The organism is Pseudonocardia sp. DxW (genome assembly GCF_058448985.1).
In genome coordinates this window covers 1-56,161 of the sequence record NZ_JBZFLK010000026.1, presented here as the reverse complement: position 1 = coordinate 56,161, position 56,161 = coordinate 1, and the positions used below count along the sequence as shown (strand labels likewise).

Genomic DNA, 56,161 nt, shown 5'->3' with positions numbered 1-56,161 from the left:
CGTCTCGTCGTAGCCGCCGAACGCGTTCGGCAGCCCGGCGTTCGGGTAGGTCGCGATGAAGGTGTCGGCGATCTCGGACAGCGCCGCGGCGTGCGGGCGCATCTCGTCCGCACCCAGCGCGCAGTTCAGGCCGACGACCAGCGGCTCGGCGTGCCGCACCGAGGTCCAGAACGCGTCCACCGTCTGCCCGGACAGCGTCCGGCCGGAGCGGTCGACGATCGTCACCGAGATCCACACCGGCAGGTGCGGCGCGGTGTCGCGGGCGGCCTGCAGCGCCGCCTTGGAGTTCAGCGTGTCGAAGATGGTCTCGATCAGCAGGATGTCCACGCCGCCCGCGTCCAGTGCGGCGATCTGCGCGGCGTAGGAGTCGTAGACCTGCTGGTAGCTGACGGCGCGGTAGGCCGGGTCCTCCACCTTCGGCGACAGCGACAGGGTGACGTTGAGCGGCCCGATCGACCCGGCCACCCACTTCGGCTCGCCGGTGGCCGCCTCGGCCTCGTCGGCGGCCTGCCGGGCCAGCCGCGCGGCCTCGGTGTTCATCCGGCCGGCTTGGTCCTCCAGCGCGTAGTCGGCCTGGCCGATCGTGGTCGCGGTGAAGGTGTTGGTGGTGGTCAGGTCCGCGCCGGACTCGAAGTACCGGCGGTGCACGTCGAGGATGACGTCCGGACGGGTCAGGTTCAGCAGGTCCGGGTCGCCGTTGGTGTCCTTGGGGTGGCCGTCCAGGAAGTCCGCCGTGTAGTCCTCGGGGGACAGCCCCAGCCCCTGGATGACGGTGCCCCACGCGCCGTCGATGACCCCGATCCGCCGGCCCAGCAGCTCCCTGAGCTGTTGGGTCTTCCGCTCCACCCGTTGGACCCGTTCAGGGTCCGGTTGAGCTGCCGTGTTCTCGCCGCCCGAAGAGTTGCTCACCGAGTGATCCGCTCCCGTCGTAGATGACACGATCAGTCAGGCTACCCGCCGGCCGGGTCTCACCCGGGTTCTGAGCGTCCGGGGTCGTAGGCTGGTCCGATGACCGACCGAGAGCCGAGCACCACGGGTGGCGGAGAGACCCCCGACCTGGTCGAGCCGGTCCTCATCGCCGCGTTCGAGGGCTGGAACGACGCCGGGGAGGCCGCGAGCACCGCTCTGGAGCACCTGGAGCTCAGCTGGGATGCCGAGCCGCTGACCTCGATCGATCCCGAGGAGTACTACGACTTCCAGGTCACGCGGCCGCACGTGAAGCTGGCCGGCGGGGTGACCCGGCGGATCGAGTGGCAGACCACCCGGCTGTCCTGGGCGACGCTGCCCGGCACCGGACGGCACGTCGTGCTGGTCAACGGGATCGAGCCCAACCTGCGCTGGCGCTCGTTCTGTGCCGAGCTGATCGGTCAGGCCGAACGGCTGGGAGTGACGAAGGTCATCACACTGGGCGCGCTGCTCACCGAGGTCCCGCACACCCGCCCCACCCCGGTGAACGGGACGTCCTGGGACGCGGAGTCGCTCGCCGAGATGGGCACCGAGCCGTCGAACTACGAGGGCCCGACCGGCATCGTCGCGGTGTTCCAGCAGGCCTGCGTGCAGGCCGGGATCCCGGCCGTCTCGTACTGGGCCGAGGTGCCGCACTACGTCTCCCAGGCCCAGGTGCCGAAGGCGGCGGTGGCGCTGCTGCACCGGATCGAGGAGGCACTCGACGTCGAGGTGCCGCTCGGCTCGCTCCCGGAGAAGGCCGAGGAGTGGGAGCGGACGGTCTCCGAGATGGCCGACGCCGACGACGAGGTCCGCGAGTACGTCCGCCAGCTCGAGGAGCAGGCCAACGAGTCGGACGAGGAGGAGGCGCGGACCGAGATGCGGGAGACCTCCGGCGACGCGATCGCCGCCGACTTCGAACGCTACCTGCGCCGCCGCGGCCCGAACTCCTGATCCGCCGGGTCGCGCTGTTCGCGGGCGCCTTCCTGGGCCCGTTCGGCGGTGGCCTGACCGCGGCGATCCTGCCGGAGCTGGGTGCCGAGTTCGGTGTCCCGACGGCGGCCGCGTCGGCGTCCATCACCGCCTACCTGCTGCCGTTCGCCGCCGCGCTGCTCGTCTCCGGCACGCTCGGCGAGCGGTGGGGCCGGTCCCGGACCGTGGTCGCCGGGTACGCGCTGTACGTCGTCGCCTCGCTGGCCTGCATGCTCGCGGCGACCTGGACGGTGTTCCTGGCCGCCCGGGCGTTGCAGGGCGTCGCGAACGCCTTCACCACGCCGCTGCTGCTGGCCGCGCTGGCCGGGACGGTGGAGCCCGACCGGCTCGGCCGGGCGCTGGGCTGGTTCAGCTCGCTGCAGGCCGCAGGCCAGACGTTCGCCCCGCTGGTCGGCGGCCTGGCCGCGGAGGTCGACTGGCGGCTGGCGTTCGGCGGCGCCGCCGCGGTCGCGCTGCCGCTCGGGCTGGTCGGGCTCCCCGGCGGCGCGGCTCCGGGGCCGTCACCGGCCGGGCGGCCGCGGCTTCGCTCGGTGTGGACCGGCCCGATCCTGCGGCTCGGGCTGGCCGCCGGGCTGGGCTGGGGGCTGCTGGCCGGACTGAACTTCCTGCTCGCGCTGCGCCTGGAGGAGGTCTTCGGGCTCGGCTCGGGCGCCCGCGGGCTGGTGCTGACCGCGCTCGGTGTCGCCGGGATCCTGTCCGCGCGGGCGGTCGGCGGCGCGATCGACCGGATCGGCGCGCGCCGGTGCGTCGCGCTCGGCGCCGTCGGCGGGGCGCTGACGGTCGCCGGGATCGGCACGGCCCCGGTGCTCGCCGCGGTCGTGGCCTGCTGGGCGCTGGCCGGGGTGTGCGGCCAGTTCGTCCTGGTCGGGGTGAACACGCTCGCGCTCGGCCCGGGCGGGGCGAACGGCGGCGGGGCGGTGTCGGTCGTGCAGGCGGGCCGGTTCGCCGGGACGGCGGCGTCGCCGATGGTCATCACCCCGCTGCACCACGCCGATCCGCTGGCCGCCTTCCTGGTGCCGGCCGGGCTGCTGGCGTCGGCGGTGCCCGCGGTGCTGGCCGTGGACCGGCGCCGGGCCTGAACCGGGCGGCGGCCGGTCCCGGGTGCGTCCCGGTCGGCCGGGACGGACCGGCCCTGCCGGCCGGGACACCGGCGGCGGCACCGTGGTTCCCGACCGACATCCCGTCCGGAGAGGATCCCGCCGTGCACGCCGTCCCGCCACCCCTCCCCCGCACCGCACCCACCCGGCTCGTCGCCGGCCCGCCCGGCACCGGCTGGGCCTGGTGCGGCGCCGCCGCCGGGCTCGCCGGCGCGGCCGGTCTGCTCGGCACCGCGGGCATCTACACCCAGGACGCCTGGGACGCCGGCGACAGCAGCCGGATGGCCGCGTCGGTGGCCGAGCACAGCAGCATCGTCTGGGCGCACCAGGCGCTGTCCGCGCTGGTCGTCACGCTGCTTATGGTGTTCGCCGCCGGCCTGTACCGGCATCTCGCGCTGCGCGAGCCGCCCGGCGGCCTGGTGCCCGCGGTGGCCGCGGGCGGGGTGGCGCTGACCGCCGTCGCGGTGTTCCTCGGCGCCGGGCTGGACACCGAGCTGTGGTGGTCGGTCGGCGACGGCGCGATCGCCGATCCGGACACCGTCGGCTCGATGGTGGTCCACTACGGGGCTGTGCCGTGGCTGTGGGGCGGTCTCGGCCTCAGCGCCGCCGCCGTCGCCCGCGCCGGGTTCGCCCGGCGTTCGGTGGGCCGCGGGCTCGCGGTCGCCGGCGCGGTCGCCGCCGTGCTGCTGCTCGCCACCCAGCTGGCGCCGGTGCAGTACATCGCGCTGCTGCCCGGTGCGCTGTGGTTGATCGTGTCCGGGCCGCTGCTCGCCCGCAGCGCGGCCCGCGCGGCGGCAGACTGAGCCGGTGACCTCCCGTTCCGGTGCCGCGGGCGCCGTCCTGCTGGTGTGCGCCGTCGCCGCGGCGCTCGCCCTGGACACCGGCGAACCGCTGACCCAGCTCTGGGTGCTGCCGTTCGTCGCGGCCTGCGCGGTGACCGGCGGGCTGGTGCTCGAGCACCGCCCCGGGCACCGGGTCGGCCTGCTCCTGCTCGGCTCCGCGGCCTGCTTCGCACTGCCCGAGGCCGCCGGGCGGCTGGCCCTGCGGCTGCCGGAGGGCTCGGTCGCTGCGGCCGCGCTCGGCTGGCCGCAGACCTGGCTGTGGGTGCCGGCGAACCTGATGCTGGTGCTGGTGCCGCTGGTGTTCCCGGACGGGACGGTGCCCCGCCGGGGCCGGCCCGCCGTGCTCGGGCTGGCCGCACTGGCCGTGCCGGCCGCGCTGCTCGCCGCGGTGCGTCCCGGCCCGGACACCCAGCTCGGCGTCGGGACCCGGCCCAACCCGCTCGGCGTCCCGGCGCTGGCCGGCCTCGCCGAACCGGTGACGACGCTGTTCACCCTGGCCTGCGGGCTGGTGATGGTGGCCGGGGTGGTGCTGCTCGTCGTCCGGTTCGGCCGGGCCGCCCCGGGCAGCACCGACCGGCGCAGGCTCGCCTGGCCGGTCTGGGCGCTCGGGATGGCGGCGCTGGTCGTGCTCGCCCGGCTCGTCGCCGGACTCACCGACGACGAGCCGGGGCCGTGGCCGTCGGCGGTGCCGTTCTGGGAGCTGCTCGGCTCCACCGCGGCGCTGCTGGTGCCGGTGTCCATCGGGATCGCGGTGGCCCGGCACCGGCTGCTCGACATCGAGCTGGTGATCGGCCGGACCGTGGTGCTGGTCGTGCTGTCCGGCAGCGTCGTCGGCATCTACCTGGGCGCCGTCGCGCTCGGCGGGCGGATGCTGGAACCGCTGCTCGGCAGCCGCGGGGACCTGCCGGCGGCGCTGCTCGGCGTCGCGGTGGCGGCGGTGCTGTTCGCACCGCTGCGCAGCCGGTTGCAGCGCCGGGTCGACCGGTTCCTCTACGGCGAGCGCGGCGACCCCTACGCGGTGCTCGCCGGCCTCGGCCACCGGCTGGAGGCGGTCGCCGATCCGTCGTCGCTGCCCGGGATCGCCGGCACCGTCCGGGACGCGCTGCAGCTGTCGTCGGTGCGGATCGAGGTCGACGGGGGCGCCGGGCGCCCGATCCGCGCCGCCGCCGCCGGGCCGGATCCGGCGCCCGCCGGCGAGGAGATCGTCGAGCTGACCGCGGGTGCCGAGCACGTCGGGCGGCTGGTGCTGGGGCCGCGGCCCGGCGAGCGGAGCCTGTCGGCGCGCGACCGCCGGTTGCTGCGCGACCTGTCCGGGCCGATCGCGAGCACCGTCCGCGCCGTGCGGGCGACCGACCGGGCCCGGCTGCTCGCCGAGGACCTGCAGCGGTCCCGGGAGCACCTGGTGCGGGCCCGCGAGGAGGAGCGCAGGCGGATGCGGCGCGACCTGCACGACGGCCTCGGCCCGACGCTGGCCGGGCTGGTCATGCGGGCCGACGCGGCCCGGGAGACCGGCGGCGGGCCGGACGAGCTCACCGAGATCGCGGTGCAGGCCAGGACCGCGCTCGACGACGTCCGGCGGCTCGTCGACGGTCTGCGGCCGCCCGCGCTGGACACGCTCGGGCTCGCCGGGACGGTCCGGGCCCAGCTGCAGGGCAGGCCGCGCGGCGTGCCCGCCGCCGAGCTCGACCTGCCGGCGCCGCTGCCGCAGCTGCCGGCCGCCGCCGAGGTGGCGGCGCTGCGGATCGTCACCGAGGCCGTCGCCAACGCCGACCGGCACGCCCGGGCCACCCGGATCGGGGTGGCGCTGCGGATGTGCGGCGACGACCTGCACGTCACGGTCACCGACGACGGGATCGGCCCGCCGGACGGGCCCGGGACCGGCGTCGGGCTGCGGTCGATGGCCGAGCGGGCCGCGGAGCTGGGCGGCCGCGCTACGGTCGGCCCGGCCGACGGCGGCGGGACCCGGGTGCACGCCGTGCTCCCGGCCGGGAACGGAGCGGGAGGTGCGGATGGACCGGATCCGGACGCTGATCGTCGATGACCATGCCCCGTTCCGGGCCGGGCTGCGGACACTGCTCGGCACCGCCGCCGACGTCGAGGTGTGCGGCGAGGCCGGGACCGGCGAGGAGGCGCTCGCCGCGGTCGTCGCGCACCATCCGGACGTCGTGCTGCTCGACCTGACCATGCCCGGGATGGGCGGGATCACCGCGACCGAGCGGATCGTCACCGCCAGCCCGCACGCCCGGGTGCTGGTGCTCAGCATGTCCGGCGACGACGACTCGGTGCTGGCCGCGCTGCGCGCAGGCGCCCGCGGCTACCTGCTCAAGGGCGCGGCCCGGGCGGAGATCCTGCGGGCGGTGCGCACCGTCGCCGGCGGCGAGGCGATCCTCGGCCCGTCCGTGGCCGGGCGGCTGCCCGCGCTGCTGGCCCCGGCGGCCCCGGCGCCGCTGCCGTTCCCGCAGCTCAGCGCCCGGGAGCGGGAGGTGCTGACCGGGCTCGCCGCCGGTCTGACCAACCCGCGGATCGCGGGCCGGCTGGGGTTGAGCGAGAAGACCGTCCGCAACCTGGTGTCGTCGGTGCTCGCGAAGCTCGGCGTGGCCGACCGGGCCGACGCCGCCGACCGGGCCCGGGCGGCCGGGCTCGGGCCGTGAACCGCGCCACCACGCCCTGGACCTGAAGCGGGGTTCAGGGAGAACGCTCGGTCCCGGGACGCGGGAGGAGCGGGCGATGGACGGGGAACCGGGCCGGGGCGAGGTGACGGTGTGCGTGGCGGCGTGCGTGGCGGTGCCCGGGCCGGTGGACGCTGCGGCGGGCACCGGGTCCGGGCGGCACGGGCCGGGCCGCACGGTGGCCGGGACGGTCACCGCGCTCGGCCCCGGCGTGCCGGCGTGCCTGCGCGGGCGGCCGGTGCTGACCCGGGCCGAGGACGGCGTGGCGGACCGGAGGCTCGTCGTCCCGGCCGACGACGTCGTCGTCCTGCCCGGGCGGCCCGGCCCGGAGCCCGCCGCCGGCCTCGCCGACGACGCCGGGACCGCGCTGCGGGCGCTGGCGCTGACCCCGGTCCGGGCCGGGCAGGACGTCCTGGTGCTGCCCGCCGCGACCGGGTCGGGCGCGCTGCTCGTGCGGCTGCTGACCGACGCCGGCGCGCGGGTCGTCGGCGTCGTCCGCGGGGCACGGGCGGCACGGTCGGCGCTCGGTCTCGGGGCGGTGCACGCCGTCGACCACGGCCGCCGGGGATGGGTCGCCGGGGTGTACGCGCTGCTCCCGGCCGGGCCGGCGGCGGTGTTCGACGGGGCGGGCGGCACCGTCGGCCGGGCCGCCGCCTGGCTGGTCACCGACGGCGGCCGCTACACCTCCTTCGGCACCGCCCTCGGTCCGGCACCGGACTTCGGGCCGTGCGAGCCGCGGGCCCGCCGGATCACCGTCGCGACGACCACGTGACCGCGGGACGCCCCGGGGAGCTCAGAGGCGGACGCCCAGCAGCGCGTCCAGCGCGGTCCGGACGGTCCCGGGGGCGGCCCGGTCCGTCCCGCGGCGGGTGAGCGCCTCCTCGGCCCAGGCGTCGACCGCGGCGAGCGCGCCGGGGGTGTCCAGGTCGTCGGCGAGGTGGGTGCGCAGCTTCGTCACCAGCTCGGCGGCGTCCGGCCCGGCGTCGAGCCGGACGGCCTCCCGCCAGCGGGCGACCCGCCGCTCCCCGAGCGCGTGCACCTCGTCGGTCCAGGAGCGGTCGGTGCGATAGTGGCCGGCAAGCAGCGCGACCCGGATGACGTTCGGGTCGACCCCGGAGTTGCGCAGCTTGGACACGAAGACCAGGTTGCCCTTGGACTTCGACATCTTCTCGCCGTCCAGCCCGATCATGCCGGTGTGCGTGTAGTGCCGGGCGAACGGATGCTGCCCGGTGATCGACTCGGTGTGCAGGGCGCCGCACTCGTGGTGCGGGAAGATCAGGTCCGAGCCGCCGCCGTTGAGGTCGATCTGCGGGCCGAGCCGGTTCAGCCCGATCGCCGCGCACTCCACGTGCCAGCCGGGGCGGCCGCGGCCGAGATCGGTGGACGGCCAGGACGGCTCGCCGGGGCGCTCCATCCGCCAGAGCAGCGGATCGAGCGGGTTCCGCTTGCCGGGCCGGTCCGGGTCGCCGCCGCGCTCGCGGGAGAAGCGCAGCATGGTCTCCTGGTCGTAGTTCGACTCGTAGCCGAACCGGCCGGTGGCGGACACGTCGTGGTAGACGTCCGGGTACTCCGGGTCGTCGATCCGGTAGGCGGCGCCGGACGCGAGCAGCTTCGCGACCAGCTCGGCGATCTCCGGGATGGCCTCGACCGCGCCGACGAACTGGCGCGGCGGGAGCACCCGCAGCGCCTCCATGTCCTCGCGGAACAGCGCCGTCTCGCGCAGCCCGAGGACGACCCAGTCGTCCTGGTCGCGCTCGGCCCGCTCGAGCAGCGGCTCGTCGATGTCGGTGACGTTCTGGACGTAGTGCACGTCGTGCCCGAGATCGCGCCACAGCCGGTGCACCAGGTCGAACGCCAGGTAGGTGGCGGCGTGCCCGAGGTGGGTGGCGTCGTAGGGGGTGATCCCGCAGACGTACATCGTGGCGACCGCGCCGGGTGCGGTCGGCCGGACCCGCCCGGTCGCGGTGTCGTGCAGCCGCAGCGGCGGACCGCTGCCCTCCAGTGCCGGGACGTCGGTCGGGGCCCAGGTGTCCATACGGTCAAACCTACCTAGCTGCTCGGGTGCACTCACGCTGCCGAACGCGCGGTGCCGCCCACGGATTCCGGACGGGTGATCATCTCACCGGCCGCCCGGGCGGGCTCACCACCACTCGGCGTCGAGCTTGGACTCGATGTCGCGGACGTGCCGGCGGGCGCAGGGCGGGCAGAGCCAGCCCTCGCGGCCGCGGCCGTCGCGGTCGGGCACCCAGCCCGCCACCGCCGCGGCACCGGGTTCCCCGGGCCGGAGGGTGCCGCAGATCCGGCAGGACGGCGTCGGTCGGCTCACGCCCGCGATGGTGCCCCGGCGGGTGCGTCGTCGTCGAGGTGCGCACGACGGCGCCCGAGCCGGTTCGCGATCATCGCGCAGACGATGAGCTGGAGCTGGTGGAACACCATCAGCGGCACCACGACCAGCGCCGCGGCCGGGCCGCCGAACAGCACCCCGGCGATCGGCAGGCCGCTGGCCAGGGACTTCTTCGAGCCGCAGAAGACGATCGTGATCCGGTCGGCGGCGTCGAACCCGAGCAGCCGGGCGCCGAGCGCGGTCGCGCCCAGCACCAGCCCCAGCAGCAGCACGCAGATGCCGAACAGGACGCCGAGCGACAGCGGGGTGATCTGCTCCCAGATCCCGGCGACCATGCCCTCGCTGAACGCGGCGTAGACGACCAGCAGGATCGCGCCCCGGTCGAGCAGGGTCAGGCGCTTCTTGTGCCGGGTGACGAAGGCGCCGATCAACGGCCGGGCGGCCTGCCCGGCCAGGAACGGCACCAGCAGGCGCAGCGCGATGTCCCCGAACGACGACGGATCGAAGCCGCCGCTGGTCGCCAGCAGCAGCGCCGCGAGCAGCGGGGTGAGGAACACGCCGAGCACGTTCGACACCGAGGCCGCGACGATCGCGCCGGGCACGTTCCCGCGGGCGATCCCGGTGAACGCGATCGACGACTGGACGGTCGAGGGCAGGCAGCACAGGAAGACGACGCCGATCGCCAGCGGCGCCGGGAGCAGCCACTCGGGCAGCAGCAGCACCGAGAGCCCGAGCAGCGGGAACAGCACGAACGTGATCGCGAGCACGGTGCCGTGCAGCTGCCAGTTCCGGAGCCCGCCGAGCGCCTGGGCCGCCGACAGCCGGGCGCCGTAGAGGAAGAACAGCAGGGCGATGGCGACCGTCACCGCGACGTCGACGACCTGCACCATCGCACCGCGGGCCGGCGCGAGCGCCGCGATCCCGACGGTGAGCAACAGCAGGACCAGATAGGGGTCGGGACGCACGCGCATGGTGATCGATTCTGGATCGCCGCCCGTCATTCGGAAACCCGCTGGACCCATTGACTGTCATCACACGACGCGATGACTGCGCTAGCCTCGCGGGCGTGCTGGACCCGGTGCTGCTCCGCTCCTTCACCGCCGTCGCGCGGGCCCGCAGCTTCACCAGGGCCGCCGCGCAGCTCGGGCTCGGCCAGTCCACCGTCAGCCAGCACGTCCGGCGGCTGGAGGACGTCGTCGGCAGGCCACTGCTCGACCGGGACACGCACTCGGTGGCGCTGACCGCCGACGGCGAGGCGATGGAGGAGTTCGCCGCCACCATCCTCGACGCCGGCGAGCGGGCGCTGGCGCACTTCCAGGCGTCCCGGGTGCACGGCCGGCTCCGGTTCGGGGTGTCCGAGGACCTGGTGATGACCCGGCTGCCGGCCATCCTCGCCGACTTCCGGCACCGGCACCCGCAGGTCGACCTGGAGCTGACCGTCGGGCTGGCCGACGACCTGGAACGACGCCTGGAGGCCGGCGAGCTCGACCTGATGGTCGCCAAACGCCTCCCCGGGCCCGACGACGGCCGCTCCGTCATCCGCCGGGACCGGTTCGTCTGGGTCGGCGCGCCCGGCCTCCGGCTCGGCCCCGGCGATCCGGTGCCGCTGCTCGCCTATCCGCCGCCGAGCCTGTCCCGCTCCGCCGCGATCGGCGCGCTGGAGGCCGTCGGGCGGCCCTGGCGGATGGCCTGCACCAGCGGCAGCCTCTCCGGGCTGCGCGCCGCCGCGCTCGCCGGGCTGGGGGTGATCGCACACGCCGCGACGCTCGTCCCGGACGGGCTGGTCGAGATCCCGGGCCGCGCCGGGCTGCCTCCGCTCGGGCCGGTGGAGGTGGTGCTGGCCCACGGGCGGCGGCGGACCGACCAGGCCGGGGAGCTGGCCCGCAGCATTCGTACCGGGGCGAGCGACCTGCGCACCGAATCCTGATCCCGGGCCTCCCCCAGCTCCCCGCAGGACCACGGCAAGCGCGTGGGCCCAGATCCGCACGGGATCGCAATGCCCGCACGGGATCACAGCGTTCGCACGGGATCCGATCCCGTGCGAACGCGACGAACCCGTGCGAACTCCGGCGCGGTAGCTGTATCCCGGCGGGACCGCCTCGCAACGCCCGGTCAGCCGGTGCGTCGCCGCAGGTAGTCCGAGACCACCTCCGCGCCGAGGCCGTCCAGGTCCGGATGCACGACCCGGCCACCGGCGCGCCGGGCCAGCCGGTCGGTGAAGGCGGCGAGACCGGGATCGTCGCCGAGCACGAAGAAGGTGAACCGGGCGTCCATCCCGATCAGGCGGTCCAGACCGTCGACGGTCGCGCGCAGCGTGTACGGGCTCGGCGGGTAGTCGAAGAACGCCTCGCCGTCGGACTCCAGGTGCGCGGTCGGCCCGCCGTCGGTGACGACGAGCACCACCGGCGTGGCATCCGGTTGCCGGGCCAGCCGCTCCCGGGCGAGCAGCAGCGCGTGGTGCAGGTTGGTGCCCTGCCGGTACACGCCCTCCATCCCGACCAGCTCGGCCAGGTCGACGGTCCGTGCGTGCCTGCCGAACGTGATCAGCGTCAGGTCGTCGCCCCGGAACCGGGTGGAGATCAGCTGGTGCAGGGCCAGCGCGGTGCGCTTCATCGGCACCCACCGGCCCTCGGCGACCATCGACCACGACGTGTCGACCAGCAGGGTGACCGCGGCCCGGGTGCGCTGCTCGGTCTCGACGATCTCGACGTCGGACACGTCGAGCCGCCGGTCGTCGCCGCCGGCGCGGCGCAGCTGGGCGTTGAGCAGGGTGCGCGGCACCGACCACGCCTCGGTGTCGCCGAACGCCCACGGCCGGGTCGCGCCGGTGGCCTCCCCCGCGGCGCCGGCCCGGCGGGTCTCCCGGGCACCCTGCCGGCCGGAGATCCGGTCCGCGACGTCGCGCAGCACGGACTGGCCGAGTGTGCGCAGCGCCTTCGGCGAGAGCATCAGCGAGCCGTCGGCGGCCCGGCGGAACAGGTCCTGGCGCTGCAGCTCGCGTTCCAGCTCGGCGAGCGTGCGGGCGTCGGCGGCCGCCTCCGGGCCGAGCATCTCGGTGAGCGCGTCGAGATCGATGTCCTCCATCCGCGCGCCCGGGTAGCTCTGCGCCAGCTGCTCGGCCAGCGCGTCGAGCTTCCCCAGCTCCTCCAGCGCCCGGGTGGCCTCGCCCATCCCCATCGGGTTGTCGCCGCGGAACTCGCCGCGCCCGGTCCAGTCCTCGCCGGGGCGCAGGCCCTGCAGCTGGGCGTCGAGCCGGGACAGCGACTGCGCGAGCCGCGGATCGCCGAACGCCTGCTGGGCGAGCTCGGCGAGCTCGGCGCGCTGCTCGGCGGACATCGAGTTCAGCATCCGCTGGGCGGCCGCCGACCGGGCGGCGAGCGCGTCGATCAGCTCCTCGGTGTTGCGCGGGTTCTCCGGGAAGTGCTGCCCGTGCTCGCGCATGAACTCGGCGAACCGCTCGGTGGTGTCCTCGCCGCGGGCATGCTGCTCCAGCAGCCCGTTGAGGTCGTCGAGCATCGCGTTGATCCGCTCGACGTCCTCCGGCGTCGCACTCTGCATGGCCTGCTTCATGCCCTCGAACCGCTGGTCGAGCAGCTCCCGGCCGAGCAGGTCGCGGATCTCCTGGTACGCCTCGCGGGCGTCGGCGGAGCGCCAGTCGTACCCGGAGAGCTCCCGGACCGCACCGCCGGTGTCCGACGGCAGCGCGTCGAGCTGCATCTCGCGGAACCGGGCGTCGTCGGAGTCCTCGTTGCGCAGCGACTCCTGCTCGGCGCCCAGCGCGCGGTCCAGCAGCTCGCGCACCTCCGCCAGGGTGCCGTCGACCCGGTTGTCGCGCTGCAGCTCGCGGCGCCGCTCCCAGACCCGGCGGGACAGCTCGTCCAGGCCGCGGTTGCCGTCCAGGCCGCGCCGCAGCAGCTCCTGCAGCGCCTGCCGCGGGGACGAGCCCTCCATCACGTCGCGGCCGATCCGGTCCATCGCGGACCGGATGTCGTACGGCGGGGCGAGCGGGTCCGGGCCGCCGGTGTACGGCCCGTACGCCCAGCGCCGCCGGGACCGCCGCGGATCAGCCATAGGACACCGTGTCCCCGTCGTCGGTGGTGTCCTTCGCCAGCTTGCGGGTCAGGAACAGGTGTTCCAGCGCCAGCTCGGCCGCGGACGCCATCGGGCCCGGGTCCTCGGTGCCTGCGGCGCCGAGCCGGGCCGCGATCTCGGTGAGCGCCTCGACCTGCGGGAGCGCGGCGACGACGTCGCGGGCCGGGACCCGCTCGCCGGTGCGCACCGGCCGGGTGGAGACCTCGACCGCCAGCTCGTCGAGATCGACGCCGCGCAGCGCGAACCGGGCGGTGTCGGCCGTCGCCCGGCGCAGCAGGTGCTCCAGCACGTCGTCCTCGCGGCCCTCCTCGCCGGCCGCGAACTCCAGCTTGCCGCGCAGCACCGCGGGCACCGACTCCAGGTCGACCGGACGGGCGTAGGCCCGCTCCTCGCCGACCAGCGCGGCCCGGCGCAGCGCCGCGGCGCCGACGGTCTCCGCGGCGGCCACCGCGAACCGGGCGGACACCCCGGAGCCCTGGTCGATCGCCGACGAGTCGCGCAGCAGCCGGGTGAACCGGGCGACGACCTCGACGAGGTGCCGCGGCACCTCGGCGGCGAGCACCGCCTCCTGCAGGACCAGGTCGATCTCCGGGGCCAGCTCGAGCGGGTAGTGGGTGCGGACCTCGGCGCCGAACCGGTCCTTGAGCGGGGTGATGATCCGCCCGCGGTTGGTGTAGTCCTCCGGATTGGCGCTCGCGACGAGCAGCACGTCCAGCGGCAGCCGCAGCGTGTAGCCGCGGACCTGGATGTCGCGCTCCTCCATCACGTTGAGCAGCGCGACCTGGATGCGTTCGGCCAGGTCGGGCAGCTCGTTGATGGCCACGATGCCGCGGTGGGCCCGCGGGACGAGCCCGAAGTGGATGGTCTCCGGGTCCCCGAGCGAGCGGCCCTCGGCGACCTTGACCGGATCGACGTCGCCGATCAGGTCGGCGACCGCGGTGTCCGGGGTGGCCAGCTTCTCGGTGTAGCGGTGGCTGCGGTGCACCCAGCCGACCGGCAGCTCGTCGCCGAGCTCGGCGGCGCGCCGGATCGACGCCGGGGTGATCGGCTCGTAGGGATGCTCGCCGATCTCGGAGCCGTCGATCACCGGCGTCCACGCGTCGAGCAGGTTGCCGATCGCGCGCAGCAGGCGGGTCTTGCCCTGGCCGCGCTCGCCCAGCAGGACGAGGTCGTGACCGGCGATCAGGGCCCGCTCCAGCTGCGGGACGACGGTGTCGCCGAACCCGACGATGCCGGGCCAGGGATCGCGGCCCGCGCGCAGGGCCGCCAGGAGGTTGTCTCGGATCTCGTGCTTCACGGCCCGCAGTTCGTGGCCGGACGCGCGCAGCGCGCCGGCGGTGCGGGGAAGGTCAGGTGGTGTGACGGGCACGGATTCCACGCTACGCCCGGTTGCGACCCGCAGCGCGCCATCGACCGGCTCCGGGGGCGCCACCGCGATCGGCAGGTGACCGGGGTCACCGAGGTGCCGGCCTCAGCGCGGTGTCCGGGGGCCCCGCGGGGTGCCGTTGTCCCACCACTCCACCTCCAGGCCGGCCGCCCGGACCGCGACGCCCGCGGTCTCCCGGTGCCCGGCCGCGGTGACCAGCACCAGTCCCCCGGTGTGCCGCCGTTCCCGGGCCAGCGCCGCCGCGACCCGGGGCAGCGGCTGCCGGTGCCGGCCGCTCTCGCCCAGCTGCGGGTAGCTGTCGGCGACGGCCAGCAGCGTCCCGCCGGGGCCGTCCTCCCGGCCGTAGAGCACCACGAAGTGCCCGGCCGACCAGTCCGCGCCCGGCAGCGCGTCGTCCTCACCGGTCGCGAGGCAGGCGTCGAGGACCTCCGGGGGGACGTGCGACGAGGCGAGCCGCGCGGTGTCGAGGTTCGCCACCGGCAGCACCGGCACCCCGGTGAGCCCGTCGAGCAGCACGCGCAGCCGGTCCGGTGTCCAGGTGCCGGCCGCCGGGACCGCGGCGAGCGCGCCGCCGGACAGCTCCTCGACGGCCTTGCCGACGCCGGCCGCCGAGGTGCCCGCGGACCGCTCGTCGGCGGCGCGGTCGAGCCCGGACCACAGGTCCGTGCGCGGCGGCGCCCCCGGCGGCCGCGCGCCGGGCACCTCGTGCGGCCAGATCGCCGATCCGGCGACGCGCGCGAACTCCGTGACGTCCGGGACCGGCGCCGCGGTGCGGGACCGGCCGGTCAGCGCGACGACGGCCAGCCGGGCCGCGAACGGCCCGCACAGCTGGTCGGGCTGGGGCAGGGCGGCGGCGTGCTCGGCGAGCAGCGCGTCGACGCCGGTGAAGGGGACGAACGCCATCGTCGCCGTCAGTACCGGTACCGGAAGGCGGCCAGCACGTCCTCGACGGACCTGCCGTCGGCGAACGCGGCGTCCGAGGCCCGCACCGTCCGGAACGCGGCGCCCACGTGCTCGCCCAGCACCGCGGAGATCCGCGGGTTCGCGCGCAGCGCCTCGGCCTGCGCGGCCGGGGTGGTGGGCAGCGCGGTCACGCCGCGCGCGGCGCGCTGCTCGGCGGTCCAGGTGCCCGGATCCTCCTGGATCGGCTCCGGCAGCTCCGGGCGGTCCGCGATCCCCGCCAGTCCGGCGCCGATCACCACGGCCAGCGCCAGGTAGGGGTTGGCGGCGGCGTCCGACGGCTTCAGCTCGACGTTCGCGTGCCCGGCCCCGAGCAGGCCGGTGGCCGGCACCATGCGCAGCGCCGCCTCCCGGTTCTCGATGCCCCAGAACCCGTAGGCGGCCGCGAAGTGCCCGGGCCTGCGCCGCAACACCGACGGGACGCCCGGCGCGGTCACCGCGGCCACCGCGTCGATGTCGCGCAGCAGCCCGGCCAGCCAGGCCGCACCGTCCGCGGTCGATCCGGCAGGCCCGTCGCCGCCGGAGAGCAGGTTGACGCCGTCGCGGGCGACCGAGGTGTGCAGGTGCCAGCCGTTGCCGGCGGAGCCGGTCGAGGGCAGCGGCGCGAAGCTCGCCCGGTAGCCGTGCGCGAGCGCGGCGGCGTGGATGGTCTGGCGGGCCAGCAGCTGCCGGTCGGCCGCGGTCAGCGGATCGGCGGCGGCGATGCTCAGCTCCAGCTGGGCGGGACCGTACTCGGCGTGCAGCTGGCCGACCGGGACGCCGTTGTCGCGCAGGTCGGCGAGCAGCCGGGTGACGAAGCCGTCCAGCCCGATCAGCACGTCCGGCCCGTAGGCCGGACCGGTGACGGCCGGGACCGGCGGCTCGTGGTCGTCGTCGCGGTAGAGGGCGAACTCGATCTCGTACCCGGCGAGCACCGACAGGCCGGCCTCGCCGGCCGCGGCGACCTTCCGTTCCAGGACGCCGCGCTGGTCGTACGGCCAGGGACCGCCGTCGGCGGTGACGACGCGGCCGGGGCTCCAGGCCAGGCCGGGCCGCCCGGCCAGCGGGACGACGCCCTCGGGGCCCGCGGCCGGGACCAGCCGCACGTCACCGGCGGGGGTCTCCAGGCCGGGCGGGCCGAACACGATGCCGTCGCGGGTGTCGAACACCGCGAACAGGGTGGTGACCCCGATCCCGCGGGTGGCCGCGTCGGGCAGTGCCTCGACCGGCACCGTCCGGGAGCGCAGCACGCCGTTGTTGTCCGGCCAGCCGATGGTCACGCCGACCACGCCCAGATCGGCCAGCGCGCGGGCGCGGGCCTCGAACCCGGCCGTGTCCGGCCCCGCGGTGTCCGAAGTGTCCCCGGTGCTCATGGCGGTCAGCGTACGGCCGGAACGCACCGCCGTCAGGGGACGAGCAGGGCCCAGAGGGGCAGCGCCACGAGCGCGACGGCGACCACGCGGACCAGCCAGTGCACGGCGGCGGGCAGCGGCGCGGGTGGCGCGGTGATCCGCTCGATCCGCGCCTCCAGCGCGTCGGTGAACGACGACAGCGCGGCGGCCGGGGCCGATCCGCCGACCGCCTTCAGCGCGGTGGCCAGCTCGGTCGGGTCGCACAGCCGGCGGGCGACGTCGTCGGCCCGCATCTCGATCAGCCGGGCGACGGCCAGCTGCGCGGCGACCATCCCGCGGACGAACGGCGCCGTGGCCCCCCAGGCGACGAACGGGAGGACCACCAGGTCGTGCCGTTCCCGCAGGTGGGCCCGCTCGTGGGCGAGGACGGCGACCACCCCGGCGGTGTCCAGGGCGTCCAGCACGCCCGCCGACACGACCAGCCGGGAGCTGCGGCCCGGCAGGCAGTACGCCACCGGGACGGGATGGTCGAGCACCCGGGTACCGGACGCGAACGGCCACGGCGTGGCGAGCACGTCGAGCAGGTCGCGGTGCCTGCGGCGGGCCCGCAGGGTGCGCACGGTGGTGATCACCAGGACCGACAGCAGCCGGGCGAGCACGCCGAGCGCGATCAGCAGGGCACCGACGTGCAGCGGATCGAGCGCCGCCGGGAAGTCGCCGGCGGCGAGATCGCCGGCCAGCACCGAGACCGCGGCGGGCAGGCTGTCGCCGAGCGGCGCGAGGCCGTAGGCCAGTCCGGCGCCGAACAGCGAGATGCCGCCGCCGAGGCCGACCGCCTGCCACAGCAGCAGCGCCCCGACCGGGTCGCGCGCGGGCCAGCGGGCGCACGCGAGCATGCGGCTGGCCGGCTCGGCGAGTGCCAGGCCGAGCAGGCCGAGTCCCAGCGCGGTCAGCTCCATCGCGTCACATCGTGGCCGAGGGGGCGCGATCTCGCTGAACGACCCCCCCGTTTCACGAGGTCACAGCCCCTGACCGGGTCAGTCCAGCAGGTCCCTGAGCCGGGACCGCTCCTCCTCGGACATCGAACCGAGGAAGCGGGCGAGGGCCGCCCCGCGGTCGGAGGCGTCGTCCAGCGCGTCGCTCATCAGCTCGGCCACGTGGTCCTCGCGGCTGGCGACGGGGCGGTAGTGGTGCGCCCGGCCGTCCCGGATGCGGTGCACGAGCTGCTTGCGCTCCAGCCGCCCCAGCACGGTCAGCACCGTGGTCGTCGCCAGGTCGCGATCCGCGAGCTGATCCTGCACCTCACGTGCCGTCATGTCCCTGTCCGCCGCCCACAGGACGTTCATGACCGCCCGCTCCAGCTCCCCCAGACTCGTCACGACGACCATCGTACGCGATCCGTTCTACCGTGCGTAGAACGGCTCCTCGATGATCGTCACATCCGGGTCACATGGCGCTCACCCAGCGCGAGGCGGTAGGCGGCCCGGCCCAGCACCGCCCGCACGACGGTCGGATGCAGCAGGCGGACGAGCGCGAAGTAGGTGCGTCCGCGGGCGCCGTGCAGGGTGACGACGGTCGTGACCACCACCCGGCCGTCCTCGCGCAGCACCGACGCCCGGAAGTCCAGGTGCCGCTCGTCGGTGCCCAGCAGCACCTCGTCCCCGGTGCGCGCGACGGTGTCGAACGACCCGGCGCCACCGCGCGCGATGCCGACCAGACCGACCAGGCTCTCGCGCAGGCCCCAGCAGTCCGGTGCCCCAGACCGGCGGGTCCCGGACAGCGCGTCCGCCCAGACCTGGGGATCGACCGGCAGCCCCGGGCGGGCCGGGACGGCGTGGGCATCGGCGAAGTCGACCCGGGGCAGTGCCGCGGCAAGCGGCGGGGTGTCCGGCACCGGGGCCGGACGGGCCCGCCCGTGTCCCGGTGAGCAGCCGTCAGTGCACCTGCACCTGGTCTCCGACCTGCAGGGTGTCGAAGTAGTGCCGGGCGTTCGCCTCGTCGAGCTTGACGCAGCCCGCCGACGGCGTGTCCATCGCGCCCTGGTGGAACGCCACCCCGCCCTCGGCGAAGAACACCGAGTACGGCATCTGCGTGAGGTGCTCGCGGCTGGTCCACTTCTCGGCCTTCCACTGCACGCCGAAGGTGCCGCGGGGGGTGGGGTCCCGGGCGTCGCCCGGGCGCATCGGGACCGGCCCGAAGGCGATCCGGCCGTTCTCGATCAGCCAGGTCTGCCGGGTGGAGAGCTGCACGCAGGCCCGTGCGGACGACGTGCACGGGGTCCCGGCGACCAGCGGGCCGGTCGCGGTCTGCGCCCTGGCCTCCGCCTGCGGGTCCGGTTCGGCGACGGCGACGCCGGTGGTCACCGCGCCGACCAGCGCGAGCAGCGCGAGCACGGCGGCGGGCGCTCCGGTCCACCGGATACGCCGGGTGCCTCGCTGCATTCCTCGGATCCTCCTGTCGGGACCGCCGGACCCCGCCGCCCAGCGCAGTCAACTGACCCCGGAGAGTAGTCGAAGCTGATCTTGGAGTGGCCGAGCCGGTCTGGCTGGTCCGTTCGGCGGTACCGGGAGGGCGACGGACGGTCGTTCACTCGGCAACATTCGGCCGAGCGGCAGTCACCCGGCACCGGGCGGCCGGATCAGCGTCCCTGGAACACCGGGGCGCGCTTCTCCAGCCGCGCCGCCCGGCCCTCGGCGATGTCGGCGGCCGACCAGCAGGCGTCGAACTCGGCCTGCAGATCGGCGACGACGTCGCCGGAGGTCTGGCCGCCCCGGCCGAAGGCGTTCGCGGTGCGCTTGTTGTACGCCAGCGTCAGCGGGGCCATCGTCGCGATGTCGGCGGCCAGCGCGAGCGCGGCGTCCCGGTCGCCGAGGGTGTCGGCGAGCCCGCGGGCGTGCGCCGTCGCCGCGTCCACGGTCGCGCAGGCCAGCAGCAGGCTGCGCGCGGTGCCGCCGCCGGCGATCTGCACCAGCCGCTCGATCGTCCACGGATCGACGGCCAGCCCGAGCCGCGCCGTGGGCAGCGCGAACACCGCCCCGGGCGCCGCCACCCGCAGGTCGCAGGCGAGCGCGAGCTGCAGGCCGGCGCCGATCGCCGGACCGGTCACGGCGGCGACCACCGGCACCGGGAGATCGGCGACGGCGTGCAGCGCGCCGTAGAGCGCCTCCAGGAACTCCTCGCCGTAGACCTCGCCGAAGTCGGCGCCGGAGCAGAACGCGGGCCCCTCCCCCGCGACGACGACCGCGCGGGCGCCGTCCGCCCGGACCCGCTCGGTCGCCTCCACCAGCTGCCGGCAGGTCGCGATGTCGAGGGCGTTGCGGCGGTCGGGACGGTGCAGCTCGATCAGTCCGACGCCGTCGGCGGTGTTCACGGTGATCACGGCCGGAGCCTAACCCGGGCCGGGGCGGGCTCGGACCACTCGCCGCCGCACAGCTCCCGGGCCAGCCCGACGGCGAGCTGGTCGATCCGGCGGAGCAGCCGGGCCGCGGCGAGCCGGCGGCGCCGGTCCCCCGGCGAGGCGCCGTCGGTGTCCCAGCCCGCGGTGTCCGCGGGGCCGGCGAGCCCGGGCAGGGCCGAGCCGCCGGCGGGCGCGGGTACCGCGGCGGCACCGGGGCCGGAAGCAGCGCTCGACGCCGCGTCGGCCTCGGCGGCGTCGATCAGGTCCTCCGCCGAGTGCACGCCATAGTCGTCGGGCCCGGCGCCCGGGCCGAGCTCGCGGCGGTCCGTCGGGCCCCAGCCGTCGTTCAGGATCCGGCGCAGCCCGTCCAGGTTGTCCAGCACCCGCGCGGTCGCCGGCTCCAGGGTGGCCGCCCAGCCCGGCACGTGTGCGGTGGCGGCCTGCGCGGCGAGCAGCCGGGTGTAGTGGTCCAGCGCGCCGATCACCCGCACCGTGTGGTGCACCCCGCGGCGCAGCGGCCGGCGGGAGATCGGGTGCTCCAGCGGCCGGGCCCGCTCGCGGACGTCGGCCACCGCGGTGTCCACCGCGCGGGCCTTCTCCAGCGGGTCCCCGGCGCCGGGCCGGCCCAGCGCCCGGTCCACCGAGACCCGCAGCGACTCCGCCACCGCGGTCAGCGCGGCGTCCAGGGCCTCGGCGAACGCCGTCCGGGACCGGGTCGGCAGCACCAGGTAGGCGGCGAGCATCCCGAGCGCGCCGCCGACGACGGTCTCCTCGACCCGCAGCACCATCGTCTGCACGCTGAACTGGCCGATCAGGCCGTAGAGCAGGGCGAGCACCGCGGTGATCCAGAACGCCATCATCACCTGGGACACCCGCACCAGGTACAGCGCGAGGAACACGCAGACGAACAGCAGGACCAGGCTGACGGCCACGTTCCCGCCGACCAGCAGCGCGAGCAGCATCCCGGCGACCACGCCGCCGGTGGTCCCGACCGCGCGGGCCCAGCCCCGGCTGAGCACGTCGCCGCGGCTGACCGCGCCGACGAACACGATGAACGCCGCGATCACCGCCCAGTACCAGCGGTCCGGCGAGATCGCCTCGCCGACGACGATCGCCAGGCTGGTCGCCACGCCGACCTGCAGTGCCTGCCGGGTGTAGAGCCCGGGCCCGCCGCCCCGGGCCGCACCGTCCGGCCCGGCCACGTCGTCCCGCGCATCCGCCCCGTCCGGAACATCCTGAACCTCCGGAACGTCCTGGTCGTCCGGTGCCGCCGCGCCGGCCCGGTCCCCGTCCCCCCGGCGCTCGGCGATCCGGCGCTGCGTCTGCTCGACGGTGGTCTGCATCGCGTCCGCCAGCCGGCCCACCGCGAACGCGATCCGCTGCTCGCGGGCGGCCCCACCGGTCCCGGCCGGGCGCTGCGCGATCGCGGCGACCGCGTCCCGCGCGGTGCGGTAGAGGCTCGCCACCATCGGCCGCGGCGTCCCGACGGCGGTCGCCGCGGCCAGCCCGCGGACGCCGGTGACCAGCGCCTCCCGGTCGTCCTCCGAGATCGGGTCGTGGTGCTCGACGGAGCGCCGCACCGACATCGCGACCCGCTCGGCGGCCAGCTCCGAGTCCACGATCCACTGGCGCAGCGCGGCCAGCTCGGTCTCGGCGCCCTCCGGGCCACCGGGGCGGGCGCCGCCGGGCAGCCGTCCCGGCGGGTGCGCCATCGGGTCGTCGTCGGCCTCGTCGAGCCGGTCCGCGACCAGCAGCGCGGTCTCGTTGAGCCGGGCCTGGGCGCGCAGCAGCGGCCGCAGGTCGGCCTCGGCGGGCGCCGCCCGGAGCACCTCCGCCGCGGCGAGCAGCAGGGCGTGCAGCCGGGCCTCGAAGGCGCGCACCAGCGCGTCGATCACGTTCTCCACCCGCCGGGTGAACAGCACGCAGCGCAGCAGGAACGTGCTGCCGATCCCGATCACCACACCGGAGAGCAGGAACGGCAGGTCGGCCGGGACCGCCTGCAGGAACAGCACGAAGAAGTACGGCATGAACGCGGCCATGCCGAGCACGGTGCCGCGCGGCCCGTACCGGCGCACCGCGACGGCGACGACCATCACGAGCACGAACACCACGTCGCCGATCACCGGCAACGGGCTGAGCAGCACCGCCAGCGTCGCCGATCCGGCGGCCGGCAGGGCCATCAGGGCGGTGGTGACCCGGCGCCGGGCCAGGGTCGGCTCGTTGACCGCCAGGTTGCTGACCATCGCCAGCACGACGGCGAACAGCAGGGTCGTCACCGGGCGGCCGGTGAACGCGCGCAGCACCTCCGCGGCGAGCGCGGCGACGATCATCGCGGCGGTCGCGACCGCCGCCATGTGCAACCGGGTCCGCCCCGGATCGACGGCGGCCGCCCACGACCTCAGCTCACCCCACCACGTCCTCACGCGGCGAGTCTGGCACGCACCCCGACGGCACGGCGCCGGGGTGAAACGATCACCCGTTCGTGGTCGCCGCGGCCTCCGCAGGCACCGGCTCGGCCACCGGCTCGGCCACCGGAACGCCGATCACGGCGCCGGTCGCCGCGGCCATCGCCCGCATGCCCTGCGAGTTCGGGTGCACCGGTGCGGCCGGCGAGGTCGGGACCAGGCCCTCCACCCACTTCACACCCGGCAGCTGGCAGATGTCGTGCCCGATGGTCGGCGTGTAGGTGTCGACGTAGTCGACGCCGGCGTCCGCGGCCTGCTCGGCCAGCATCGCGTTCAGCGCCTTCTGGGTGTCCCGCAGGTATGCGGTGTCGCCCGCGCTGAACGGCGCGACCGGATAGCAGCCGGGACCGGTGTCCGGCAGGATCGACGGGTACCCGACCAGCGCGACCCGCGCCGCGGGGGACCGCTCCCGGATCTCGGCGAGGACGTCCTCCACCTTGCCCGCGGCGTCGTCGATCCGCTCCGCCAGCTCGTCCTCGCCGCCCGCGGTGAAGAAGTCCTTGCAGGCGGCGCCGAGCAGGTTCGCCGACGACCGGGTCGTGCACTCGGTGATGATCGAGGCGAAGCCGATGTCGTTGCCGCCGATGGTCAGCGTGACCAGCGACTCGGTGCCGTCCAGCGCGTCGAGCTGCGGCGGGTTCGGGCCGGGCCGGACGGCCTGCGGGCCGGTCATGTCCTCGGTCGTCGCACCGCTGCAGGAGACGTCGGTGAAGTTCGTGAAGCCCGCCGAACGGGCCAGCACCGCCGGGTAGTTCCGGCTGGAGCGCAGGCAGCCGGCCGGCTGCCCGGACTGCACCGGCACCAGCGGCCCCGCCGCGTAGGAGTCGCCCAGCGCGACGTAGCGGCCGATCGGCGCGCTGTCGAGGTTGCGCGCGGACAGCGTCGTCTCGGCGAACGTCGTCGGCGCGTCGGCCTGGGCCGGAGCGAGGGCGCTCATGCCCGCCGTGGTCAGCAGGGTCATGCTCGCGACGGCGAGCCACCGGGCGGGACGGGGACGGCGCACGGGCTCTGGGACCTCCGGTCGGGCGGCGACCGGCGACGATCACCGGTCCTGACCCGACCAACGACCCCGGCCACCGGCGGTTACGACCCGATCGGCGGTGCGTGACGGGCGGTGCGACCCAGCACCGTCACGCACCGTCACCGGGGTTTCAGCCGGTGGCCCGGCGCAGCGCGAGCGGTGCGACCAGCCGGTGCCGCAGCGACACCTCGTCCCACAGCTCGGGACGGGCCGGCAGCTGCGCCAGCCGGGCCGCGGCGGTCCCGCCCGGATCGGCCATCGGCTCCCGGACCCCGGCCAGGAACGCCCACTCGTGCTCCTCGCAGCCGATGTAGACGCCGCGGCCGCCGGTCGCCCCGAACACCGCGTGGAAGCGCTGCCAGGCCGACCGCAGGGTCGCGTCCCGCCACACCGCCGGGCTGCCCGCCTGGAACACCAGCACGCCGCCCTCGGCGAGCCGGTCCGCGCAGGCCTGCACGAACGACTCCTCGTAGAGCCGGTTGATCTGCGCGTCCGGCTCGTCGGGCCGCTCGTCGGGCAGGTCGACCAGGATCAGGTCCCACTGCTCGGTGGAGTCGAGGACGAACCGGCGGCCGTCACCGTAGGTCAGGTGCACCGGGCCGTCCCCGCGCTCGGCCGCGGCCAGGCTCTCCGGGGTATAGCCGTAGGGCAGGTGCTCGGCGCAGATCCGGACCGCCTCGGTGTCGATGTCGACGTGATCGACCCGGGTCGCGCCTGCGGCGACCGCGAGCTCGGAGGCGACCCCCTCCGAGGAGCCGACGACCAGCACCCGCTCCAGCTTCCGGGCGAGCAGCGCACCCGGCCAGAACAGCGCCTCGTGGTAGGTGAGCTGGGTGTGCTCGGTGGACTGCCGCTCGTCGTCGCAGAACAGGGTGACGCCCTGCGCCGTCTGGGCGACCACGACCTTCTGGAACCCGGTGTCCGCGACGTGGTGCACCCGGCCGAGCTCCCAGCGCCGGGTCAGGCCCTCGGCGATCGGCTCGGTGACGGTGCGCGGCGCCCCGCCCCGGTCGACGACCTGCAGCGCGGTGTCCCCGGCGCCGACCCGCTCGGCCAGCCGCTGCACGGCCGCGACCGGATCGGCGCTCTCGCCGCAGGTGAACACGTCGACGTGCATGCCGCCGTGCTCCGGCCAGGTGTGGATGGAGGCGTGCGACTCGGCCAGCACCGCGACCACGGTCGCGCCCTGCGGCTCGAACCGCTCGGTGACGATCTGCCGGACCTGGGCGCCGGACTCGGTCAGCGCGGCGGCCAGGTCGGTGCGGAGCCGGTCGACGTCGTCGAGCACGGACGGGTCGATCCCGCCCAGCTCGGCCAGCACGTGCCTGCCCACCGGGGAGGCCGTGCTCGGCAGCGCGGGATCGCCGGAGCCGTCGAGGACGGCGCTCGGATGGAGCTCCCCGGCCGGGATGGACGGCACGGGCGGGGTCAGCGAGGTGGAGAGTGACACGTCCGGACACGCTAACCGCCATGCCCGGCCGATGCCCCCTCCGCGCGCCGGGTGGTGGCGTGCCTCATGGCGTGCCGGGCTCCCGGCCGGCCACGACCACCCGGAGCGGGCCGAACCCGTTGAACCCGACGGAGGCGTAGCTGGAGGTGTACGCCCCAGTGCCGAGCAGGTCCAGCACGTCGCCCGCGGCCAGGTCCATCGGCAGCGCGACCGGGGTCCGCCGGTAGATCACGTCGTCGCCGTCGCAGGTCGGCCCGGCCAGCACGGCCGGTCCCGGCGGCCCGGAGCGGTCCGGCGCCCGGACCGGGTAGGCGAGCGCCTCCCCCTCGGTCTCGGCGAGCCCCTGGTAGCGGCCGACGTCGAGATAGACCCAGCGGCGGTGGTCGACGCCCGGCCGCCGGGACACCCGCAGCACGGTCGTCCGCAGCACCCCGGCCGGTGCCGCCAGCGCCCGGCCGGGCTCCAGCAGCAGGGTGACGTCGTCGACCCGGCCCGCGGCGACCGCGGCGGCCACCGCGGCGCGGACCGCCGCCGCGAACACCTCCGGGCCGGGGACCGCGGACCGGTAGGCGACCGGCCAGCCGCCGCCCAGGTCCAGCTCGGGACGGCGCAGCCCGGCCCGCCCGGCGACGGTCAGCGCCGTCCCGATCGCGTGCGCGTAGGTCTGCGGCCGGGTCTGCTGGGACCCGGCGTGGAAGGTGACCCCGGCGGCCACCAGCCCCCGCTCGCGGATCCGGTGCAGCAGCGCGACGGCCTCGCCGGGGAGCGCCCCGAACTTGCCGTGGAACGGCGTCGCCGATCCGCTGTCGTCGACGATCAGCCGGACCTGCACCCGGGCGCCGGGCACCTCGGCGGCGAGCGCGTCGACGTCCTCGGCGCTGTCGGTGACGAACCGGCGGATCCCGGCGGCGGCGGCGCGGGCCGCCGCGCCGGGGCCGCGGACCGGGTTGCCGTGCTGCAGGACCGCCGGATCGGCGCCGGCGGCCAGGCACAGCTCGATCTCCTGCTGGGAGGCGACGTCGAAGCCGGCCCCCTCGGCGACCAGCGCGCGCAGCACGGCGGGCTCCGGGCACGCCTTGACCGCGTAGAGGATCGCGGCGTCGCCGAACGCGGCGCGCAGCGTGCGGAGGCGGTCCCGCGCGACGGCGGGATCCAGCGCGAGGTACGGCGTCGGATGGTGCCCGGCGAGCACCGCCTGCAGTCCGGGTGAGAGCACGCCGTGATGCTGCCCCACCGTAGGTTGGGACCCGTGACCGCACCGAAGCAGCAGCGCCGCGCCCGGAAGATCGCGATGTCCCCGGAGGAGGTCACCGCGTTCCTGCAGGAGCAGCGGACCTGCCGGGTGGCGACGAACGGCACGAACGGGCCGCACGCCACCCCGCTCTGGTACCTGTGGGACGGCGATGCGCTGTGGCTGACGTCGCTGTCGAGGTCCCAGCGCTGGACCGACCTGATGGCCGATCCGCGGATCGCGGCCGTCGTCGACGCCGGGCACGACTACGGCGAGCTGCGCGGCGTGGAGCTGCGCGGCTCGGTCGAGGTGGTCGGCGAGGTGCCGCGCACCGGCGAGCCGCATCCGGAGCTGGAGCGGGTGGAGCAGGCGTTCGCCGACCGCTACACCGGCGGCCACGTCGTGGCCGACGGCCGGCACGCCTGGCTCCGGCTCCGCCCGGAGAAGATCACCAGCTGGGACTTCCGCAAGCTCGGGACGGCCTGACCCGGGTCAGGGCCGCCCGGTCACCAGCGGCCACAGGCCGTCGGCGCCCGCCTGCAGGGCCAGCTCGCCGACCCGGTCGTTCCACCGGGACTCGTTGCCGTCCTCGTCCCGCCAGGCCCACAACCGGGTGGTGACCAGCCGCAGGTCGTGCTCGCGGGTGAAGCCGATCGCGCCGTGCACCTGGTGCGCGATCCGGGCGACGGCGGTCGCCGCCTCCCCGCAACGGGCCTTGGCGGCGGCGACCGCGAACTCCGTCGCCGGGTCGCCGAAGCCGGCGGTCCGCCCGGTCCGGGCCGCCGCGGCGGAGGCGGCCGCGGCCGCGGCGACCTCCGAGCCCCCCTCGGCGAGCATCTGCTGGACGGCCTGGAAGCGCGCGATCGGGCGGCCGAACTGCTGCCGCTCCCCCGCGTAGCCGATCGACCGGGCCAGCGCCCCGCGGGCCGCCCCGGCCAGCAGCAGCGACCGGCCGAGCGCGGCCCGCAGCTCCAGCTCGGCGGCCGCACCGGCCGGTGCGGCCGCGGCGGCGACCGGCGTGACGCCGGTGAAGCGCAGCGTGTCCCGGGGCTCCTCGGCGACGTTGGCGCCCTCGGTGACGGCGGCGCCCGCGGTGTCGAGCACCAGCACCCGGTCGCCGTCGAGCACGACGACGGCGGCCAGCGACCGGCCCCACGGCACCCGGTGCAGCTCCGCCGAGACGGCGCCCGGACCGTCCCCGGCGACCGATCCGGTCACCGCGACCGACGGCCCGTCCGGCACCGCCAGGCCGGCCGCCCGGGCCAGCCAGCCGCCGAGCAGGTCGGTCTCGGCGAGCGGCACCCGGGCCGCCCAGGCGCCGGCCGCCTCCAGCAGCACCGCCGAGTCCTCCAGGGTGCCGCCGACCTCGGGATCGGTGAGGGTGGTCAGCCCTGACTCGGCGCAGGCCTTCCAGGCGGCGGCGTCCAGACCGGTGGCGTCCTTGTCGTAGGACGCAGCGAAGATCGACTCGGCGAGCTCGGCCAGCTCGGCGTTGCGGGCCATCAGCGCAGTCCCATCCCCCGCGCGACGATGCCGCGCAGGACCTCGTTGGTACCGCCGCGCAGCGTGAAGCCGGGGGCGTGCAGCACGGCGTCGGCGAGCAGCCGGGCGAACCCGCTCTCCGCGCCCGGGTCCGGTGGGATGTCCACCAGCAGCCGGGCGGCGTCGACGATCTCGTTCTCGAAGCGGGTGCCGAGGTCCTTCACCAGGGCGGCGGCCAGCTCCGGCGCGGCGCCGGACTCCAGCGCCCCGGCGACGGCCAGCGACATCCCGCGCAGCGTCCACACCCGGGAGACCAGCGAGCCGATCCGGCGCCGGGTGCCCGGGTCCACCGCGCCGCCCGCGGTCAGCTCGCCGACCAGCGCGGCGAGCAGCGGATAGGTCGACAGGAACCGCTCCGGGCCGGACCGCTCGAACGCGAGCTCACCGGTCACCTGGGCCCAGCCGTTGCCCAGCTCGCCGAACACCCGCGAGTCCGGGATGAAGACCTTGTCGAAGACGACCTCGTTGAAGTGGTGCGCGCCGGTGAGCAGCGGGATCGGCCGGATCTCGACGCCGGGCCGGTCCAGCTCGACGAGGAACTGGGACAGCCCGGCGTGCCGGTGCGCGTCGTCCCGGGGCTCGGTGCGGACCAGCGCGAAGAAGGCGTGCGCGTGGTGAGCGCCGGAGGTCCACACCTTCGTGCCGGACAGCTCCCAGCCGCCGTCCACCCGGGTCGCCCGGGTGCGCACCGACGCCAGGTCCGACCCGGAGTCCGGTTCGGACATCCCGATCCCGAAGTAGATCTCGCCGCGGGCGATGCCGGGCAGGAACGCCCGGCGCTGCTCCTCGGTGCCGTGCCGCAGCAGCGACGGCCCGATCTGCCGGTCGGCGATCCAGTGCGCGGCGACCGGCGCGCCGGCCGCCAGCAGCTCCTCGGTGACCACGTAGCGCTCCAGCGCGCCGCGGCCGTGCCCGCCGTACTCCGGCGGGATGGTCATCCCCAGCCAGCCGCGCTCACCCAGCCGTCGCGAAAATCCCTCGTCCCAGCCGGAGAGCCACACGTCGGCCCGCGGGGTCCACGCCCCGGCCGCCCGCTCGGCGGCCAGGAACTCCCGGACGTCGGCCCGCAGCTCCGCCAGGCTCTCCGGTAGGTCGACCGGTCCGGGGACGAGTTCGGGTAACCGGGTCAGCGTCGTCGATGCTCCTGCCACCGGATCATCATGGCCCTCCGGCCATCCCGCCGCGCCTGTCTATGGGGCGGCTCACCGGGGTACGTTGCGGCCATGACCACCAATGCTGACGAGCGCAAGGTCCTGGAGGCCGTCCCGACCGGGCTCTTCATCGGCGGGGCGTGGCGACCGGCGGAGAACGGGGCCACCACGACGGTCGAGGACCCGGCCACCGGCGAGGCGCTCACCGAGGTCGCCGACGCCTCCCCGGCCGACGGGATGGACGCACTCGCGGCCGCGCACGCCGCGCAGCCCGGCATCGCCGCGCTCCCGCCGCGGCAGCGCAGCGAGATCCTCTACCGCGCCTACCAGCTGCTGCACGAGCGGGTCGACGACCTGGCCATGCTGATGACGCTGGAGATGGGCAAGCCGCTCGCCGAGGCGAAGGGCGAGGTGGTCTACGCCTCGGAGTTCCTGCGCTGGTTCGCCGAGGAGGCCGTCCGGATCGACGGCGGCTACCAGGTCGCGCCGAACGGGCAGACCCGGTTCCTGACGATCCGCCAGCCGGTCGGCGTGTGCGTGTTCGTGACGCCGTGGAACTTCCCGCTCGCGATGGGCACCCGCAAGATCGCGCCGGCGATCGCCGCCGGCTGCGCGTCGGTCATCAAGCCCGCGCCGCAGACGCCGCTGACCATGCTGGCGTTCGCCCAGGTGCTCGCCGACGCCGGACTCCCCGGCGGTGCCCTGAACGTCATCAACGCGACCGACGCCGGCGCGGTGATCGAGCCGATCATCCGGGACGGGCGGGCCCGCAAGATCTCCTTCACCGGCTCGACGCCGGTCGGGAAGAAGCTCCTGGAGCAGGCCGCGGACAAGGTGCTGCGCAGCTCGCTGGAGCTCGGCGGGAACGCATCGTTCATCGTGCTCGACGACGCCGACGTGGACGCCGCGATCGAGGGCGCGATGGTCGCCAAGATGCGGAACATGGGCGAGGCGTGCACCGCCGCGAACCGCTTCTACGTGCAGCGCGGCGTCGTCGAGGAGTTCACCGCGAAGCTGGCCGAGCGGATGGGCGCACTGAAGGTCGGCCGGGGCACCGAGGAGGGCGTGAACGTCGGCCCGCTGATCGACGCCAAGGGCCGGGACAAGGTCACCGACCTGGTCGCCGACGCGGTCGCGAACGGTGCGAGCATCGCCATCGGCGGCACCGCGCACGACGGCCCGGGTTACTTCTACCCGCCGACCGTGCTCACCGACGTCCCGGCGGACTCCCGGCTCAATCACGAGGAGATCTTCGGCCCGGTCGCGCCGATCACCGTGGTGGACAGCGAGACCGAGGCGCTCGACGCGGCCAACGCGACCGAGTTCGGCCTGGTCAACTACGTCTACACCCGGGACCTGAACCGGGCGCTGCGGATCGCCGAGAACCTGGAGAGCGGCATGATCGGGCTGAACACCGGGCTGGTGTCCAACCCGGCCGCCCCGTTCGGCGGGGTGAAGCAGTCCGGGCTGGGCCGCGAGGGCGGCAACGTCGGGATCGACGAGTTCCTGGAGACCAAGTACGTCGCGATCGGCTTCAGCGGCTGACCGGTCCGTACCGATGACGCGGGGCCCGGTGCCGATCGGCACCGGGCCCCGCGTCATCGGTGGTCCGGGTGGTCAGAACGGTCAGGGTGCGGGCGGCGGGTCCACCGGGGCCGGATCGACCGGGTCCGCCGGGGCCGGGGCCGCCGGATCGACCGGGGCCTCGCCCGGCCCCGCCCCGCCGGTCGCCGCGTCCGCCGGCGCGGTCAGCTCGGCCTCCCCGTTGACCAGCAGGTCGATCAGCGTCACGCCGCCGTTGAGGCCCAGCAGCACGACCAGCACGACCACCGACCCGGCCACCGCCGCGGTCAGGCCGCGCTGCGCGGACCCGGCCGTGGTCAACCGGCCGCGGTTGGTCTCGACCACCCAGGCGCGCGCGGCGAACAGGGCCAGCATCACGCCGAACGCGATCCAGGTCAGGACGAATCCGTTCACGGTGCGGGCACCTCCTCCGCGCCCGGTGCGGGCGCCGGCGCGGGCCCGGGGGCGCCCGGCAGCGGGGCCGGCTCGTTCCGGACCAGGATCGCGTTGAAGCCGTTCTCGTAGGTCGCGCGGTACTGGCCGGACGCGATCAGCTGCTCGCGGATCGCCAGCGTCCAGCCCTCCGGCTCCTCGTTCAGCACGGTGCCCTGCTTCTCGATCGACTGGTAGAACAGCAGCGTGTCCGGCTGCACCAGGTCGATGCAGCGGAACGGATCGGCGGCCAGGATCGCGCAACCGTCCCCGCCGGAGGCCATGTTGTTGTGCTCCCCGACGCCCTCCAGCGCGTACGGGCCGACCGTCGACAGCGGTTGCACCGTCGAGCCGGGTGCCGCCTCGGCGTAGGCCTGCCGGGTCATCTGGACGTCCTCGGTGGTGACGTCGAGATAGGCGTCGTTGCCGCCGCGGATCAGGATCAGCAGCGGGAACAGCAGCACCATGCCCGCCACGAGCCCGTACTCGCGCCTGCGGTCCACCCTGGCAAACGCGCGCAGCGCGTCCACCGACAGGATCGTCAGGATCGGCAGGCCGAAGAGGATGACCCGGAACAGCAGCTCGCCGCCGTAGCTCTGCACGACGGCCATCGCCATCGGGATGCCGGCCAGCGCGATCGGCACCAGGTCGCGGCGTCGCTTCCAGTACACCCAGGCACCGGCGATCGCGAGCAGCCAGGTCAGGCCCGGCATGATCGCCCGCAGCAGCTTGACCGCCAGCTGGCCCTGGTCGCCCTGCAGCCGCTCGAAGAAGCCGGCCTCGATCGCGCCGGCGTCGCCGGACGCACCGGTGATCATCGTGATCTGGGTGAGCCAGAAGTCCCGGGCGGAGATCAGCACGAACACGATCACCGCGAACGTGGCGACGAGCACCAGGCCGCGGCCGCGGAACCGGCCGACGATCGCGAGCGCCACCAGCTGGCCGATGATCGCGAACGGGGTGAGCTGGTGCGTCGGGGCCAGCGCGATCAGGCACAGCGACGCGCAGAAGTAGATCAGCAGCAGCTGGCGGGCGGGCAGCGTCGGTGCGTTCGGCGGCGTCATCGCGCTGATCAGCCAGCGCCGCCACCGGGGCAGCGGGGTCGCCCCCCGGTGCGGCCGGGGCCAGGGCGTCGTGCCCGCGTTGTCGACCCGGCGGGTCGCCAGCGGGCCGAGTGCGAAGGTCAGCACGGTCAGCAGCAGCACGATCGCAGTGGCCTGCGGCGAGAAGTAGTCCTGCTCGATCCAGTTCAGCCCGACGAACAGCCAGGCCGCGACCCACGGTGCGCGGGTGCCACCGAGCATCGAGCGGGCGAGCGCGTAGACGCCGATCGCCCACACCGCGACGACCGCCGGGGGGTACCAGCGCAGGATGACGTCGAGCTGGTCGGCGCCCGCGGCGTCCCGGAACCAGGCCCACTGGGCGAAGAACGCGGGCCAGTAGAACCGGGCGTCCACGCCGGTCGGCGGCACGCCGTTGCCGGCGACCGCGTCGACGAAGCCGGAGATCAGCCAGGCGGTGGTGAACCGGGCCTGCGGCTGGACGACCGACGGCATCCCGGTCGTGCACAGGATGAGCACGGCGGTGGCCGCGCCGAGCATCGGGATCCGCGGCCGGGGCGACCACAGCTCGACCACGCAGCAGGCCACCGCCAGCACGACGGCGACCCAGCCGAACGGGCTGAGCACCGCAGCCAGGCCCCAGCCGTCCATGTCGGAGAGGTCGGTGGTCGCCGCGGCCAGCGGCAGCATCAGCACCGCGAGGACCGCGAGCACCGGTGCGCCCCACACCCACAGCGGCGACAGCGGTTCCGGGCCGGGCGCCGGTGGCGGCGGGGGCGGCGGGCCGTCGCCGGCGGGGCGCGGGACCGGCCCGCGGACCGCCGTCGTCGGCGAGTCGGGTCCGGGTGCGCGCAGGTACTGGGTTAGCTCGCTCGGGCTGGCCTCGACGGACCGGGCCGACGCGGCCACGGGCGCCTCGGCGCCGGCGCCCCGGGACCGGGCGGACGGGTCGGGTTCGCCCGTCCGGCGGGTCTCCGACGTCACGACTTCACCTCCGAGGTACTCCGGCGGTTCCACGCCGGGACGAATCTGAGCGCGAGGGCACACAGCAGCTGCGCACCGACGTATCCCAGGACCATCGGCAGCATCATCATGCTGACGGATACGGTGCCCGCTTCAGGAAGCGGGACCAGTCCGGCGAACACGACGACCATGCCGGTGTTCAAGAGCTGGATCTTCGCGTAGCCCATGCCGTCGCCGTCGGCCTGCCTGCGGGCCAGCTCGAAGACGACGATCAGCCGGAACAGCAGGCCGACCATCAGCACGGCCAGCGCCGGGGCGCCCTCGGCGTAGCCCTCGCCGAGCAGCGAGAGCACCGGATAGCCGAGCGCGGCGCCGAGCCCGAGGACCGGGACGAACAGGATGATCATCCGGCGCCGGGCGAGCCGGGCGAACTCCTGGGCCCGGTGCGGCTCGCGGGCGGTCTGCACGGCCAGCGAGTTCGTGAAGAACGTCGCCGCCAGGTCGATCACGGTGACCGCCTGCCAGCAGATGAAGAAGACCGCGCCGACCTCGTTGCCCATCCGGATGTTCGCGAACAGCGGCACCTGGTTGTAGAGCAGGGCGTTGCCGCACTGGGCGAGCGCGGTCGGCGCAAGGAAGGCGATCGCCTCGGCCCGGCTCGGGACGATTCCCGGCCCGCCGGCCGCGGCGAAGCGCCGGGTCATGTACCAGAGCATCGCGGTGCCCGCGGCCACCCAGAGCACCACCGGGATCGCCCAGGACAGCACCATCGCCTGCGAGTGCAGCGAGGCGCCGAGGGCGAGCAGCAGCACGATCCGGACGACCGCGAACGTGCCGTTGCGCCAGACGGCGACCCACGGTTTCCCGATCGCGACCATCACGAAGTCGTGTACGACGAACACGCCCCAGCCGGCGCAGGTGAGCACCAGCACGAGCAGGCCGAGCCCGATGCTGCCGCCGCCGGCGGTCTCCGCGATCCGCGGCACGATGACGCCGTAGACCAGGCCGATCAGCCCGGACAGCGGCATGATCAGCAGCAGCGCGCCGAAAGTCAGCCGGACCGACTTGCGCCCGGCGCCGGGCAGCCAGCGCATCAGGCCCAGGCCCAGGTTGAGCTGGGCGATCCCACCGATCAGCTGGAACGCGGAGACGAACTCCGATGCCCGGCCGACCTCGGCCTGCGGCATGATCCGGGCCGCGATCAGCACGCCGAGCAGGCCGGCGACCGAGCCGAACGCCGAGCACAGGGTCAGCGCGATGCCGTCGCCGATGCCGCCGTTGCGGGAGTGGCCGCCGGGACCGTCCCCGTCCCCGCCGTCGCCCGGGCCGCCGGTGCGGTCGGTGGGTGGCGGGGGCGGGTTCTCCCCCGGGCCGCGCAGGCCGACCACCGGCAGGTACTCGGTGCGCTGCTCGGAGAGCTGGCGGGAGCGCACGCGGGCGTGCGCGATCTCCAGCCGCTGGGTGGGCGCGTCCGGCCCGGTCTCCGGTCCCGGCGCCGGGCCGGCCCCGGGACCGCGGTCGGCGTGCCGGCCGGTGGGCGGTGCTGCCGGGGGCAGGGCGGCCGTCGACGGGTCGGCGTAGGGATCGCGGGTGTCGACACCGGACCGGGTACGACGGGCGGGCAGCGCCCGGGTCCCGTCGCCGTCCGGCGCCTGCGGGCCGGGGGGCTGGCCGGGACCGGGGGCGCCCGCACCGCGGCGGGAGCGCGCCGGCCCGACCTGGCTCACTGTGCGACCACCGCGTGCCGGAGCAGGAACGGGACGCTGATCAGGGTGACGATGAACAGGGCGAGGCCGGGGTACCAGAGCCCGAGGCTCACCATGAGCTGGCCGCCGATCAGGGTGACCGCGGTGCCGACGCCGAGGGTGAGCAACCACACGTGAGCCGCGGGGGCCCGGCGGAGGAAGCCCGCGGCGGCCCAGCCCGGGCCGAGCAGCAGGAAACCGATGGTGACGAGCAGCCGGAACTCACCTAGCGCGCCCCCGCTGACGTCCAGCAGGTTCAGCACGCACGCGACGACGCCGGCCAGCACCAGCAGGATCGCCACGTAACGACGCGCGGTCCTGGCCCGGGTCAGCTCTGCTGCGGACGGCACGCTCACCGCGGTACTCCCCTTCTTCCGATCACCGGCGCCCGTCCGATCGGACGGGCGCCGGTGGCTGTCTCGGCGACCCCGGGGGTCGCGGTGGGTCGGTCAGGACGCCTCTTCGCCCCATGCGTACCGCACGCCGCCCTGGTCGGGACGCCCGGTCCCGTCCTGGGCGGACGCGGTCGCGGCACGGGGCGACGCGGCGGCGGCGCCTGCGCTCCCGACCTCCTGACCACGGCGGTCGTGCCCGACGGGCTGCGAGGCCTGTTGCGGCCGGTACGGCGGCACGGCCGGCACGTCCCCCGCCGGACGGCGCGGAGCCGGGCGCGGCCGCTCCGCCGGAGCGGCGGACGGGCCGCTGCCGGAGACGGACGGTGCCGGGTTGATCCCGCCCGTCCGGTTCACCGGGAGGGTGCCGCGGTCCGCGCCGGGCGCCACGGCGGCGGCCGGGGCCGACGCGGTGGCCCGGTCCTCCCGGGAGGCCCGGCGGCGCTCGGCGGCCAGCGTGCGCAGCACCCGGGTGCCGTCGGCGAAGGTCCGCAGGTTCGTCTCGCCGAACATCCGCTCCCGCTCCACCGAGGGGACCTCGGTGATGCTGAAGCCGGCCGCGGCGACCCGGCAGTTCAGGACGGTCTCGATCTCGAACCCGTCGCCCCAGTACATCCCGCCGTCCGGGTGCGGCGGCATGTCCACCGCGGGCAGGTCGAGCACCGGCAGGATGTCCGCCCAGAACGCGTTGTAGCCGTAGCAGAGGTCGGTGTAGCGGGTGCCGAACAGCGTGTTCGCGACCAGGTTCAGCCCGGCGTTGCCGCTCTTGCGCAGCAGCGTGATGTCGTCGCTGCCGCCGCCCTTGGTGAAGCGGCTGCCCTTGGCGAAGTCGGCCCCCTCGACCAGCGCCCGGACGAACCGCGGGATCTCCTGGGGATCGGCCGAGCCGTCGGCGTCGAACATGACCACGACGTCGCCGGTCGCGGCGGCGAACCCGCAGGCCATCGCGTTGCCCTTGCCCTTGCGGGTCTGGCGCACGATGCGCACGCCGGGCAGCACGCGCTGCGCGGTCTCGACGGTGCCGTCCTTCGAGTTGCCGTCGACGACGATCACCTCGTGCACGGCGGGCCGCACCGCGGCGATGGCCGGCAGCACGACCTCCAGGTTGCGGGCCTCGTTGCGGGTCGGCACGATCACCGACACTCTCGGTTCACCCGGACGGCGTGGTCCGTGGTCAGGGCGCTGGTTCACCGGTCTCTCCCCCGAATCGATCGGTAGTGGGCGCACGCGGATGGCGAGCTTGCTCTCTGTGCCCGACGGCGACGACGGCGCCGGAACATGTCGCCCCCACAACGGGGGGCATACGGCTTATCTCCGCCGCCGACGCTCGCGTTACGTGACCTCGACCGCATCGGGTATCACCCGGGCGGAGCAACCCCTTGCTGGTAACGCCGGTTCCGCAGCTGCGGGACCACGCGAGCACGCCCCGAATACTACGGACGGTGCACCGTTCGGTGGGCCGCGGGACCGCCCGAACAGCCCCTGGGCGGGCGGCACGCACCGAATTTCCGACGAGCGGCGAGCCGATCACGACGAACGGAGGAATCCTGGATCGACCTTCGTCCACCGGTCCCGGCCGCCCGGACCGCGGGCGGGTGTCCGGCCGCCGCCGGGGAGCCCCGGGAGCGGGAGGGGTAGCGTCACGTGCCGCCCGCACGACACTCCCGACCCCACGAGGTACCCGATGAGGCCCGGCGGCTTCCTGCCCAGCGTGTCCGTCTGCATCCCGGTCTACAACGGCGAGGCGTTCCTGGCGGAGACCATCCGCAGCATCCTGGAGCAGACGCTGGGGGACTTCGAGCTGGTCGTCCTCGACAACAACAGCACCGACGCGACCTGGCAGATCGCCACGTCGTTCCGGGACCGGCGGATCCGGGTCGAGCACAACCGGGAGACGCTGCCGCAGGGCGACAACTGGAACCGCGCCGTGCACCTGTGCCGGGCGCCGCTGGTGAAGCTGGTGTGCGCCGACGACCTGCTGCACCCGCGCTGCCTGGAGCTCCAGGTGCCGCCGATGCGCGACGACCCCTCGCTGGCCGTGGTCGCCGCGCGCCGGCACATGATCGACGAGCAGAGCCGGGTGCTGGTGCCGCGGCGCGGTCTCGGCGGCGGGCTGGTCGGCCTGCACTCGGGCAGCGAGGTCGCCCGCCGGGTGATCCGCAACGGGGCGAACCCGATCGGCGAGCCGGGCAACGTGCTGTTCCGCCGCGAGCAGTTCGTGACGGCCGGCGGCTGGCGCGGCGACCGCCGGTTCATCATGGACCTCGATCTCTGGATGCGGCTGCTGCAGTACGGCGACTTCCTCGGCCTGCCGGAGACCCTGGCCGCGTTCCGGATCTCCCGCGGCTCGGTCTCGGCCGAGTTCGAGCAGCAGATCTCCGACGAGCAGCAGCTGCTGCTCGACGAGCTGGGCGGCTCCGGCGCGTTCGACGTGCGGCCGCTGGACGTGCGGATCGGCCGGCTGGCGCTGCCGCTGGGCCGGGCCCGCCGCAAGGCCCTGTTCAGGGTCTCCCGGATCGCCGCCCGCAAGGACGACCGGGTGCTGGCCGAGCAGCAGGAGGCCGACGCCCGCTGAGGCGGGCCGGGGCGGTTCGCCCCTCGTCCCCCGAACCCGGGACGGACTGCTCAGCCGCGCTGCTCCTGCGAGCCGTTCGGCAGCGCGGTGGTGTCCAGGCCCGGCACCTCACGCGAGCCCTCCAGCTGCGCGGGAGCCGCGCCGCCGCCATTGCCGCCCGCCGGGGTGCGGTCCCCCACCGGGGGCACCTCCTTCTGTGCGGCGGCGGTGGCCTCCGCGACCTGACGAGCGATCTCCGGGTCGGTCGAGGTGTCGAACCAGTCCTCCACCGCCTCGTCGTCGTCGGCCGGCCGGGAGACCGTCCCGTCGTCGGGGCTGGGGGTGAACCGGTAGACGCCGTCCTCCCCGGGGGCACCGAGCATCCGGGTGAAGCCCTCCAGGGCCTTCCCGAAGTCCGACGGAACCACCCACAGCTTGCTGGCGTCGCCCTTGGCCATCTCCGGCAGCGTCTGCAGGTACTCGTAGGCGAGCAGCTCGGGCGTCGGGCGCCCGGCCTTGATCGCGGCGAACTTCTTCTCGATCGCCTTCGACTCGCCCTGCGCCTCGAGGTACAGCGCGGCCCGGCGGCCCTGAGCGCGCAGGATCTCGGACTGCCGCTCGGCCTCGGCGCCGAGGATGGCCGCCTGCTTGGCGCCCTCCGCGGTGAGGATCTGCGACTGCTTCTGTCCTTCGGCGCTGCGGATGGCCGACTCGCGCTGGCCCTCCGCGTTGAGGATCATGGCCCGCTTCTCCCGGTCCGCCTTCATCTGCCGTTCCATCGACTCCTGGATCGACGGCGGCGGGTCGATCGCCTTGATCTCCACCCGGGCGACCCGGATGCCCCAGCGCTCGGTGGCCTCGTCCAGCTCCCCGCGCAGCACCGTGTTGATGCGGTCCCGGGAGGTCAGCGTCTGTTCCAGGGTCATCCCACCGACGACGTTGCGCAGGGTCGTGGTGGTGATCTGCTCGACGCCCGCGATGTAGTTCGCGATCTCGTACACCGCGGACTTGGCGTCGTTGACCTTGAAGTAGACGACCGTGTCGATGTTGACCGTCAGGTTGTCCTGCGTGATGACCGGCTGCGGCGGGAAGGACACGACCTGCTCGCGCAGGTCAACCCGCTCCCGGGTCCGGTCGACGAACGGCACGAGGATCGCCGGGCCACCCTCACGGGTGCTGTGGTAACGCCCGAGTCGCTCGATGATGAACGCCCACTCCTGCGGGACGATGACGATCGACTTCACGACGACGGTCACGACCAGCACCAGCAGGATCGCTGCGATGATCAAACCGGCATCCATCCGGTCTCCCCTCGATGCGCGCCGGATGACCGGCGCTCACGTCCACCCCGGAGTACCCGGGGCTCGTCGCCGGTGCCCTTCCGCCGTACGGCGGTTCAGGACTCCGGCAGTTCATCCCGACCGGTGACGAGCACGGCCGCGCCGGTGACCTGCAGGATGGTGACGCTGGCGCCCTCCTCGAGGACCTCCTCGCCGTCGAACGAGCGGGCCGACCAGATCTCCTTGCCGATCCGCACCTGACCGCGCTGACCGTCCACCCGTTCGACGACCTGGGCCGCCGACCCGATGAACCGGTCCTGGTGGCGGTCCAGCGCACCCATCCGTTCCTGCAGTTTCCGTTTCGCGACCGGTCGCACGGCCAGTAGCAACAGCACGGACACGATCGCGAACACGCCTGCGCTCGCGACCGCGCCCAGTCCGAGCGCGGCGCCTCCGGCCGCGGCGAGCGCGCCTCCGCCGAGCATCACCAGGAACAGCTCGCCGGACACGAACTCGGCCCCGACCAGTACCGCCCCGATGAGCAGCCAGATCAGTGCCGTCATGCCCCCAGGGTGCCAGACCCGGACATAGCGCGACGTCGATTCGCGGCGATCACCCCGTGCGGTGGCCTGATCGTTATTGCACCGCAGGGTTTCGGAGGCGTTTCAGCCCAGGTCGTCCGATTCCCCCGCCCCGGCGGTGGTGACGAAGTCGATCAGCCGCTCGACGGCGCCGATCATCGGCGTCTCGAGGTCCCGGTAGCTGCGGACGGCGCCGAGCACCCGGCGGGCACCGTCGGCGGGTTCGCCCCAGCCGAGGCGGGCGCAGATCCCGGTCTTCCAGTCGGTACCGCGCGGGATCGTCGGCCACTCCCGGATGCCGACCACCGAGGGCTTCACGGCCTGCCACACGTCGACGTAGGGATGGCCGGTGACCAGCACGTCGTGCTGCGCCCGCGGGGTCGCCCGGTAGGCGTCGCGGGCCTGCCGGGTCTCCTTGGAGCCGTCGACGAGGTGATCGACCAGGATGCCGAGGCGCCGGTGCGGCGCCGGATCGAACTCGCGGACGGCGGCGGCCAGATCGTCGACGCCGTGCAGCGGTTCGACGACGATGCCCTCCACCCGCAGGTCGTGCCCCCACACGCGTTCCACCAGCTCGGCGTCGTGCAGGCCCTCGACCCAGATCCGGGCGGCCCGGGCGGTGCGCGCCGTCAGGTTCGCGACGTGCACCGAGCCGGACGCGGACAGCGTGCGCCCGGCCGGCCGGGCGGCGGGCCGGACCAGGGTGGCCGGTGCGCCCTCGTGCAGGAACGCGGCCGGGCGGAGCGGGAACACCCGGCGCCCGCCGAACCGGTCCTCCAGGGTCACCTCGGAGCCGGTGATCGAGACCACCGCACCGCAGAACCCGCTCGCCGGGTCCTCCACGACGAGCCCCGGCTCGGCCGGCACCTCGGGGACCTGCCTGCGTCGGACGGTCCGGGTGCCGGCGGCGTCGAACATGCCGCGGTAGTCGTGGGTCCGGCTCATGGGTCGAGTATCGGACGGCCGCCCGCGGTGACCGGGCGCGACACGCCCACCCGGCCGTGGTGACACCGTGCAGGCGGCGGGACACGCAGCGTCACCCACGTGCCGGGGTGTGCGGACGGTGATCGACGGTTAGCCTGACCGCCGTGTCCTGTGCCTCCGCGACCCTGGCCGTGTGGGCCTCGGCCTGGCTGGCCGGGGCCGCGGCCCCCGATGACGTCCTCGACGCGCTCGCCCCGTGGTCCGACGCGCACGACGTGCTGGCCGCCGACTCCGCGTCGTCCGCGCTCACCGGCCTGCCCGGGCCGGGTGAGCGGCCCACCTCGCTCGCGCTACTGCTGGCCGCCGTCCGCCGCGGCGGGCCGCGCGGGCACGCCCGGCTGGTGCTCGCCGCGCCCGGGGACGTCCGCGGGCTGCCCGGTCCGGGCGGGTTCTCCCGGGAGGCGACGACCACCGGTGAGGGCGTGCTGTTCACCGACGCCGGCTTCGGCGTGGTCCCCTCGCCGATCGCCGACGGCGTGGTCCGCTGGACCGGCTACGCGGTGCCCGACAGCGGCCCGGTGCCCGAGTACGTCGCCCTGAACGAGGCCGAGCGCGAGCTGCGCGGGCAGGTCCGCAACGCCGCCGCGGCGATCTCCGATCTCGGCGTGGCCCGGCACCGCCCGGGGGTGCGCGAGGAGATCGCGGCGTCGCTGCGCCGGCGCCCGCGGGCGCTGTGGCCGCACGGCATGCCGCCGCAGGCGCTGCGGGTGCTGCAGCAGGCCGACGAGGTCGACGCGATCCTGTCCGCGGCCGCCGGCGACGATCCGGGCGGCGCGCTGTCGGCGTCCGCGGCGGTGGCCCGCTCGGACGCGCTGCGGCCGATCGCCACCGCGGTGCGGGTGGCCCGCCGGGCCGCGGTCGGCGAGGCGGTGCGGGTGCTCGTCTCGGTCCCGCGGACCTGAGCGGGCGGATCGCCCACCCGGCGTGCGCGGCCGGACCGGTGCCGGACGAACGCGGCACTCACCCGGTGCCCAGGTTCTCCAGCAGGGCACGGGCCGCGGGGCCGGCCGGTCCCCCGGCGCGCCAGGCCAGGTGCAGTCGCGTGCGCACCTCGGGTTCCAGCGGCACCGCCACCGGCGGGCGGTCCAGCGCGAGCACCGCGGGTGCGCGCAGCGCCGGTTCGGGGACGATCGCGACCCCGGCACCCGACGCCGCCAGCCGCAGCAGCAGGTTCATCGACCCGGCCTCGAACGCCACCCGGGTGGCGGTCCCGTGTGCGGTCAGCGCCGTGTCGAGTGCGGCCCGCAGACCGTGTCCCGGTGGTAGGCAGATCAGCCGGCGCCCGGCCAGCCCGGCGAGCGGGAACACGTCGAGCCCGGCCGCGGTGTCGTCCGCGGCGACTGCCGCGACCAGCCGCTCCTCCATCAGCACCCGGCTCTCGATCCCGCTCGGCGGATCACCCGGGAGCCCCAGCACGGCGACGTCGAGGCGGCCGGACCGCAGCTCGCCCAGCAGGTCGTCAGCGGTTCCCTCGCGCAGCGTCACGTCGACCCCGGGGTGCGCGGTCGCGAACGCGCCGACCGGATCGGCGAGCACGGTGTCCGGCAGCGACGACGCCATCCCGACGGCCACCCGTCCGCGCACCAGCCCGCGCAGTGCCGCGATCGCGTCCCGGGCGCCGTCGGCGGCGGCCAGCGCGGCCCGGGCGTGCGGGAGCACCGCGAGCCCGGCCTCGGTCGGCACCACCGCGCGCGGGCCGCGTTCGAGCAACGTCTCCCCCAGCTCGCGTTCGAGCTGCCGCAGCTGCGCGCTGATCCCGGGCTGGGCGACGTGCAGCACCTCGGCCGCCGCCGTGACGGTCCCCTCGTCGACGACCGTGACGAGGTACCGGAGATGGCGAAGTTCCATAACCAGAAATCCTAGCTCGTAGCCGATCCAGCTCTTGGACTTATACTTTCGGCTGCTCGACGGTGGTCCCATGAGAACGACACAGACCCTCGTCGACGAGTTCGCCGCGGCGATCGCCGGGCCGGTCCGACCGGCCGGCGATGCGATCCCCTCGTTCCAGACCGGCCTCGTCCACCGGCCCGCCGTCGTGGTCGAGCCGCTCGACAGCAGCGACGTCGCGGCCCTGCACCCCGTCGCGCACCGCCGGAACCTCCCGCTGACGGTGCACGCCACCGGGCACGGCCTGCGCGCACCCCGCCGACGGCGGGGTGCTGGTCGCGACCCGGCGGATGGCGGCGGTACGGATCGATCCCGCGCAGCGGCTGGCCCGGATCGGCGCCGGGGCCCGCTGGGCCGAGGTCCTCGCCGCGGCGGCCCGGCACGGCCTGCGACCGGCCGCCGGCAGCGCCCCGTCGGTGGGCGTCGTCGGGTACCTGTTCGGCGGGGGCCTCGGGCTGACCGCGCGCACCGACGGCTGGACCGCCGATCATGTCCGTTCGATCGAGCTGGTCGACGCCGCCGGCGCGGTGCGCACCGTCGACACCGGCGATCCGGAGCGGTTCGCCCGGCTGCGTGGCACCGGCCCGGCCGACGGCGAGATCGTCACCGAGGTGACGCTCGGACTGCTCCCGGCCGGTCCGCTGACCGGGGGCGGGCTGGTGCGGGTGCTGGGCCCGGCCGACGAGCCGGCCACCGACCCGGGGGCGCTGCACGCCTGGCTGGACTGGACGCGCGACCTGCCGTCCGACATCACCTCCGGATTGTCCCTGGTCCCGTACCCGGACCTGCCGTTCCTGCCGGCGGATCTGCGCGGGCGGCGGGTGCTGCGCGTCGCCGTCGTCGTGTGCGGGGACGGCGCCCGGGCCGATGCGCTGCTCGCCCCGCTGCGGGCCGCCGTCGCTGCCGACGAGGACACGATCGGCCCGCTGCAGCCGTCCGGGATCGGCCGGGTCCATGCCGAGCCGGAGTCCCCGCACGCCTACCTGGGCGACGACCTGCTGCTCTCCGACGTCGAGAGCGCCGGGCTCGACCGGGTGGCCGCCCGGACCGGCCCGATGGTGGTCACCGGCATCCGGCATCTCGGCGGGGCCGCCGGCCGGGCGGCCGTGGTGCCCGATTCGGTGCCGGGCCGGGACGCGTCGTACCTGGTGGGTGCGCTCGCGCCGTTCGGGTCCGGAAGCGGGCCGGAGGTGGTCGGTGCCGGGCCCGCCCGGAGTGAGGTGGACGGGGTGCTGGCGGGGTTCGCCCGGCACGCGACGGGCAGGCACCCGTCGTTCCGGTTCGGACCGACGGCTCCCGGGGCCGATGGTAGCGTTTCTGGATAGTCTCACTATCCATCGGAGGAGTCATGTCCGTCGCAGCTCCCGGCCGGCTCGCGCTCGCGGTCGTCTGGTTCGCGCTGTCCGCGGCCGGCCTCGTCGGCACCTGGGCGTTCAACATCGCGTTCTTCGCCGATCCGGGCGGCCTCAGCTATCTCGGCGGCTGGTTCGCGAACGCGGCGAGCTCGTCGGCGGCGGTGGACGTGATCGTCGTCGCGCTCGCGGCCTGTGTGTTCATGGTGGCCGAGGGCGCCCGGCTCGGCTGGATCCGCTGGGTCTGGGTGCTGGTGCCGCTGAGCTTCGCGATCGCGATCGCGTTCACCTTCCCGCTGTTCCTCGGGCTGCGGGAGCTGGCGCTGCGCCGCCGGGCCGGGACGCGCGACACCCGTCCGGCCGGCGCGACCCCGGCCCGGGGGTCATCCGCCGCGTAGCGCGGCGACCAGCGCCGCCAGATCGTCGGCGTGCAGCCGGCGCTCCGCGGCGCCGGACTCCAGCTCGCGGATCCGGTCCCGCGCGGCCCGTTCGGCGCCGGCGAGCGCGTCCCGCTCGCGACCCGCCTGCTCGGCCGCCGCCGCGTGGCGGTCGCGATCGGCCGTAGCCGCCTGCGCGGCCTCGGCCAGCCGGTCCCGCTCCGCCGTGATCGTCGCCAGCTCCTCCGCGTGGCGGTCCCGCTCGGCGGCCGACCGCTCCCCCGCGGCGCGCAGCCGGTCCCGCTCGGCACGCAGCTCGTCGCGTTCGGCGGCCGCGGCCGCCGCGGTGTCGCGCCAGGTGTCCCGGTCCTCGCGCACCGCGCCGGCCTCCGCCCGGGCCGCGGCGAGCGCATCGCGCAGCGCGGCCGTCTCGGCGCGTGCCCCGTCGCGCTCGCGTTCCCCCGCGGCGGCACGGTCGGCGGCCGCGTCCCGCTCCTGCCCGGCCCGGGCCGCGTCGAGCGCCGCCTGCTCCCGGTCCCGCTGGGCGGCGGCCGCCTCGGCCCGGGCCGCATCCGCGTCGGTGATCGCCCGGTCCCGCGCGGCGACCGCGTCGGCCGCCTCCTGCCGGGCCGCGCCCCATCCCTCGGTGGCCTGCAGCGCGGTGGCCGCGGCCTCCTCCGCGCGGGTCACCGCCTCGGCGCGCTCCCGGCGGGCGGTGGCGGCGACCTTCTCCGCCTCCCGCGCGCGGCCCAGCGCCGCGTCCCGCGCGGTCTCGGCCTCCTGGCGGGCCCGGTCGGCCTCGGCCGCCGCGGTGCGGGCCCGCTCGGTGGCGGCGAGCGCGTCGCGCTGCACCTCGTCGAGCCGGTCCTGCACGGCGGTCAGCGCCGCGGCGAGCTCGGCGACCGGCCCGGCGACCGCGGCGACGTGCTCGCGGAGCCGGTCGGCGTCCAGCGCGAACGCCCCGGCCCCGGTGTCCAGGCCGAGCGCGCCCAGCGCCTCCCGCTCGGCCCGCGCCATCTGCGAGCAGGTGCGCCCGCCCTCCCAGCGGGTGTCCCGGCAGAACGACCGGGGGCGGCCGCCCTGCGGCCCGGGAGGCGGCAGCTCGGCCCGGCAGCGGCTGTATGCGCAGCGTACGGCGGTGTCGACCACGCCGAACACCGTATCAGTTCGCTGCTTACAAACTCAGTAACCAGTTCTAGGTTATGAGAAACTGATCCATCGACCAACAGAACCATCGTTTCGTTGGCGACTACGCGGAATCGCCCGCACCCCCCGCGTACCCGCACTGGTTCGGCCGGTTCGCACAGGATCGGATCCCGTGCGAACGCGACGAACCCGAGCGGATGTGGCCGGGCGAGCGCAGCCGGGCTACCGGGCGAGGCAGCCGGCGAGGGAGGGAGCCCGGGACCGGTTGGCCGGGGGGGCGGGGAGAGGAGCCGGGCGGGTGCAGCAGGGGCGGCCGGGCGGGAGGGAGGCTGAGCGGGATCGGCCGTATGGAGCTCGGCCGGGAGGAGCAGGCGTCCCAGGGCCCCGTGGCCGTAGGCGCGCCGGGCCGAGGCGGGCGGACCGGGGGCGAACCGACCGAGCGGACCGGGGCGACCGGAGCGGGCTCGGCCGGAGGCACGGGAGTGGGTACCCGGCGGCGGCGGTGCGGACTTGGGGTAGCTGGTCCATCCGGTGCGAAACCAACGCCAGGCCCGGCGGTAGGCAGGCGGCGTGCTGGTCCTAGCGTGACCCCCGTTCGTGTGACGGTGCCCATCACTGGCTGGGGGTCTGGTGTCGACCCGCGATGTGTTCTCCGCTCATGAGTTGGCCCGGCTGCGCGGGTTCCGGGAGATCAGCTCGGAAGAGCTGATCCGGTACTTCACCTTGACGGCTGCGGATGAGGCGTTTGTGCGCTCGATGCGCCGCCCGACGACGGTGCTGGGCGTGGCCGTGCAGCTGTGCACGCTGCCGTGGCTGGGCTTCGTTCCCGACGACGTGACCTCCGTACCGCGCGTGGCGGTGGCACGGCTGGCTGAACGGCTGGGCCTTGATCCGGACGAGCTCGTGGGATACGGGCACCGGGAGCAGACCCGCACCGACCATCTGCGGGCGGTGATGGCCTACCGGGGCTGGTCGAGCCTTGATCCGCTCTCAGGCAAAGAGCTCGACGAGTTCCTGCTGGCGCGGGCGATGGAGCACGACTCGCCGAGCTTGCTGTTCCGGCTGGCTTGCGAGCATCTGCTCACCGAGCGGGTGGTGCGCCCCGGCCCGGTCAAGCTGCTCGAGCGGGTCGCGACCGCGCGGCGCCGCGCCGAGCGCGAGACCTACGACCGGGTCGCGCACCTGCTGACCACGGCCCGTTGCGCGGAGCTCGACCGGCTGCTGGTCGTGGATCTGGAGCTCGGCATGACCTGGCTGCGGTGGCTGGGCACCGGCCCGACCGAGGCGTCCGCGGCGGCGGTCAAGACCGAGGCGCGCAAGCTGGAGTTCCTGCGCGGACTCGATGCCCACACGCTGGACCTGTCGAGCCTGCCCGCGGAGCGGCGCCGGCACCTGGCCGCGGTTGGTCGCCGGAGCTCGATCCCATCGCTGTCGCGCCGCGAGCCGCATCGCCGCCATCCGATCGTGCTGACCTTGCTGGCCCAGTCCGCGGTCGACGTGCTCGACGAGGTGGTGGCGCTGTTCGATCAGGCGGTCTCCGCGCGCGAGTCCCGTGCGCGGCACAAGCTGGCCGACCAGCTCGCCGAACGCGCCAAGCGCGGGGAGGACAAGCTCGCCCTGGCCGAGGAGATCCTGCCGGTACTCGCCGACCCCGCGGTGCCCGACGAGCAGGTCGGTGGGCTGCTGCGCGACCGGCTCGGGATGGGCCGCCTGGCCGCCGCGCTGGCCGAGCCGGCCACGCCCCGGTTGCCGCGCGACCACGGACACCTCGCGGTGATCGACGACTCCTACGGCTACCTGCGCCAGTTCACGCCAGAGGTGCTGCGGGTGCTCTCGTTCGCCGGCGGCCCTGCTGCGGCCGAACTGCTCGATGCGGTGGAGATCCTGCGCGGACTCAACGCCTCCGGGGCCCGCACCGTCCCGGCCGAGGCGCCGGCGGGGTTTGTGCCGACCCGCTGGCGCGGCTACCTGGACGACGCGGCCGCCGCCGGTGACCGGACCGCCTACCGGCACTACTGGGAGCTCAGCGTGCTGCTGTGCCTGCGGGACGCGCTGCGCAGCGGGGACGTGCACGTTGCCGGGTCACGGCGTTACGCAGACCCCACCGCCTACCTGATCGACCCGCAGGCGTGGCCCGCGCAGCGCAACGAGTTCTGCGCGCTGGTCGGCGTCCCCGCTGACCCCGCCGCCGCACTGACCCGCGCCGGCCAGGAGCTGGCGAGCACGCTCGGCGACCTTGACCGGATGCTCGCCGACGGTCAGGACGACGTGCGTCTCGACGAGCACGGGCAGCTAGTGGTCGGATCGCTGACCGCGGAGGACCTGCCCGCCGAGGTCGACGCGCTACGCGACGAGCTGACGGCGCTGCTTCCGTTCGCCCCGCTGGTGTCGGTACTGATCGAGCTGGACCGCCACGCCGGGTTCCTGGACTGCTTCACCCACGCCGGCGGGGCCACCCCGCGCTCGCGAGAGCTCAAGCGCAACCTCCTCGCTGTGATCATCAGCCAGGCCACGAACCTGGGCCTGGCCCGGATGTCCGACACCTCGGGCATCGCCTACGACACCCTGGCCTGGACCCAGGAGTGGTACGTGCGCGAGGAGACGCTGCGCGCGGCGAACCTGGCCCTGGTCGCCCACCACCAGCAGCTGCCAATGACCCACGTATTCGGCGGCGGCACCCTGTCGTCCTCGGACGGACAGCGCTTCCCCACCAAGGGCAAGTCGCTGACCGCTCGGGCACTGTCGCGCTACTTCGCGGACCAGGGCTTGAGCTCCTACACCCACCTCTCCGACCAGCACGCCGTGTTCGGCACCAAGGTCATCGTGGCCACCGACCGCGAGGCCCCGTACGTCCTCGACGAGATCCTCGGCAACCAGACCGACCTGCCGATCACCGAGCACGCAACGGACACCCACGGCGCGAGCCTGCTCAACTTCGCGCTGTTCGACCTGGCCGGGCTGCAGCTCTCGCCTCGCATCCGCGACCTCGGCAAGATCACCCTCGGGCGCCTGGCCAGCCGCGCCGAGACCACCGCGACGTTCCCGACCGCGGGCCCGCTGCTTACCCGCAGGATCAACACCGCGCTGATCACCGAGCACTGGGACGAGATGCTGCGCCTGGCCGCCTCGCTGAAGTACGGCCACCTCACCGCGTCCCTGATCGTCGGCAAGCTCTCCCGCGTCACCCGGCAGCACACCCTGGCCGCCGCCCTCAAGGAGTACGGGCTGCTGCGCCGCACCATCTACGCCGCCCGCTACCTGTCCCGGGAGGACTACCGGCGCAAGATCTCCCGCCAGCTCAACAAGGGCGAAAGCGTCCACGCCCTGCGCCGCGCGGTCTTCTACGCCAACGAAGGCGCCGTACGCCGCCGCCACCTGCACGAACAGACCGCGCAGGCGTGGTGCCTGACCATCGCGACCAATGCGATCAGCACCTGGACCACCGAATACCTCGGCCTGGCCGCCGACCAGCTGCGCGCCGACGGCCGCCCCGTCGACGCCACGCTGCTGACCCACATCTCCCCGGCCCAGAGCGAGCACATCGGACTGATCGGCACCATCACCGTCGACGTCGACGCGGAACTCGCCCAGCTCGACCCGACCGGCCACCGACCGCTTCGGCAGCCAACGGCTCTCGTCCCGTAAGCGGATCCTGTTACGGACGCTGCTCGACCACGATGCTGCGCGGCGTCGCGGTTCGAGCGGTAGTCGCTGTTCTCGGCCCGGCGCGGCCACGGGCTTGTCCGTCCCGGTTCCGCCAACCCGGGTCCGAATGTGACGATCGCGGTGATCCTGACCGCCACACTGTCCGCGGTTCAGCCCAGGCTGGCCGGACGGCGTCGATTGCTGTTTTAGGTCACTGGTAGCCCGGTGAGTGCTGCGGTCAGGCCGAGGAGTGCGCAGAGCCCGAGGGTGCGGAGTACGGACCAGCGCAGTCGGAAGATCATGAGTATCGCGATGACGGTGATGGCGATGGGTACGGGTCTGATGCTGGTGATGTCGGGCAGTGTCGGGTTGAGGATGCCGAGCTGGAGTGGGGTGGTGTTCGCGAAGAGGGTGTGGGTGGCGAAATAGAGGGCGAGGTTGGCGATGACGCCGACGACGGCGGCGGTGATGCCGGTCAGTGCGGCGGAGAGGGTGTGGTTGTTGCGGAGGCGTTCGATGTGGGGTGCGCCGAGGAAGATGAACAGGAAGCAGGGCACGAAGGTGACCCAGGTGGTGATGACGGCTCCGAGCACTCCGGCGACCCAGGGGTTGAGGCCGCCAGGGTGGTGGTAGGCGCCCAGGAACGCGACGAACTGCACCACCATGATCAGTGGGCCGGGGGTGCTCTCGGCGAGTCCGAGGCCACGGACCATGTCGCCGGCCGATAGCCAGGCGTAGGTTTCCACGGCGCGTTGGGCGACGTAGGCGAGCACGGCGTAGGCGCCGCCGAAGGTCACGACAGCGGTGCCGGAGAAGAACAGGCCCTGGGTGGTGAACACGCTGCCCACGCCGGTGAGCAGGGCGACGGCGAGCAGGGGGAGTCCCCACAGGGTGGCGCCGATCAGGGTGATGCGTCCGGCGCGGGTGAGGGTGGGTTTCTCGGCGTGCAGGGCGTCGTCGGCGATCAGCGGCTGGGGGCCGTCGGTGTCCTCGGCGCTGCGGGTGGGGCGCAGCGCGTGCGGTTTGGCCTTGGTCAGCAGCCATCCGGTGAGCGCGGCGACGGCGATGACGATGGGGAACGGGATAGCGAACAGCGCCAGGGCGAGGAAGGCACCGATGGCGATGGCGATCAGCGCGGGGTGAGTGAGGGCGCGGCTGCCGACGCGGTGGACGGCTTGGGCGACGATGGCCACGACTGCGGGTCCGATCCCGGCGAAGATCGCGGCGACCAGGGTGGTGTCGCCGAATCCGACGTAGATGGCCGACAGGGCCAGCAGGGCGACGAATCCGGGCAGGACGAACAGGGTCCCGGCGGCGAGGCCGCCACGGACGCCGTTGAGTAGCCAGCCCACGTAGATGGCCAGTTGTTGGGCTTCGGGGCCGGGCAGCAGCATGCAGTAGTTCAGGGCGTGCAGGAAGCGGCGTTGCCCGATCCAACGTTTGTCGTCGACCAGGGTGCGTTGCATGACCGCGATCTGCCCGGCTGGCCCGCCGAAGGTCTGGAGCGAGATGGCGAACCAGGTCCGCAGGGCCTGCCGGAACGGCACCAGGTCGCCGGGCCGCGGCGGGGATGGGGCCGCGGTCTGCGGTGTGCTCTCGGTGGTGTCGTGCGATGGGTTCGGTGGGGTCGCCTCGGGCTGGTCAGGGGTGCGGGTCATCGATCGTGGTTCCTCGGTGGACGCGGGGAGGTCAGGTCAGGCGGGTTCGCGGCCGAGCAGGGTGGCCCGGCGGTAGTACTCGTAGAGCCCGTCGAACAGCGGCCGGGTGTGGGCCAGGACCTGCTCGTCGTCGCAGACCATGGACAGCGCCCGCAGCGCGACGTCGATGCCCGGGGCCTCGGGGGCGTCGAAGCGTTCGTCGTCGAGGTCGGCTTCGTGGATGATCTCGGCGATGCGCCACAGCACCGGGTCGGTGAGGTCGTAGCGGCGCAGGATCGTCTCGAAGCTGCAGTCTCCCTGGGAGTGGCCGAGTTCGACGCCGGGCATATCGAACGGGGTCGCCTCGGCGGGTACTTCGGCGGGGTCGGCGACGAAGACGAACTCGGCCTCGGCGTCGATGGTGCGGCGGATCAGCCAGGCGCAGGCGGCCCGGTCGATGTGGATGTTGGCGCGGGTGGCCCATTGCATCGGTCAGCTCTCCTGGGCAAGATCGGATCCGGTGGGCTGCAGCAGCGCTTCGACCGCGCGGCGGGCCTGTTCACGTTCGGCCGGGGGGAAGTAGTCGCGGCGGGTGATGCGCCGCATCTCGGCCCGCAGCCGCCGTGCCGCCGAGCGGCGCGCGGTCTCCTGCAGGCCGGCGGCGCTGGTGGCTTCCTCGGCCAGGGCGCGATATTCGGCTGCCCGGGCCGCGGCCATGGAAGCGGCGAGCTCCCGCTCCTGGGCGAGGCTGGCGGGACGGGCGATCCAGATCCCGGCGGTGCCGCCGCCCTCGATGATCTCGTCGGCCAGCCATTCCAGGTGCTCGCGGGTGCGCGCGTCGGCCGGGAGTGCGACGACGCCGTCGGCGAGTTGGGCCACGCCGAGGCGTTTGAGCTTGCGCCACACCGCGATCCGCGGGGTGGAGGGCTCCCGCGGCATGCGGTAGGACAGCAACACCCACTCCCCGGGTCCGCGTGGGTCCGCCGCCGTCGATGACATGCAACCATGGTTGCATCCAACCGTGGTTGCATCAAGGGTCTTCGTGGGTCCCCGGGGTGGCTTGGCCGAGAGCGGTCCGGGCGCGCCGCTACCGGGAGGGCTTCGGGGGGAGGCCGAGGACGCGGGCCAGCCAGTACAGCCCGGCCAGGCCGATGAGGCCGAAGACGATGTCGTCGAGCGGGTCGGCGATCGGTTCGAGGGCCGCGTCGAGGACGTTGACGTCGGTGATGAACGCGGCCCAGGCGAACGCACCGACCAGCAGCAGGACGAAGGCCACCCAATCCAGGGCGTTCTGCGGTCGCATCTTCGGGGTCCTTCCCATGGTGAGGCGTGCGGTTTCAGGTGCGGGCGTACCGGGCGAGCTGGGCTTGTTGTTGCGTGCTCGTCCCAGCGGGGACTGGCAGGCGTGCGCGGTGGCGGATCATCGGCGTGGGTGAGGTAGTGCCAGGTGTGCCTACTTCGGGGGTTTCACCGCGGTGGCGTCCAGTGCCGGGCGCAAGGCTCGGGCGAGTTGGACGGCGTCACCTTCGCCCCAGAAGTGGGTGTAGAACAGGCGCGGTTCGTCGTTGATGCCGTGGTTGTGCAGCGATACCACGGTGATGCCCTGTTGCCGGAGCGCGCTGAGAGCGTGTTTGAGAAGATCAAGTCGAGGGCGTGAAGATGCGTCGTTGCTGCCGGGTGGCGGGCCCACCGCGGGCGAGGCGTCGGGTCATGGTGTTGATCGCGGCCCAGCGGATCATGGCCTCGGAGGTGGCGCGGTGGCGTTCGTAGTCGCGGGCCAGGCGGCGGTGGGCGGTCAGCCAGGCCAGGCTGCGCTCGACCGCCCAGCGCCGTGGAATGACGACGAACCCGCGCTGACCTGTAGGTTTGCGGACGATCTCGATCGTGGTGCGCAAGAAGGTCTGCGCCCAGTCGACCAGGCGTCCGGCGAACCCGGCGTCGGCGAACACGAACCGCACCGCGGTAGCCAGATAGGCGCCGAGCAGAACCGTCTTCGCGCCGTCGCGGTCCTGACGTCCGGCGGTGCACACCATCACCGTGAGCAGCAGACCCGTCGTGTCAGTCACGATGAACCGCTTCCGGCGGGACTGGTGCGCCGATAGGTGACAGCTGGGTTTAGGCCGCCAGGCTGACGGTCGGGTTCATGATGGTCTCGTACTCGATGGGGGTCAATCGGCCCAGGCTGTCCTGCCGGCGGCGGCGGTGATAGGTCCGCTCGATCCAGGTGATGATCGCGATCCGGAGTTCCTCTCGAGTGCGCCACCGCTTGCGGTCCAGGACGTTCTTCTGCAGCAGGGCGAAGAAGGACTCCATCGCGGCGTTGTCTCCGGCAGCACCGACTTTCCCCATCGATCCGATCAGGTGGTGGCGGTGCAGAGCACGCACGAACTTCCTGGAGCGGAACTGCGATCCGCGGTCCGAATGCACGATGCAACCCGCGATGTCGCCGCGGCGGATAACGGCATTGTCCAGGGCGTTCACTGCAAGTCGGGACTTCATTCTGGAGTCCATGGAGTAGCCCACGATCCGACCCGAGAAGACGTCCTTGACCGCGCAGAGGTAGAGCTTGCCCTCGCCAGTCGGGTGCTCCGTGATATCGGTCAGCCAGAGTTCGTTGACATCGTCAGCGGTGAAGTCTCGCTGGACGAGATCATCGTGCACTGGCGGGCCGGGCCGCTTGCCGTTCTTGCCTCGCTTCTTCCCGAAAGCGGAGAACCACTGGTTGTCCCGGCAGATCCGCCATGCGGTCCGCCGACACATCACCTCGCCAGCATCGGCGGCTTCGTCGGCCAGCAGTCGGTAGCCGAAGGTGTCATCGTCGCGGTGCGCGTCGAACAGGGCGTTGGCCCGGTAGGCCTCGACCAGTTCGGCCTCGGTGACCTGCTGTTTCCGCCAGCGGTAGTAGGGCTGGCGGGAGAGCTTCAAGACCCGCAGGGACACCGCGACGGGGATCCCGTCAGCGGCGAGCTCGGTCACGAGCGGGTAGAACCTTTTCCCGGCAGGTTCGCCTGGGAGAGGTAGGCCGCGGCACGGCGGAGGACCTCGTTCTCCTGCTCGAGCAGCCGGATCCGCTTGCGCGCATCGCGCAGCTCGACCGAGTCCTCCCGGGTCTTGCCGGGCCTGTTGCCGTCCTCGACGTCGGCTTGACGCATCCAGTTCGTCAGGCACGACTCGGATATTCCGAAGTCACGCGCGATCTGGGAGAGCTTCTGGCCAGGTTCGCGGTTCCTCGCGACGCGGACGACGTCGTCACGGAACTCCTGGGGGTAGGGAGCAGGCATGATGCACATCCTTCCCTGCAACGCTCCTCAGCGCCGCAGATCATGTGACGCCTACCCGCGCATCAGTCCCAACACGGTAGGGTGGGACACCTGAAAGGTGCTCCTTCCGGCCAGGGATTACGAGACTCGACACCCCGTATCATCCCAGGCCAGGAGCACCTTTCTCTATGACGCCCACCCGTCGAGACCACACCCCAGTGAAATCTCGAGGTCAGCGGGTGCTCGTGGCAGGGCCTGAACTGTGGTCCGTACACTCCTACTCATGGATGTGCTTGATATTGGACGGATCGTGACCGGACTGGTGCTGCTGGTCTTGGGTGGGGAATTTTTGGTGCGTGGGGCGTCAGCACTGGCCGGACGTTTCGGGATTTCGTCATTGGTGATCGGTCTCACCGTAGTGTCAGCGGCGACGTCGGCACCCGAGTTCGCAGTGAGCGTCGGTGCTGTACTGCGTGATGAACCGGGGCTTGCCGTGGGCAATGTGGTTGGCAGCAACATCGTTAATGTCCTGCTCATCCTGGGACTGTCCGCGCTGGTCGTTCCCCTCGCTGTAAAGCGGAGGCTGGTCCGCTTTGACCTGCCCCTGATGGTCGTCTTGTCAGTTCTACTGCTCCTTGTGTCCCTGGATGGGAGGATCAGTGCGGTGGACGGGCTGATACTATTTTTCGGTGTGGTGGTCCACACCATAATGTCCGTGGTGATTAGTCGGCGGGACGCCAAGACCGCGGTGAATGCCCGGGAAGGGACAGGAGATTCGGCAACCGTCGATCCAGCCGACGAGGAAGGGGCTGCGCTAGGCGCCTCGGTCAGCAGGTCGCTCTTCTTTGTGCTGCTGGGGGTCGCGTTGCTGGTCGCCGGTGCCACGCTGCTCGTGGAAGGAGCAGTGAACATAGCCACCACGTTGGGCGTAAGCAGCCTCGTGGTCGGACTGACCGTTGTGGCTGTCGGGACATCGCTGCCCGAGCTGGCGACGTCCATCATTGCCGTGCGTCGCGGTGAACGGGACCTAGCGGTGGGCAACGTGGTCGGCAGCAATATCATGAACATAGGGGTAGTGCTAGGACTAACCGCGCTCATCTCTCTTGAAGGCATTCCCGTATCCGGCGCCGCAGTGGCCTTCGATATCCCAGTAATGCTGGCGGCCGCAGTGGCACTACTGCCGATCGCGTTCACGGGCTTCGCGGTGGCGCGTTGGGAGGGCGGCTTGTTCGTGGTTTTGTACGCCGCCTACACCGGATACCTTGTGCTGGCTGCCACAGCGCACGATGCACTGGAGGGATTCACCGTAGCCATGGCGTGGTTCGTGCTGCCGTTAATCGCACTGACGCTCATTTCCTTTACAGCCTACGAAATCGGGCTCCGCAAGGGACGCCGAGACCTGGACCAGACCACGACTTCGACGTAGACCGTCGAGTGCATTCGGCTGCTGGCTTCATTCAGGTCGTCGGCTGAATGTAAATCGGCAAGAGATGACTGTCGGTTGGTGGTGTCATAGCGTCGTAGCAACACTCCCGGTCGGTGGGGGCTCGAGGCGAGGAGGCCTGGGATGGTGCGGCGGCGACTCACGTTCACGGAGCGGATGGAGATCTCGACGGGATCGAAGGCCGGGTGGGGAGTCCGGAAGATCGCGTCTCACCTGGGTGGATGCCCTTCGGTGGTCTCCAGAGAGCTTCGACCGAACTCGACGAAGACGCGCGGCTATCAAGCCGTGACCGCGGACGTGAAAGCGCAACGCCAGCGGGCGTTGGCCCGGTAGGCCTCGACCAGTTCGGCCTCGGTGACCTGCTGTTTCCGCCAGCGGTAGTAGGGCTGGCGGGAGAGCTTCAAGACCCGCAGGGACACCGCGACGGGGATCCCGTCAGCGGCGAGCTCGGTCACGAGCGGGTAGAACCTTTTCCCTGAATATTCGCTTCTTTGGGGTCCATCGGTCGTGTGTTCGGGGGCCACTGCGCTGATCGGCCGATAGTGCGCGTGGGGACCACTCATGGCGTGCTTCGGGGCCACCGTGCTTAGGCTCCTTCCGTCGCGTGTATAGGGCACGCGGCGGAAGGAGACCATTCATGGTACGGAAGATCAGAGCCAAGCTGGTGCTGCAGTTACGCGCCGAGGGCCTCTCCGCACGAGCGATCGCGGCTTCACAGGGGATGTCGCGGAAGTCCGTCACCGCGGTGCTCGAGGCCGCCGACACGGCCGGGCTCGGCTGGGACGACATCAAAGACAAGACGGATGCCGAGGTCTACGGGCTGGTGTTCCCGGGTCGAGGCGAGCATCAGACCCGAATCCGTGAGTAGCCGCCGAGCTGATCATGACGGCGAGAAGTTGATGTTGTTCGGGTCGCGGATCGGCTGTCGAGCAGCGCGGCAG

55 protein-coding genes (1 of these 55 cut by a window edge) are annotated in these 56,161 nt (G+C 74.1%); 17 read left to right on the top strand and 38 right to left on the bottom strand.

What is annotated here, in order from left to right; all coding sequences use genetic code 11:
* Nucleotides 1-846: the beginning of a methionine synthase gene (gene metH, locus ACVJO7_RS29310; protein WP_491675605.1), read on the bottom strand. It extends 2,790 nt beyond the left edge of the window; only the first 846 of its 3,636 coding nucleotides appear in the window; it begins with the start codon at nt 844-846; its stop codon lies beyond the left edge, outside the window.
* A 162-nt stretch (nt 847-1,008) separates the two neighbouring features.
* Between metH and ACVJO7_RS29305 the strand changes: the two genes are divergently transcribed.
* From ACVJO7_RS29305 to ACVJO7_RS29280, 6 genes are all read left to right on the top strand, one after another.
* Nucleotides 1,009-1,899, top strand: a complete 891-nt coding sequence (locus ACVJO7_RS29305; RefSeq protein ID WP_344017465.1) for a PAC2 family protein — start codon at nt 1,009-1,011, stop codon at nt 1,897-1,899.
* Nucleotides 1,896-3,017: an MFS transporter gene (locus tag ACVJO7_RS29300; protein ID WP_491675612.1), complete on the top strand. Its 1,122-nt coding sequence runs from the start codon at nt 1,896-1,898 to the stop codon at nt 3,015-3,017. Before ACVJO7_RS29305 ends, ACVJO7_RS29300 begins: the two co-directional genes overlap by 4 nt.
* 122 nt (nt 3,018-3,139) lie before the next feature.
* Complete coding sequence (locus ACVJO7_RS29295) at nt 3,140-3,838, top strand: hypothetical protein (protein ID WP_491675604.1); 699 nt, start codon at nt 3,140-3,142, stop codon at nt 3,836-3,838.
* A 4-nt stretch (nt 3,839-3,842) separates the two neighbouring features.
* A complete protein-coding gene (locus ACVJO7_RS29290; RefSeq protein ID WP_491675603.1) occupies nt 3,843-5,918 on the top strand; it encodes a sensor histidine kinase in 2,076 nt (691 codons plus the stop codon).
* Nucleotides 5,887-6,528 carry a response regulator gene (locus tag ACVJO7_RS29285; protein ID WP_344017462.1) on the top strand — a complete coding sequence of 214 codons (642 nt, stop codon included), beginning with the start codon at nt 5,887-5,889 and terminating at the stop codon, nt 6,526-6,528. Before ACVJO7_RS29290 ends, ACVJO7_RS29285 begins: the two co-directional genes overlap by 32 nt.
* A gap of 76 nt (nt 6,529-6,604) precedes the next feature.
* Complete coding sequence (locus ACVJO7_RS29280) at nt 6,605-7,318, top strand: zinc-binding dehydrogenase (RefSeq protein ID WP_491675602.1); 714 nt, start codon at nt 6,605-6,607, stop codon at nt 7,316-7,318.
* Between the two features lie 21 nt (nt 7,319-7,339).
* Here the strand turns inward: ACVJO7_RS29280 and mshC are convergent, their stop codons facing one another.
* The 3 genes from mshC to ACVJO7_RS29265 form a co-directional block, all read right to left on the bottom strand.
* Nucleotides 7,340-8,581 (bottom strand): cysteine--1-D-myo-inosityl 2-amino-2-deoxy-alpha-D-glucopyranoside ligase, encoded by a 1,242-nt coding sequence (mshC, locus tag ACVJO7_RS29275; RefSeq protein WP_491675601.1) that lies wholly within the window; start codon nt 8,579-8,581, stop codon nt 7,340-7,342.
* Between the two features lie 105 nt (nt 8,582-8,686).
* A complete protein-coding gene (locus tag ACVJO7_RS29270; protein ID WP_491675600.1) occupies nt 8,687-8,872 on the bottom strand; it encodes a hypothetical protein in 186 nt (61 codons plus the stop codon).
* Complete coding sequence (locus ACVJO7_RS29265; RefSeq protein WP_491675599.1) at nt 8,869-9,861, bottom strand: bile acid:sodium symporter family protein; 993 nt, start codon at nt 9,859-9,861, stop codon at nt 8,869-8,871. The genes ACVJO7_RS29270 and ACVJO7_RS29265 overlap by 4 nt, the downstream gene beginning before the upstream one ends.
* A gap of 95 nt (nt 9,862-9,956) precedes the next feature.
* On the opposite strand from ACVJO7_RS29265, the gene ACVJO7_RS29260 reads away from it, so the two are divergent.
* The gene (locus ACVJO7_RS29260; RefSeq protein WP_491675598.1) at nt 9,957-10,817 is read left to right on the top strand and encodes a LysR family transcriptional regulator; all 861 of its coding nucleotides are present in this window, start codon (nt 9,957-9,959) and stop codon (nt 10,815-10,817) included.
* A gap of 185 nt (nt 10,818-11,002) precedes the next feature.
* Here the strand turns inward: ACVJO7_RS29260 and ACVJO7_RS29255 are convergent, their stop codons facing one another.
* From ACVJO7_RS29255 to ACVJO7_RS29195, 13 genes are all read right to left on the bottom strand, one after another.
* Complete coding sequence (locus tag ACVJO7_RS29255; RefSeq protein WP_491675597.1) at nt 11,003-12,961, bottom strand: vWA domain-containing protein; 1,959 nt, start codon at nt 12,959-12,961, stop codon at nt 11,003-11,005.
* Nucleotides 12,954-14,351, bottom strand: coding sequence for an ATP-binding protein (locus ACVJO7_RS29250; protein WP_491675596.1), 1,398 nt, complete (start codon nt 14,349-14,351; stop codon nt 12,954-12,956). Before ACVJO7_RS29250 ends, ACVJO7_RS29255 begins: the two co-directional genes overlap by 8 nt.
* Nucleotides 14,352-14,453: 102 nt before the next feature.
* A complete protein-coding gene (locus ACVJO7_RS29245) occupies nt 14,454-15,272 on the bottom strand; it encodes a DUF6885 family protein (RefSeq protein WP_491675595.1) in 819 nt (272 codons plus the stop codon).
* Between the two features lie 8 nt (nt 15,273-15,280).
* Nucleotides 15,281-16,681 carry a type I glutamate--ammonia ligase gene (locus ACVJO7_RS29240; protein ID WP_491675594.1) on the bottom strand — a complete coding sequence of 467 codons (1,401 nt, stop codon included), beginning with the start codon at nt 16,679-16,681 and terminating at the stop codon, nt 15,281-15,283.
* A 32-nt stretch (nt 16,682-16,713) separates the two neighbouring features.
* The gene (locus ACVJO7_RS29235; protein ID WP_344017449.1) at nt 16,714-17,619 is read right to left on the bottom strand and encodes a M56 family metallopeptidase; all 906 of its coding nucleotides are present in this window, start codon (nt 17,617-17,619) and stop codon (nt 16,714-16,716) included.
* Nucleotides 17,620-17,697: 78 nt separating this feature from the next.
* Entirely contained in the window at nt 17,698-18,039 is a 342-nt protein-coding gene (locus ACVJO7_RS29230) for a BlaI/MecI/CopY family transcriptional regulator (RefSeq protein WP_085912347.1), read from the bottom strand.
* Between the two features lie 56 nt (nt 18,040-18,095).
* A complete protein-coding gene (locus ACVJO7_RS29225; RefSeq protein WP_491675593.1) occupies nt 18,096-18,554 on the bottom strand; it encodes a DUF2867 domain-containing protein in 459 nt (152 codons plus the stop codon).
* Nucleotides 18,555-18,594: 40 nt separating this feature from the next.
* Nucleotides 18,595-19,101 carry a L,D-transpeptidase gene (locus tag ACVJO7_RS29220; RefSeq protein ID WP_344017446.1) on the bottom strand — a complete coding sequence of 169 codons (507 nt, stop codon included), beginning with the start codon at nt 19,099-19,101 and terminating at the stop codon, nt 18,595-18,597.
* A gap of 197 nt (nt 19,102-19,298) precedes the next feature.
* Nucleotides 19,299-20,039, bottom strand: a complete 741-nt coding sequence (locus ACVJO7_RS29215; protein WP_344017445.1) for an enoyl-CoA hydratase — start codon at nt 20,037-20,039, stop codon at nt 19,299-19,301.
* Entirely contained in the window at nt 20,036-22,480 is a 2,445-nt protein-coding gene (locus tag ACVJO7_RS29210) for an FUSC family protein (protein ID WP_491675592.1), read from the bottom strand. Before ACVJO7_RS29210 ends, ACVJO7_RS29215 begins: the two co-directional genes overlap by 4 nt.
* Nucleotides 22,481-22,529: 49 nt before the next feature.
* On the bottom strand, nt 22,530-23,483 hold the full coding sequence (locus ACVJO7_RS29205; RefSeq protein ID WP_344017441.1) for an SGNH/GDSL hydrolase family protein: 954 nt from the start codon (nt 23,481-23,483) through the stop codon (nt 22,530-22,532).
* A 190-nt stretch (nt 23,484-23,673) separates the two neighbouring features.
* Nucleotides 23,674-24,993: an adenosylmethionine decarboxylase gene (gene speD / locus ACVJO7_RS29200; protein ID WP_491675591.1), complete on the bottom strand. Its 1,320-nt coding sequence runs from the start codon at nt 24,991-24,993 to the stop codon at nt 23,674-23,676.
* Between the two features lie 64 nt (nt 24,994-25,057).
* A complete protein-coding gene (locus tag ACVJO7_RS29195) occupies nt 25,058-26,209 on the bottom strand; it encodes a type III PLP-dependent enzyme domain-containing protein (protein ID WP_491675590.1) in 1,152 nt (383 codons plus the stop codon).
* Between the two features lie 33 nt (nt 26,210-26,242).
* On the opposite strand from ACVJO7_RS29195, the gene ACVJO7_RS29190 reads away from it, so the two are divergent.
* Nucleotides 26,243-26,710 (top strand): pyridoxamine 5'-phosphate oxidase family protein, encoded by a 468-nt coding sequence (locus ACVJO7_RS29190; protein ID WP_491675589.1) that lies wholly within the window; start codon nt 26,243-26,245, stop codon nt 26,708-26,710.
* 6 nt (nt 26,711-26,716) lie between these two features.
* Here ACVJO7_RS29190 and ACVJO7_RS29185 read toward each other — a convergent pair whose 3' ends face one another.
* Together ACVJO7_RS29185 and ACVJO7_RS29180 are read right to left on the bottom strand one after the other, a co-directional pair.
* Nucleotides 26,717-27,727, bottom strand: a complete 1,011-nt coding sequence (locus tag ACVJO7_RS29185; RefSeq protein ID WP_491675588.1) for an acyl-CoA dehydrogenase family protein — start codon at nt 27,725-27,727, stop codon at nt 26,717-26,719.
* The gene (locus ACVJO7_RS29180; RefSeq protein ID WP_491675587.1) at nt 27,727-28,917 is read right to left on the bottom strand and encodes an acyl-CoA dehydrogenase family protein; all 1,191 of its coding nucleotides are present in this window, start codon (nt 28,915-28,917) and stop codon (nt 27,727-27,729) included. Before ACVJO7_RS29180 ends, ACVJO7_RS29185 begins: the two co-directional genes overlap by 1 nt.
* Nucleotides 28,918-28,989: 72 nt before the next feature.
* Here ACVJO7_RS29180 and ACVJO7_RS29175 point away from each other — a divergent pair, with 72 nt between their 5' ends.
* The gene (locus ACVJO7_RS29175; RefSeq protein ID WP_491675586.1) at nt 28,990-30,462 is read left to right on the top strand and encodes an NAD-dependent succinate-semialdehyde dehydrogenase; all 1,473 of its coding nucleotides are present in this window, start codon (nt 28,990-28,992) and stop codon (nt 30,460-30,462) included.
* 81 nt (nt 30,463-30,543) lie between these two features.
* Here ACVJO7_RS29175 and ACVJO7_RS29170 read toward each other — a convergent pair whose 3' ends face one another.
* From ACVJO7_RS29170 to ACVJO7_RS29150, 5 genes are all read right to left on the bottom strand, one after another.
* On the bottom strand, nt 30,544-30,894 hold the full coding sequence (locus ACVJO7_RS29170; RefSeq protein WP_344017434.1) for a hypothetical protein: 351 nt from the start codon (nt 30,892-30,894) through the stop codon (nt 30,544-30,546).
* Entirely contained in the window at nt 30,891-32,957 is a 2,067-nt protein-coding gene (locus ACVJO7_RS29165; RefSeq protein WP_491675585.1) for a hypothetical protein, read from the bottom strand. Before ACVJO7_RS29165 ends, ACVJO7_RS29170 begins: the two co-directional genes overlap by 4 nt.
* The gene (locus ACVJO7_RS29160) at nt 32,954-34,663 is read right to left on the bottom strand and encodes a lipopolysaccharide biosynthesis protein (protein WP_491675584.1); all 1,710 of its coding nucleotides are present in this window, start codon (nt 34,661-34,663) and stop codon (nt 32,954-32,956) included. The genes ACVJO7_RS29165 and ACVJO7_RS29160 overlap by 4 nt, the downstream gene beginning before the upstream one ends.
* Nucleotides 34,660-35,037 carry a hypothetical protein gene (locus ACVJO7_RS29155; protein WP_491675583.1) on the bottom strand — a complete coding sequence of 126 codons (378 nt, stop codon included), beginning with the start codon at nt 35,035-35,037 and terminating at the stop codon, nt 34,660-34,662. The genes ACVJO7_RS29160 and ACVJO7_RS29155 overlap by 4 nt, the downstream gene beginning before the upstream one ends.
* A gap of 93 nt (nt 35,038-35,130) precedes the next feature.
* Nucleotides 35,131-36,210, bottom strand: coding sequence for a glycosyltransferase family 2 protein (locus ACVJO7_RS29150; protein WP_491675582.1), 1,080 nt, complete (start codon nt 36,208-36,210; stop codon nt 35,131-35,133).
* 547 nt (nt 36,211-36,757) lie between these two features.
* On the opposite strand from ACVJO7_RS29150, the gene ACVJO7_RS29145 reads away from it, so the two are divergent.
* On the top strand, nt 36,758-37,648 hold the full coding sequence (locus tag ACVJO7_RS29145; RefSeq protein WP_491675581.1) for a glycosyltransferase family 2 protein: 891 nt from the start codon (nt 36,758-36,760) through the stop codon (nt 37,646-37,648).
* A 50-nt stretch (nt 37,649-37,698) separates the two neighbouring features.
* Here the strand turns inward: ACVJO7_RS29145 and ACVJO7_RS29140 are convergent, their stop codons facing one another.
* From ACVJO7_RS29140 to ACVJO7_RS29130, 3 genes are all read right to left on the bottom strand, one after another.
* Entirely contained in the window at nt 37,699-38,928 is a 1,230-nt protein-coding gene (locus ACVJO7_RS29140; protein WP_491675580.1) for an SPFH domain-containing protein, read from the bottom strand.
* A gap of 95 nt (nt 38,929-39,023) precedes the next feature.
* Nucleotides 39,024-39,470 (bottom strand): NfeD family protein, encoded by a 447-nt coding sequence (locus ACVJO7_RS29135; RefSeq protein ID WP_491675579.1) that lies wholly within the window; start codon nt 39,468-39,470, stop codon nt 39,024-39,026.
* Between the two features lie 102 nt (nt 39,471-39,572).
* On the bottom strand, nt 39,573-40,433 hold the full coding sequence (locus ACVJO7_RS29130; protein ID WP_491675578.1) for a DUF3097 domain-containing protein: 861 nt from the start codon (nt 40,431-40,433) through the stop codon (nt 39,573-39,575).
* A gap of 143 nt (nt 40,434-40,576) precedes the next feature.
* On the opposite strand from ACVJO7_RS29130, the gene ACVJO7_RS29125 reads away from it, so the two are divergent.
* Nucleotides 40,577-41,374 (top strand): Rv1486c family protein, encoded by a 798-nt coding sequence (locus ACVJO7_RS29125; RefSeq protein ID WP_491675577.1) that lies wholly within the window; start codon nt 40,577-40,579, stop codon nt 41,372-41,374.
* A gap of 58 nt (nt 41,375-41,432) precedes the next feature.
* Here the strand turns inward: ACVJO7_RS29125 and ACVJO7_RS29120 are convergent, their stop codons facing one another.
* Nucleotides 41,433-42,320, bottom strand: a complete 888-nt coding sequence (locus ACVJO7_RS29120) for a LysR family transcriptional regulator (RefSeq protein ID WP_344017423.1) — start codon at nt 42,318-42,320, stop codon at nt 41,433-41,435.
* A gap of 40 nt (nt 42,321-42,360) precedes the next feature.
* A complete protein-coding gene (locus tag ACVJO7_RS29115) occupies nt 42,361-42,561 on the bottom strand; it encodes a hypothetical protein (protein WP_491675576.1) in 201 nt (66 codons plus the stop codon).
* A 67-nt stretch (nt 42,562-42,628) separates the two neighbouring features.
* Between ACVJO7_RS29115 and ACVJO7_RS29110 the strand changes: the two genes are divergently transcribed.
* Together ACVJO7_RS29110 and ACVJO7_RS29105 are read left to right on the top strand one after the other, a co-directional pair.
* Nucleotides 42,629-43,684 carry an FAD-binding protein gene (locus ACVJO7_RS29110; RefSeq protein WP_491675575.1) on the top strand — a complete coding sequence of 352 codons (1,056 nt, stop codon included), beginning with the start codon at nt 42,629-42,631 and terminating at the stop codon, nt 43,682-43,684.
* Between the two features lie 23 nt (nt 43,685-43,707).
* Nucleotides 43,708-44,109, top strand: coding sequence for a DUF2834 domain-containing protein (locus ACVJO7_RS29105; protein WP_491675574.1), 402 nt, complete (start codon nt 43,708-43,710; stop codon nt 44,107-44,109).
* On the opposite strand, the gene ACVJO7_RS29100 is transcribed toward ACVJO7_RS29105, so the two are convergent.
* Complete coding sequence (locus ACVJO7_RS29100) at nt 44,095-45,237, bottom strand: response regulator receiver protein (RefSeq protein WP_491675573.1); 1,143 nt, start codon at nt 45,235-45,237, stop codon at nt 44,095-44,097. The genes ACVJO7_RS29105 and ACVJO7_RS29100 overlap by 15 nt on opposite strands.
* A gap of 627 nt (nt 45,238-45,864) precedes the next feature.
* Here ACVJO7_RS29100 and ACVJO7_RS29095 point away from each other — a divergent pair.
* Nucleotides 45,865-48,879, top strand: a complete 3,015-nt coding sequence (locus tag ACVJO7_RS29095; RefSeq protein ID WP_491675572.1) for a Tn3 family transposase — start codon at nt 45,865-45,867, stop codon at nt 48,877-48,879.
* 206 nt (nt 48,880-49,085) lie between these two features.
* Here ACVJO7_RS29095 and chrA read toward each other — a convergent pair whose 3' ends face one another.
* The 7 genes from chrA to ACVJO7_RS29060 all read right to left on the bottom strand — a co-directional run bounded on the left by chrA (nt 49,086) and on the right by ACVJO7_RS29060 (nt 53,797).
* Nucleotides 49,086-50,537 (bottom strand): chromate efflux transporter, encoded by a 1,452-nt coding sequence (gene chrA, locus ACVJO7_RS29090; RefSeq protein WP_491675571.1) that lies wholly within the window; start codon nt 50,535-50,537, stop codon nt 49,086-49,088.
* Nucleotides 50,538-50,573: 36 nt separating this feature from the next.
* Nucleotides 50,574-51,005 carry a chromate resistance protein ChrB domain-containing protein gene (locus tag ACVJO7_RS29085; RefSeq protein ID WP_491675570.1) on the bottom strand — a complete coding sequence of 144 codons (432 nt, stop codon included), beginning with the start codon at nt 51,003-51,005 and terminating at the stop codon, nt 50,574-50,576.
* 3 nt (nt 51,006-51,008) lie between these two features.
* A complete protein-coding gene (locus ACVJO7_RS29080) occupies nt 51,009-51,473 on the bottom strand; it encodes a Chromate resistance protein ChrB (RefSeq protein ID WP_491675569.1) in 465 nt (154 codons plus the stop codon).
* Nucleotides 51,474-51,603: 130 nt separating this feature from the next.
* Nucleotides 51,604-51,819 carry a DUF378 domain-containing protein gene (locus ACVJO7_RS29075; protein WP_491675568.1) on the bottom strand — a complete coding sequence of 72 codons (216 nt, stop codon included), beginning with the start codon at nt 51,817-51,819 and terminating at the stop codon, nt 51,604-51,606.
* 150 nt (nt 51,820-51,969) lie between these two features.
* Nucleotides 51,970-52,206 carry a DUF1259 domain-containing protein gene (locus tag ACVJO7_RS29070; RefSeq protein ID WP_491675567.1) on the bottom strand — a complete coding sequence of 79 codons (237 nt, stop codon included), beginning with the start codon at nt 52,204-52,206 and terminating at the stop codon, nt 51,970-51,972.
* On the bottom strand, nt 52,157-52,585 hold the full coding sequence (locus tag ACVJO7_RS29065) for a transposase (protein ID WP_491675611.1): 429 nt from the start codon (nt 52,583-52,585) through the stop codon (nt 52,157-52,159). Before ACVJO7_RS29065 ends, ACVJO7_RS29070 begins: the two co-directional genes overlap by 50 nt.
* A 46-nt stretch (nt 52,586-52,631) precedes the next feature.
* Nucleotides 52,632-53,797 (bottom strand): IS3 family transposase gene (locus ACVJO7_RS29060; protein WP_491675566.1). Its coding sequence is split into 2 segments (ribosomal slippage): nt 52,632-53,510 and nt 53,513-53,797, totalling 1,164 coding nucleotides; the frame shifts between segments, so codons are not numbered across the junction.
* 262 nt (nt 53,798-54,059) lie between these two features.
* Between ACVJO7_RS29060 and ACVJO7_RS29055 the strand changes: the two genes are divergently transcribed.
* Together ACVJO7_RS29055 and ACVJO7_RS29050 are read left to right on the top strand one after the other, a co-directional pair.
* Nucleotides 54,060-55,202, top strand: coding sequence for a calcium/sodium antiporter (locus tag ACVJO7_RS29055; protein ID WP_210036869.1), 1,143 nt, complete (start codon nt 54,060-54,062; stop codon nt 55,200-55,202).
* Between the two features lie 141 nt (nt 55,203-55,343).
* Nucleotides 55,344-55,553 carry a helix-turn-helix domain-containing protein gene (locus ACVJO7_RS29050; protein ID WP_281072849.1) on the top strand — a complete coding sequence of 70 codons (210 nt, stop codon included), beginning with the start codon at nt 55,344-55,346 and terminating at the stop codon, nt 55,551-55,553.
* Here the strand turns inward: ACVJO7_RS29050 and ACVJO7_RS29045 are convergent.
* A complete protein-coding gene (locus ACVJO7_RS29045) occupies nt 55,499-55,675 on the bottom strand; it encodes a hypothetical protein (protein ID WP_210037164.1) in 177 nt (58 codons plus the stop codon). The genes ACVJO7_RS29050 and ACVJO7_RS29045 overlap by 55 nt on opposite strands.
* A gap of 182 nt (nt 55,676-55,857) precedes the next feature.
* Between ACVJO7_RS29045 and ACVJO7_RS29040 the strand changes: the two genes are divergently transcribed.
* Nucleotides 55,858-56,088: a hypothetical protein gene (locus tag ACVJO7_RS29040; protein WP_491675565.1), complete on the top strand. Its 231-nt coding sequence runs from the start codon at nt 55,858-55,860 to the stop codon at nt 56,086-56,088.
* Nucleotides 56,089-56,161 lie beyond the last annotated feature (73 nt).

What these genes read in the sequence shown, in the direction of transcription:
- ACVJO7_RS29050 (WP_281072849.1), top strand. Translation starts at nt 55,344, where the DNA reads ATGGTGCGGCGGCGACTCACGTTCACGGAGCGGATGGAGATCTCGACG.
- ACVJO7_RS29120 (WP_344017423.1), bottom strand. Translation starts at nt 42,320, where the DNA reads ATGGAACTTCGCCATCTCCGGTACCTCGTCACGGTCGTCGACGAGGGG.
- ACVJO7_RS29280 (WP_491675602.1), top strand. Translation starts at nt 6,605, where the DNA reads ATGGACGGGGAACCGGGCCGGGGCGAGGTGACGGTGTGCGTGGCGGCG.
- ACVJO7_RS29145 (WP_491675581.1), top strand. Translation starts at nt 36,758, where the DNA reads ATGAGGCCCGGCGGCTTCCTGCCCAGCGTGTCCGTCTGCATCCCGGTC.
- ACVJO7_RS29085 (WP_491675570.1), bottom strand. Translation starts at nt 51,005, where the DNA reads ATGCAATGGGCCACCCGCGCCAACATCCACATCGACCGGGCCGCCTGC.
- ACVJO7_RS29240 (WP_491675594.1), bottom strand. Translation starts at nt 16,681, where the DNA reads ATGAGCACCGGGGACACTTCGGACACCGCGGGGCCGGACACGGCCGGG.
- ACVJO7_RS29055 (WP_210036869.1), top strand. Translation starts at nt 54,060, where the DNA reads ATGGATGTGCTTGATATTGGACGGATCGTGACCGGACTGGTGCTGCTG.
- ACVJO7_RS29305 (WP_344017465.1), top strand. Translation starts at nt 1,009, where the DNA reads ATGACCGACCGAGAGCCGAGCACCACGGGTGGCGGAGAGACCCCCGAC.
- ACVJO7_RS29205 (WP_344017441.1), bottom strand. Translation starts at nt 23,483, where the DNA reads ATGACCCTGCTGACCACGGCGGGCATGAGCGCCCTCGCTCCGGCCCAG.
- ACVJO7_RS29220 (WP_344017446.1), bottom strand. Translation starts at nt 19,101, where the DNA reads ATGCAGCGAGGCACCCGGCGTATCCGGTGGACCGGAGCGCCCGCCGCC.
- mshC (WP_491675601.1), bottom strand. Translation starts at nt 8,581, where the DNA reads ATGGACACCTGGGCCCCGACCGACGTCCCGGCACTGGAGGGCAGCGGT.
- ACVJO7_RS29075 (WP_491675568.1), bottom strand. Translation starts at nt 51,819, where the DNA reads ATGCGACCGCAGAACGCCCTGGATTGGGTGGCCTTCGTCCTGCTGCTG.
- ACVJO7_RS29105 (WP_491675574.1), top strand. Translation starts at nt 43,708, where the DNA reads ATGTCCGTCGCAGCTCCCGGCCGGCTCGCGCTCGCGGTCGTCTGGTTC.
- ACVJO7_RS29245 (WP_491675595.1), bottom strand. Translation starts at nt 15,272, where the DNA reads ATGGCGTTCGTCCCCTTCACCGGCGTCGACGCGCTGCTCGCCGAGCAC.
- ACVJO7_RS29265 (WP_491675599.1), bottom strand. Translation starts at nt 9,861, where the DNA reads ATGCGCGTGCGTCCCGACCCCTATCTGGTCCTGCTGTTGCTCACCGTC.
- ACVJO7_RS29040 (WP_491675565.1), top strand. Translation starts at nt 55,858, where the DNA reads ATGGTACGGAAGATCAGAGCCAAGCTGGTGCTGCAGTTACGCGCCGAG.
- chrA (WP_491675571.1), bottom strand. Translation starts at nt 50,537, where the DNA reads ATGACCCGCACCCCTGACCAGCCCGAGGCGACCCCACCGAACCCATCG.
- ACVJO7_RS29255 (WP_491675597.1), bottom strand. Translation starts at nt 12,961, where the DNA reads ATGGCTGATCCGCGGCGGTCCCGGCGGCGCTGGGCGTACGGGCCGTAC.
- ACVJO7_RS29140 (WP_491675580.1), bottom strand. Translation starts at nt 38,928, where the DNA reads ATGGATGCCGGTTTGATCATCGCAGCGATCCTGCTGGTGCTGGTCGTG.
- ACVJO7_RS29185 (WP_491675588.1), bottom strand. Translation starts at nt 27,727, where the DNA reads ATGGCCCGCAACGCCGAGCTGGCCGAGCTCGCCGAGTCGATCTTCGCT.
- ACVJO7_RS29285 (WP_344017462.1), top strand. Translation starts at nt 5,887, where the DNA reads ATGGACCGGATCCGGACGCTGATCGTCGATGACCATGCCCCGTTCCGG.
- ACVJO7_RS29175 (WP_491675586.1), top strand. Translation starts at nt 28,990, where the DNA reads ATGACCACCAATGCTGACGAGCGCAAGGTCCTGGAGGCCGTCCCGACC.
- ACVJO7_RS29130 (WP_491675578.1), bottom strand. Translation starts at nt 40,433, where the DNA reads ATGAGCCGGACCCACGACTACCGCGGCATGTTCGACGCCGCCGGCACC.
- ACVJO7_RS29235 (WP_344017449.1), bottom strand. Translation starts at nt 17,619, where the DNA reads ATGGAGCTGACCGCGCTGGGACTCGGCCTGCTCGGCCTGGCACTCGCC.
- ACVJO7_RS29135 (WP_491675579.1), bottom strand. Translation starts at nt 39,470, where the DNA reads ATGACGGCACTGATCTGGCTGCTCATCGGGGCGGTACTGGTCGGGGCC.